Below are 57,671 nucleotides of genomic sequence, written 5' to 3' on the forward strand. Positions count from 1 at the left end.
TTTTTCGTGCTTCCAAAGCACATCAGAACCACCGGCAGCGCGATTCAGAATACGTGAAAGCACAAAGAGTAGGTCAGATAAACGATTGACGTATTGACGTGGAGAATCGTATAGAGGCTCTTCCCAGCCCAAACGCACAATCGAACGCTCTGCTCTGCGACATACGGTTCGACAAACATGCGCTTGTGCTGCAGCACGAGTGCCACCCGGCAAAATGAATTCAGTCAAAGGTGGCAATTCTTTGTTGTACTTTTCAAGCCAAACATCGAGTTGTGCCACATGCTCTGGATTGAGCAGCTTGTAGTTGGGGATGCAAAGCTCGCCACCCAAATCAAATAAATCATGTTGCACCTGCAGAAAAAGCTCATGTAATTCAGGGGCAATAGCCGTGGGAATGTCTTCAGTCATCAAAACACCGATTTCTGAGTTCAACTCGTCAATATCGCCCATGGCGCAGATTCGCAGATGATCCTTCTCTACGCGACTCCCATCGCCCAAGCCTGTCATTCCTGCATCACCCGTTCTAGTGGCGATTTTTGATAGTCGATTTCCCATAAGCTTAATTATAGGTAAATGGCTAAAATGATTCTTATGAATATGGTGACCCCGCCCCCTGATTTAGCCGCTATTAGCGCCCTACAGTCCAAATTGGTGAAGGCATTACGCCCCATCCTGCCGGAACACGCCCTTTTATGGGAGCCGGAAGACACCATTCCCTACGAATGTGATGGTTTAGCAGCCTATAGGCGCATGCCTTTGGCGGTAGCTTTGCCTGAAACAGAAGAGCAAGTCGCTCAAATTTTGAAGATTTGCTATGCAATGGAAATCCCGATTGTCCCTCGTGGATCAGGAACAGGCCTTTCGGGTGGTGCCATGCCACTTTCTCAGGGGCTGGTCTTGTCTCTGGCAAAGCTAAAGAAAATTATTAGCATTGACCCATTTACTCGCACTGCAGTTGTTCAACCTGGTGTCCGCAATCTTGCCATCTCCGAAGCAGTTGCTCATCTTGGCTTGTACTATGCGCCTGACCCCTCTTCTCAAATTGCTTGCTCCATTGGTGGCAACGTTAATGAAAACTCTGGTGGCGTCCACTGTCTGAAATATGGCCTGACTTTACATAATGTTCTGCGCGTGCGCGCAATTCTGATGAATGGTGAGATCGTCGAATTTGGTGGTCTAGCGCCTGATGCACCGGGCCTCGATTTATTGGCAATCATGATGGGTAGCGAAGGCATGCTTGCAGTTGTGACTGAAGTCACCGTTAAATTAGTTGCTAAACCAAAATTGGCACGCGTCATCATGGCGAGTTTTGATGACATTGAAAAAGGTGGCAATGCTGTTGCTGCCATTATTGCTGCCGGCATTATTCCTGCTGGTTTAGAAATGATGGACAAGGCAACTACTCGCGCTGTAGAAGAGTTTGTGCACGCAGGCTATGACTTAGATGCTGCAGCCATTTTGCTTTGCGAATCCGACGGTACACCAGAAGAAGTTGCCGAAGAAATCGAGCGCATGACCAAAGTGCTGGAAGAAGCTGGCGCAAGCGGTATTCAGATTTCTAAAGATGAGAGCGAACGCTTAAAGTTTTGGAGTGGGCGTAAGAATGCTTTCCCAGCTGCAGGTCGCTTAGCGCCTGATTACTACTGCATGGATGGCACTATTCCGCGTCGCCATATCGCAACCCTATTGAAGCGCATTCAGGGGATGGAAGAGAAGTATGGCCTTGGCTGCTTGAATGTGTTTCATGCGGGTGATGGCAATATGCATCCACTAATTTTGTTTAATGGTGCCGATCAAGAAGAGTGGCATCGTGCAGAAGAATTCGGTACAGAAATTTTGGAAGCCTGTGTAGAGTTAGGCGGCACTATTACTGGTGAACATGGTGTTGGAATCGAGAAAATTAACTCCATGTGTGTGCAATTTGGTGAAGGCGAACGCGAATCTTTTTGGGGCGTGAAGAGTGCTTTTGATCCAGAGAAGTTGCTCAACCCTGATAAAGCTATTCCAACCTTAAGTCGGTGTGCAGAATATGGCCGCATGCGCATTAGCGGTGGTCAATTACCTCACCCAGAATTGGAGCGCTTCTAATGAGTCACTCCAATCCGCAAATCAACGCCTTTCGCGAGCAAATTCTGAATGCAGCCAAGAACAAAACGCCTCTCTCAATTGAAGGTGGCGGCACTAAATCTTGGTACGGCAACCCTAATCAATACGGTAAGCTCGATACACGCTCCTACTCAGGCATCTTGGAATACCAGCCAGAAGAACTCGTGATCACCGCTTGCGCAGGTACTCCGCTAAAAGAAATTGAAGCAGCCCTCAAAGAAAAAAATCAGGTGCTCGCATTTGAGCCGCCACACTTTGGTGAAAACGCAACTTTTGGTGGCGCTATTGCTGCTGGTCTTGCTGGCCCAGGACGCATCACGGTTGGCAACTTCCGCGACTTCGTTTTAGGCGCCCGTATTATTGACGGCAAGGGACAAGATCTTTCCTTTGGTGGCAAGGTGATGAAGAACGTTGCAGGCTATGACGTTTCACGCTTAATACCTGGCTCCCTAGGAACGCTATCCCTTTTACTAGAAGCCTCAGTCAAGGTATTGCCTAAGCCCGCAGCCACAGCAACATTGCGCTGCCAAATCTCCCAAGAGAATGCGCTCAAGGCTCTGAATGAGTGGGCTGGACAACCACTACCCCTATCAGCAAGTTGCTGGATTGGTTCAGGCAAGGGCGGTGATGGTGAACTCACCTTCCGTCTCGCTGGTGCGGCGGCAGCTGTAAAAGCTGCCATTCCACTCATGAGTTCCTTGGTGAATGCCACAGAACTCAATAGTGAAGCTGCAGAACATTTCTGGAATGACTTGCGCGAGCAAAAACTCAGCGCATTTAATAAGCTTGGTGCAGACCAAACACTCTATCGCTTAGCACTACCTGCTGCCTGCGGACCAATTTCCATTCCTGGCGCTGCTGATGAAATTATTTTGGAATGGCACGGTCAACAGCGCTGGATTAAAGCGCCTGGGGATGAGGCCACCTTTAAAACAATCAAAGCACTAACAACTTCACACGGAGGACACGCGACCCGCTTTAAACAAGGTGAAAACGTAGATCCCTCTTATCAGCGCTTTACTCTGTTATCTGAGCAAGCACATTCAAAAGCCCTTGAGGCTGTGCAAGAACGCCTGCGATCAGCCTTTGATCCTGCAGGTGTATTCGCCACTAAACGTCTTCCATAAGTCTTTCTATGCAAACTCAACTCGCCCCTCAATTTGCCAACACGCCGGAAGGTATCGAGGCAGCCCGTATTCTGGGTAAATGTGTTCACTGCGGTTTTTGTACTGCCACCTGCCCTACTTATCAGCTACTTGGTGATGAGTTAGATGGTCCGCGTGGGCGCATCTATCTGATTAAGCAAATTGCTGAAGGTCAAGCGCCTACTGAAAAGACTCGCCTACATTTAGATCGCTGCTTAACTTGCCGTAATTGTGAGAGCACGTGCCCGAGTGGCGTGCAATACGGTAACTTGATTGATATTGGTCGTAAGTGGGCCGAAGAAAATACGCCTGAGCGTCCAATCTCTCAGCGCCTCACACGTTGGGCATTAAAGGAAGGGTTAACTAAGCCGGCCTTATTTAATTCAGCAATGGCCTTGGGTCGCTTAGTGCGCCCACTGTTGCCAAGTGGCATTCAACGCAAGATCCCGTTAACCATTAATAAAGCCTTAGCCAACTCCACAGATGCCTATGCAAGACCTACCGCAGCCCATCAGCGCAAAATGGTATTGCTTGAGGGTTGTGTACAGCCTGGCATGTTGCCAAATATCAACTCAGCAACAGCCCGCGTACTCAACGCACTAAAGATTCAACTCATTAGCGCTCCTAGCGCTACTTGCTGTGGAGCCTTACGCTACCACCTCAACGATCAAGCGGGCGGCTTAGAGAATGCCAAACAAAATATGGATGCGTGGTGGCCTTTAGTTGAAAGTGGCATTGAAGCTATTGTGATGACAGCTTCTGGATGTGGCGTTATGGTGAAAGATTATGGTCATCTCTTTGCAAATGATCCTGTATACGCAGCTAAAGCGAAGAAGATTTCAGAGTTAACAAAAGATATTTCTGAGATTCTGCCGTCACTAGAAAATGAACTGGTGCAACTCGTAGGCACCGATCCTAAGCAGGGTGTGGTGTATCACCCCCCGTGCACCCTACAACATGGCCAGCAGATTCGTGGCAAGGTTGAGGGGTTGCTGTCTAGTATTGGTGTTGGCGTTCGTTTATGTGCCGACAGCCATCTTTGCTGCGGCTCTGCAGGTACTTATTCAGTTACCCAGCCAGAGCTATCTGAGCAACTTCGTAAAAATAAGTTAAACCACTTAAATGCTGCTTGTGAAGAGTCTGGTGCGGAAGTGATTGTTTCCGGCAATATTGGCTGCATCACACACCTACAGCAAGATGACACTCCAGTGGTTCATTGGATCGAGATCGTAGACCAATTACTCAGCAAATCTACTAAGGCCGCATGAATTCCATTGTTGTTAATCTGATGCAAGTCAGAGAGCGAATTGAACTTGCTGCATTCGCAGCAAAGCGTGAGCCTGAGGAAATTGAACTCCTCGCGGTCAGCAAAACCTTTCCCGCTTCAGCAGTGGAAGAAGCAATGCATGCTGGTCAATCTGCTTTTGGCGAAAACTATGTTCAAGAGGCGGTGGAAAAGATTGAAAAACTTGCCAAATTACGCCCTTGGTTGATTTGGCATTTCATTGGGCCACTTCAAAGCAATAAAACCCGAGAAGTAGCGCAGCACTTTGATTGGGTTCATAGCGTGGATCGCCTTAAGATCGCTGAGCGCCTATCTGCTCAACGCGGCGAATTTCCTGACCTGCCACCTTTACAGGTTTGCGTGCAAATCAACGTGAGCGAGGAAGATAGCAAAAGCGGTGTTTCTCTAGCGGAAGTGGAAGAGCTATGCAATGCCATCGCTTCTTTACCAAATCTAGTGCTCCGGGGCTTGATGGCTATTCCGGCACCCAATCCAGATCAAGCAAGGCAACGCCAAGCTTTTGCAGCAGTGCAAGACTGTTTTAGGCAAATCCAAACTGCTCACTCGATTGAGCTGGGTTATCAGTTCTTTGACACGCTATCGATGGGCATGTCCGATGATTTAGAGGCTGCTATTGCCGAGGGCAGCACCATGATTCGTGTTGGGACAGCTATTTTTGGGAAGCGCGATAAGATTAGCAAATGATTACAAACAAAACTGCACAAAACTCAATACAAAAAAACAGTAACGCCCACATTACTTTTATCGGTGGCGGCAATATGGGGCGCGCCCTCATCAGTGGCTTACTAGCTAGTGGATTTGAACCAAATCAAATTTCCGTTGTTGAGGCCAATGCAGTAACCGCTCTAAAGTTACATGAAGATTTTGGTGTGCAGGGGATTGCTGCTCTAGAGCAAATTGCTTTTGACTTCTCCAAAAATAATGTCGTTGTGATGGCGATCAAACCTCAAGATTTCAATATCGTTGCTAAAGGTTTGGCATCTAAGCTAAAACATGCCAGCGCACCAGGCCCATTGATTCTGAGCATTGCCGCTGGCATTCGCCTAAAAGATATGAGCCGCTGGTTAGATCACACCCGTTGTGTGCGCGCCATGCCCAATACCCCCGCCTTAATTGGTAAAGGCATCACTGGCCTATTTGCAGATGCTGCGGTTGATCAACCTGATCGCGCTTTAGCTGAAACAATTTGCAATGCAGTGGGTCAAGCAGTCTGGGTATCTGAAGAAAAACTGATGGATGCCGTGACCGCTGTTTCCGGTAGTGGCCCTGCATATGTCTTTGCCTTCTTAGAAGCAATGCAGTCTGCTGGTGAGAAACTCGGCCTGGATACGGAGACAGCACGCAAACTGGCTTATGCCACTCTTGAGGGCGCTACGCAGCTAGCCCATAACTCTGATGAACATGCTGGCGTCCTACGTGAAAGAGTTACCTCTAAAGGCGGCACTACTGCAGCAGCTCTTGAGGTCATGAAACAACAAGGCTGGCATGAGATTTTAGAAAAAGCGATTGATGCTGCCAGTCAGCGTGGCAAAGCCATGGGTGATGAATTGGGTCAGAACTAGGAAAAACTAGCTCAGAAAAACTAATTCAACTTCAAACCCAATACAATTCCCAGAAATAAAAATCCGCCCAGCCAGTTGTTGTGGCGGAATGCTTTAAAGCAATTCTCTCGGCTGCGAGTCGATACCAACTTCACATGATAGATAGCGCAAGCTAGTGCTGGGAACCAACCTAATAAAAAATAGTTACTCAAGCTAGCCAATTGCGCTACCCACAGCTGACTTAAAAAGAGCATCCCATAGCTAATTGCAATTGCGATGACATCGTACTGACCGAAAGTAATGGCGGATGTTCTGAGACCTAAGCGCAAGTCATCATCTCGATCAACCATGGCATAGGCAGTGTCATAGGCAATCGCCCAAAAGATATTCCCAATAAATAGGAACCAAGCCTCTAAAGGAATGAAATCCAAAATAGCGGCGTAGGCCATGGGGATACCAAAGCCAAAGGCAATGCCTAAGACAGCTTGAGGCATGGCAAAAAAGCGCTTTGTAAAGGGGTAGATAAAGGCCACTAACAATGCAAGCACCGACAGTTGCTTTGTAAATGCATTCAAAGGCTGAATCAGTAAAAAAGCAATGAAAGCCAATATGCCAGCAATAGCGATAGCCTCTTTGCCAGAAATTTTTCCACTGGTAATCGGACGTCCTTGCGTTCTTTTCACATGGCGATCAAAGTCACGATCGGCATAATCATTAATTGCACAGCCAGCACTGCGCATTAAAAAGGTACCAAGAGTAAAGATCAGCAGAATAGATAAATCGGGTGTTCCACTGCTTGCCAACCATAAGGCCCAAAGCGTAGGCCACAGCAATAAGAGCGTACCAATCGGCTTATCCAGCCTAATAAGGTAGCCATAAGAAATGAAACGCTCTTTTAAATTCATAAGGTAATTATCAAGCTTTTAGAAATTCCGCCCTTGATCCAAGCCAGCGCTCTAAATGACGCTCTACTAGATCGGTATGCTCAGCAAGCAAACGATCAGCCGCTTGCTGAGCTAACTCAATCAACCAGGCATCACGCTGCAAATCCACAAAGCGCAACATAGCATCACCTGATTGCTTGGCACCAAGTAACTCACCGGGTCCACGTAGCGATAGATCTCGCTCAGCAATCACAAAGCCGTCTGAAGTCTCGCGCAAGGTCTGTAAGCGTTCCTTGGCAGCCATTGAGAGTGGCTCAGCGTACATCAAAATACAAACAGAATCCGCAGAACCCCTGCCGACACGCCCACGAAGTTGATGAATCTGGGCATAACCAAAACGCTCAGCGTGCTCAATAACCATTAATGCCGCATTAGGTACATCAACACCGACTTCAATGACGGTAGTGGCCACCAAAAGTTGAATCTCATTTGCTTTGAAGGCCGCCATCACTGCGGCCTTTTCTTCAGCTTTTAATCGACCATGCACTAAGCCAACCTTAAAGTCAGGAAGCGCTTGTGTAAGCTGCTCAAAACTCTCTACTGCTGTTTGCAATTGCAACACTTCGGATTCTTCAATTAACGGGCAAACCCAATAGGCTTGCAATCCTTTAGATAGCCAACTTTGCAAACCACCAATCACCTCATCACGCCGACTGGCTTTAACCACCTTAGTAGCAATTGGCTTTCTTCCTGGAGGCAACTCATCAATCACGGAAACATCTAAGTCTGCGTAATAGGTCATTGCTAAGGTCCGTGGAATCGGCGTAGCTGACATCATGAGCTGATGACAGTAAAACAATTCTGATCCAACCCGCTGCTGAATCTCTAAACGCTGTCTCACACCAAAACGATGTTGCTCATCAATCACAGCGAGACCAAGTTTTGCAAAGCTCACACTCTCCTGAATGAGGGCATGCGTACCAACAATTAGTTGAGCTTGCCCATTCTCAATCATCTCTTGAGCAAGTCTTTTGTCCTTGGCTTTCAAACTTCCTGACAACCAAGCAATCTGAACTCCTAAGGGCTCAAACCACTCCTTCATCTTAAGGTAGTGCTGCTCAGCCAAGATCTCAGTAGGCGCCATGATGGCAGCTTGATAGCCATGATCCATGACGCGGGCCGCTGCCAAGGCGGCCACTACAGTCTTACCACTACCGACATCCCCTTGTAGGAGTCGGTTCATCGGAAAAGATTTAGAAAGGTCATTGCTAATTTCTGACCAAACACGCTCTTGTGCATTTGTTAACTTAAACGGCAAAACTTTCAGTAAGCCCTCTTCAAGATTTGGCTTTTTATTCTTATTTTTTTCTTCGCTTTTACTTTTTACAAAGCTTGGTGCCTGTCGCTCACGACGGATTGCATGTGCGCGCTTTAATGAGATTTGTTGCGCTAGCAGTTCTTCAAACTGAACGCGCCTCCATGCCGGGTGAGTCCGCTCTAGTAAAGATTGTGTATTAGCGTCAGCAGGCGGCTGATGTAAGTAGGTGATTGCTGCTTGTAAATTTGGCCAATCATTACTTGGCAACAACTCTGCCATCAATTGTTTAGGCAAAAACTCTGTCAAGCCGTCTTGCAAGCTAGGGTCACGTAAGGCCTGTGTCACTGCTTTACGAATAATGGTCTGTGATACCCCAACACTAGCCGGGTAGACCGGAGTCAAACTGGCTGGCAAAGGAGCATCTGGAGCCACAGCTCGCACAGTAGGGTGAACCATTTCTGGCCCCTGAAAACCTTCACGTACATCACCACGAACCCGAATATTGACTCCGACAGCCATTTGTTTTTGCTGACTTGGGTAGAAATTCAGAAAGCGCAGATTTAAGGTCTCAGTCTCATCCTCTATAGTGACGACCATCTGCCTTCTAGGCCGAAATAAGACCTGATTACGGATAACGATGCCCTGGGTCTGCGCCGATGCAAATCGCCCTTGATGAAGCGCCTCCTCAATGGTAAGCAACTCCGTCTCGTCCTCATAGCGGGATGGCAAGTGCAAAGCAAGGGCCATAGGGCTGTCTAAACCCATCTTTTGGAGTGTGCTTGGCGCTTGTTTAGTAGTCATCGTTAAAATCTAATACCTGATGGTAATGCTATGCAACTTTCCGACTTCAATTACGAACTCCCACCCGACCTAATCGCCCAACATCCTTTGGCGAACAGGACTGATAGCCGCCTCCTAGAGGTTAGGGCTGACGGGCCGAATCACGCCCAACTGCTAGACCGACAGTTTAAGGACATTCTTAACCTTGTAAGGCCAGGGGACTTATTAGTCTTCAATGACACCAAAGTGATTCCAGCGCGCCTACATGGCAAAAAAGAGACTGGTGGAATCGTTGAATTACTCATCGAACGGATTAGCGGCGAGAAACAGGCGTGGGTACAGATCAGGGCATCTAAGGTACCCAAGACCGGCAGCATCGTGCATATCCATAATCAAGCAGGAGAAACATTTCCTGTTGAGATGATTGGCTATGACGGACGTTTTTATGAAGTTCGCTTTCCCGAAAATATTTTTTCTTTGCTTGAGCGTTTTGGCGAGCTACCTTTGCCTCCTTATATTGAGCATCAACCCGATGGCGAGGATGCTCAGCGCTACCAAACCGTGGTTGCAAAAAATCCAGGGGCAGTAGCAGCTCCGACTGCTGGCTTACATTTTGATGAAGCGATTTTGCAAAAGCTAAAGGAGTTGGGCGTCAACCAAGCTTCGGTCACACTGCATGTAGGCGCTGGAACATTTACACCAGTGCGCGAAGAAGATCTCTCAAAACACAAGATGCACTACGAGTGGTACTCAATACCCCAAGAAACTTTACAAGCGATTGAGACCACTAAGAAAAGCGGCGGCAGAGTGATTGCGGTAGGTACAACCAGCCTACGCGCCCTAGAGAGCCATGCAGCAAGTGGTCAAAGCAGCGGTGAGACCAATCTCTTTATTACCCCGGGCTATCAATTTAAAACGGTGGATTGTTTGTTGACTAACTTTCATCTGCCAAAATCTACCCTATTGATGTTGGTTAGCGCCTTTGCAGGAATGGAAAATATTCGTGCTGCTTATCAACATGCCATTCATCAGAAGTATCGTTTCTTTAGTTATGGAGATGCGATGTTTCTTTGCCGACTCGAGAATATAAAGTTATGACCAAACCAGTTCACTTCAATATCCTAGCGCGGGACTCACAAAGCCCTGCTCGCCTTGGTCAACTTGATCTTCCACATGGTAGCGTGCAAACGCCCATCTTTATGCCAGTAGGAACTTATGGCACCGTAAAGGCCATGACTCCGCGTGACCTCAACGAAGCTAAAGCACAAATTATTTTAGGCAATACTTTTCATCTTTGGCTACGACCAGGATTAGATGTCATTAAGAAACATGGTGGCTTACATCGTTTCATGGGCTGGGATAAACCCATCCTGACAGACTCGGGCGGTTTTCAGGTATTCAGCTTGGGCGCACTGCGAAAGATCTCTGAAGAAGGCGTAACTTTTGCATCACCCATCAATGGCGATAAATTATTTATGTCGCCAGAAGTATCGATGGAAATTCAGGCGGTACTCAATAGCGATATTGCTATGCAGTTTGATGAATGCACTCCATACGAGATCAAAGGTCAACCCACCTCTGAAAAAACTGCGCGCGCCTCGCTAGAGATGTCGCTACGTTGGGGTGATCGCTCCCTCAAACGTTTTCGCGAACTGAACACGGGTAACGGTCTCTTTGGCATTGTCCAAGGCGGCATGTTCGAAAATCTTCGTGAGTTTTCTTTGGATGCGGTTAGTCAACAAGGTTTTGATGGCATTGCGATTGGCGGCCTTTCTGTTGGCGAACCAAAGCCCGAGTTTGAGCGGATCCTGAATTTCACCGCACCAAAACTGCCGGAGCATATGCCCCATTACCTGATGGGGGTTGGCACACCAGAAGATCTCATTTTAGGTGTCAGTTTAGGTATTGATATGTTCGATTGCGTGATGCCCACCCGTAATGCCCGAAATGGCTGGCTCTTTACCCGCTTTGGCGACCTAAAGCTCCGTAATTCTGGCTACAAGGATGATGATCGCCCGGTTGACCCTACCTGCGCCTGCTACACCTGCCAAAACTTCACCAGATCCTACCTAAATCACCTCCAAAAGGCCAATGAGATCCTGGGATCCCAGCTCAACACTATCCACAACCTGTCTTACTACCTCCAGCTCATGACTGAGGTTCGTGAAGCGCTTGGCAAAGACCGCTTTAGCGCTTATCGCGAGGAATTTCATAGCAATCGCCAGCGTGGCGTAGAACCTGGACAGGACTAATAGCCCTACAGGGGGCAAAACCCCCTGTAAGTCACCTCCAAAGCCCCACACAGTTTAGAATTGCGGGTTACGACCTTAGGTTTATTGGTCGAAAAATTCAGCAGTTTTTAATTGGTAATTAATGGAGGTTTTGTATGTGGATTAGTAACGCTTTTGCCCAAGCTCCTGCAGCGGGCGTAGATTCTGGTGGCTTGATGAGCTTCCTCCCTTTGATTTTGATGTTTGCAGTTTTGTACTTCATCATGATTCGCCCACAAATGAAGCGTCAAAAAGAAACTAAAGCCATGCTTGAGTCCTTAGGCGTTGGTGATGAAGTAGTTACAGTTGGCGGCATCATGGGCAAAGTAACTGCATTGAAAGACCAAGTTGTTACTGTTGAAATTTCTGCCGGCACTGAAGTGCAAATGCAAAAAGGTGCTATCACTACAGTATTGCCAAAAGGCACACTGAAGTCTGCTTAATTCATCTGTTTAAAAGTATCTCAATATGAATCGCTATCCTCTCTGGAAATATCTAGTCATCGCCGTTGCATTGCTAATCGGCGGACTATATTCATTACCCAATTTCTATGGTGAGGCTCCAGCGGTTCAAGTCTCGTCTGCCAAACCAACCATCAAGGTTGATTTGGCAACGCAGGCTCGTGTAGAAAAAATTCTGACTGAAGCCAACATTAACAACACCGGTATCTTCTTTGAGCTTGCCGGAAATGTGGGCTCAATCAAAGTTCGTTTCAATAACACCGATATTCAATTACGTGCACGCGATCTTTTGCAGCAAAAATTAAATACTGATCAAAACGAACCTAGCTATACCGTTGCACTAAATCTTCTATCCAATACTCCAGGGTGGCTTAATGCAATCAATGCATTGCCAATGCCTTTGGGTCTTGACCTGCGTGGCGGCGTTTACTTCCTGCTTCAAGTAGATATGAAGGGCGCAGTACAGAAGAAGGTTACCTCTTTGGCAACTGATATTCGTGGTCAATTACGCGATAAGAGCATTCGCCATCAAGGTATTGAGCGTGGCGCTGATTTCATCTCCATTAATTTTGGCAGCACTGCCGATGCTGAAGCAGCCCGTACAGTATTGATGACTTCCCAGCCAGAGCTGATCTGGCAAGTAAAGCCTACCGGACTCTCGCCAAAATTAGTTGGGGAATTTAAGCCAACTGCATTAAAAGCAATTCAAGATAACGCTGTTAAACAAAACATCATCACCCTAAATAAGCGCGTGAATGAATTAGCAGTTAAAGAGCCAGTAATTCAGCAACAAGGTGCTGAGCGCATTGTGGTGCAATTACCAGGCGTTCAAGATACAGCTCGCGCCAAAGACATCATTGGCCGCACAGCAACCCTAGAATCACGCTTAGCCGATCCTTTAGTTTCGACTATCGGTTTAGGTGAAACACCTCCGCCGGGCATGGACACCTTCCGCTTTGGTGAAAATCGTTTAGGTGTATTTAAAAAGTCAGTGATCTTCAGTGGTGATCGCATTACCGATGCAAGCGCCGGCTTTGATCAAAACCAACATCCTGCCGTAAACATCTCCTTAGATGCTGCTGGTGGTCGCGTGATGCAAGAGGTCACCCGTGAAAATATTGGCAAGCCCATGGGCATGATCTTGTTTGAAAAAGGTAAAGGTGAGGTACTCACAATTGCCACCATTCAAAGTGAGTTTGGTTCCAAGTTTCAAATTACTGGTCAACCAACTACAGAGAGCGCGAATGACTTAGCCCTCCTCCTGCGTGCAGGCTCATTGGCAGCGCCAATGGAAATCATTGAAGAACGTACGATTGGACCAAGCCTTGGCGCTGAAAACATTGAGAAAGGCTTCAAATCCCTCTTAATTGGTTTTAGTGCAATCGCTATTTTCATGATGGTTTACTACTTATTGTTTGGCACATTCTCTGTTGTGGCATTGGCAGTGAACTTGCTCTTGCTCATTTCGGTGCTGTCCATGCTGCAAGCAACACTCACATTGCCGGGTATTGCCGCGATGGCCTTAGCTCTGGGTATGGCGATTGACTCGAACGTATTGATCAACGAACGCATTCGTGAAGAGTTGCGTAATGGCGCCTCTCCACAAACGGCAATCGCAGTAGGTTTCGATAAGGCCTGGGCAACTATTTTGGACTCTAACGTAACAACTTTGATTGCTGGTCTCGCTTTGTTGGCGTTTGGATCGGGTCCCATCAAGGGCTTCGCAGTAGTTCACTGCTTAGGCATTCTGACTTCAATGTTCTCGGCTGTCTTCTTCTCACGTGGCCTTGTCAACCTCTGGTACGGCAGACATAAGAAGATTCAAAAACTCGCTATCGGCCAAGTTTGGCGCCCACAGGAGAAATAAGCCATGGAATTTTTCAGAATCAAAAAAGACATTCCATTTATGCGCCATGCATTGGTGCTCAATGCAATTTCTTTAATTACATTTTTAGCAGCAGTCTTTTTCCTCTGGCATAACGGCCTGCATCTTTCCATTGAATTTACCGGTGGTACGGTGATGGAGGTTAGCTATCCACAGACAGCGCCTCTAGACTCTATTCGCGCCAAGGTTGAGAAGCTCGGCTATGCAGATACCCAGATTCAGAACTTTGGTAGCTCACGCGATGTCATGATCCGCCTGCCATTGCAAAAAGATGCTGAAGGCAAGTTGATTTCCTCTGCAGACCAAAGCACTGCAGTAATGCAAGCCTTGGATACAGCCACAACTGGCGTAAAACTACAGCGTGTGGAGTTTGTTGGACCACAGGTTGGGCGTGAATTGGCAATGGACGGATTGATGGCCCTGCTATTTGTGATCATCGGTATCGTGGTTTACCTCTCCTTCCGCTTTGAGTGGAAGTTTGCGGTTGCAGGCATCATCGCGAACTTGCATGACATCGTGATCATTCTGGGTTTCTTCGCATTCTTCCAGTGGGAGTTCTCCCTCTCCGTTCTGGCGGCTGTTCTGGCAGTTCTAGGCTACTCAGTCAATGAATCCGTGGTGATCTTTGACCGTATTCGTGAGAACTTCCGCAAGTACCGCAAGATGAACACTCGCGAAATCATTGATAACGCGATCACTAGCACCATTAGTCGTACCGTCATTACCCACGGCAGTACTGAGATGATGGTTTTGGCAATGCTGGTCTTTGGCGGTCCAACGCTCTTCTATTTCGCCTTGGCACTAACCATTGGTATTTTGTTTGGTATCTACTCCTCAGTCTTCGTTGCTGCAGCACTTGCTATGTGGCTTGGTGTTACACGAGAAGATTTAGTCAAGGGCGATAAAAAGCCAGATGACAATGCCCGTAACGATGACCCCAACTTCGGGGCGCGGGTTTAATGAAGTGATGTAGTTTGATGATCAAGGGCAGCTAAGATTCTGTTAGTTGCACCTTGATGTTCAATTGAGTAGGCCGTAGCTGCTGAACTCATCTTTGCCAACTCGGCAGCATTCAAAAGTAATTCTTTCAAAGCCTCCATTAAGGCTATTGGCTCGCTCAAGATGAGCTCCCCACGAATACGCTTTGCAGCGCCAGCATTAATAGCATCAAGAGCTGCCTGCTGGAAGTTGTAGGTATGCTCACCCAATAAGACAGGGCAGCCAGCAGCGCACGCTTCGATAAGATTCTGACCACCAAAGGGAAGCAAGCTTCCACCCATCAATACCAATTCAGAGGCGCTGTAATACATCGGCATCTCACCCATGGAATCACCCAAAACAACATCTAGTCCAGCGCAATCACTGGGAATACCAGACCACTCGCTGCGGCGGCGGAACTTTAAATCAGTACTATTTATTTGCTCTGCTACTTCCGTGAAACGCTCTGGGTGCCTAGGCACCAAGCAAAGCAAAGGGGGAATTGGAAAAGCATTATTTGCAAGTAAATCTTTCCATGCTTTGAGAACAATCGCTTCTTCGCCGTCACGGGTACTGGCCGCACAGACCATCACTCGATTGCCTGCATGCAAATCTTGTCGCCACTGTTTACCCTGCTCCACTAAGACTTGATCTAGAGCTACATCAAACTTCACATTACCCACAATCTGGATATTCTCAACACCTAAACTGCGATAACGCTGGGCATCAAATTGGGTTTGCGCCAAGATGCCAGCAAAGGCTTGAAACAATGAGCGCCCCGCTTGGCCAAATTGATTAACGCGACGAGCGCTTCTCTCAGACAGACGAGCATTCACCAAAAATAAAGGTAAGCCAATTTCTTTACAGCGAAAGACTACGGTAGGCCAAGCTTCCGTTTCCATAAAGAGTCCAAACCTAGGTTTAAACGTCTTTAAAAAATGCTCTACTGACCAACAAAGGTCATACGGCAAATAGACTTGTCGAATTTTCCCAGCGGCAATCTCTTTAGCAAACAACTGCTTACCTGTGCGGCGACCATTCAAAGTCATATGGGTAAGCAAAATAGATTCGCCCTTGGCCAAATAAGCTTCGATTAAGGGTTGGGCTGCACGAGTCTCACCAACGGATACCGCATGAATCCAAATAGAGCCTTGGGTAATAGGCTTGCTATAGCCAAAACCCAAACGCTCGGGAATGTGATGTAAATAGGAAAAGGCATGGCGTGCACGCCAAGCTAGACGAATGAAAGCCAATGGCAATAAAAGATGCCACAACAGTTGGTAAGCAGCAAACCAGATCCGGGGACGCGCCCCGTATTCTGAATTGGTCGTCAAGCTCACTTTTTGAGACGTTCGGTCAGCTCGACCGCCTTACCTAAATAGGAAGATGGAGTCATCTCCAGTAAACGTGCTTTTGCATCTTCAGGAATCTTTAAACCACGAATAAAGGTTTGAAGATCTGCCTGATTGATGCCTTTGCCACGAGTCAATTCTTTTAACTGCTCGTAGGGATTCTCGATACCATAGCGACGCATGACCGTTTGCACTGGCTCAGCCAATACTTCCCAGCAAGCATCTAAATCAGCAGCAATCGCTGCAAGATTCACCTCTAGCTTGCCAAGTCCACGTAATGCGCTGTCGTATGCCAAGACACTGTGACCAAATGCAGGGCCTAAGTTACGTAATACGGTGGAATCAGTCAGGTCACGCTGCCAACGAGAGATTGGTAACTTTTCCGCGAGGTGACGTAGCAGTGCGTTAGCTACACCCAAGTTACCTTCAGAGTTTTCAAAGTCAATAGGATTTACTTTATGCGGCATCGTGGATGAACCGATCTCACCTGCCTTGGTACGCTGCTTGAAATAACCAACAGAGATATAAGCCCAGAAGTCACGGTCCATATCCAAAAGGATCGTATTGGCACGAGCAATCGCATCAAAGAGTTGCGCCATACCATCATGCGGCTCAATCTGAATCGTATACGGATTGAAGGTGAGGCCTAAACGCTTTTCGACAACACTCTTAGAAAAGTTTTCCCAATCAAAATCAGGGTAAGCAGACATATGGGCGTTGTAGTTACCAACCGCGCCATTCATCTTGCCGAGTAATGGAACGGCGGCAATCGAATCAATCGCACGCTCTAAACGCTTAGCAATATTGGCAATCTCTTTACCAAGAGTGCTTGGTGATGCAGGCTGTCCATGGGTACGAGATAACAAAGGCACCTTTGCGTGCTCAAGCGCCAAATCAGTGAGAACGGAAAGAACTTTTCTCAACTGGGGCAAGAGTACTTCATCACGAGCGCCACGCAACATCAAACCATGCGAAGTATTGTTAATGTCTTCTGAAGTACAAGCAAAGTGAATGAACTCACTTGCCTTTAATAAGTCAGGGCGTCCAGCAACTTTTTCTTTTAAGAAGTACTCAACCGCTTTAACGTCGTGGTTTGTTACTGCTTCAATGTCTTTAATGCGCTGCGCATCTGCATCAGAGAAGTTTTCTGGGAGTGAAAGTAGAAAGGCTTCGTCAGCTGCGTTAATTTTGGGCACGTCTGGAAGACCAGCAGCAGCCAATGCCAAGAGCCAATGAATTTCCACAAAAACTCGTTGGCGCATAAAAGCGGCTTCGGAAAGCCATGGACGCAAAGCATCTAGTTTTTCGGCATAACGACCGTCAAGAGGGGAAAGGGCATTTAAGGTAGAAAGCGGCTGACTCACGAATATTGCCTTTGCATTGAATATGTCAATAAAGGCTAATTTTAATGTGTTTGGGAGCCCTGCAAGAGGTAATTAGGATAGCTATACTTAGACCTATGAAACTTATCGGATCCCTCACTAGCCCCTACGTACGCAAGGTACGTATTGTTTTTAACGAGAAAAAGGTCGATGTAGACCTCGAATTAGAGAATGTCTGGGCTACAGACACCAAAATCAGCTCTACAAACCCCTTGGGGAAGGTCCCCTGCCTGATTGCTGACGATGGAGAGGCCATCTATGACTCCCGTGTCATCGCTGAATATGCCGACGGCCTAAGCCCAGTTAGCAAGCTTATCCCTGCGGATAACCGCGAGCGTGCAGCCGTCAAAACCTGGGAAGCTCTGGCCGATGGAATTATGGATGCCGGTATTTTGGCTCGTTTAGAGCGCACCTTGCGTCCAGCTGAGCAACAAAGCCAAACTTGGTATGACCGCCAAATGGGCAAAATTGATGCAGCCCTTCGTCAAATGTCTGAACAACTTGGTGAGAATGCCTGGTGTCAAAGCAACCAAATGACATTGGCCGACATCGCCGTAGGTTGCGCAATTGGTTATTTATTGTTTCGCTTTCCGGAAGTGAAATGGCAAACGCAATATCCAAACTTAGACCGCTTGTATCAAAAGTTATTACAACGACCTTCGTTTATTGAAACTGAACCACCTGCTGCCTAGTCAAGCTGCAGCTTCATTAAAAAAGCCAATCAGTTTTGATTGGCTTTTTTGTATTCACTATCAGAAAATTTAAATTTGATTATGCGGAAATAATTCCGCCACCCAAACAAATATCACCGTCATAAAGAACGGCAGATTGTCCGGGAGTAACAGCCCACTGCGCGTCCGGAAAACTTAAATCAAAACTCAGTGCTTCATTACCTGCACTTAAGACGCAAGCAGAGTCAGCTTGACGATAACGTGTCTTCGCTGAATAACTTCCAGGTGTTGGAGCTTGACCAGATACCCAACTTGCGTCCATAGCAGCTAGCTTGTTAGCCAATAACCACGGGTGTTCGTGGCCTTGCGCTACATATAGAGTGTTATTCGGAATATCCTTGCGCGCAACATACCAAGCATCACCATTGCCGTCTTGGCTGCCGCCCAAACCAATACCTTTGCGTTGACCTAAGGTAAAGAATGCCAATCCCATATGCTCGCCAACAGTCTTTCCCTCTGGCGTTTTAATCGGGCCTGGTACTCGCGGTAAATAACGATTTAAGAATTCTCTAAAAGGACGCTCGCCAATAAAACAGATTCCGGTGGAGTCTTTCTTTTTAGCATTATGCAAACCAATTTGCTCTGCGATTTTTCTGACTTCTGTCTTTGGAATTTCTCCAAGTGGGAACATCACATTAGCTAATTGTTGCTGCGTTAAGCGATGCAAGAAATAACTTTGATCTTTGCTTGCATCAACTGCTTTCAATAACTGGACTTTGCCACCTTCATGACGGACACGCGCATAGTGCCCTGTTGCAATAGCATCGGCGCCCAAACTCATGGCGTGATCTAAGAAGGCCTTAAATTTAATTTCAGCGTTACATAAAACATCGGGATTGGGTGTTCGCCCTGCAGCGTATTCACGCAAGAAATCAGCAAATACGCGTTCACGATACTCAGCAGCGAAATTGACTGCCTCGACGTCGATTCCGATCATATCGGCCACGGAGACAACATCCAACCAATCCTGTCGAGCCGAACAGTACTCGTCGTTATCGTCATCCTCCCAATTTTTCATAAAAAGGCCAATAACTTCAAAGCCTTGCTCCTTGAGCATCCAGGCAGCAACCGACGAATCTACCCCTCCAGACATGCCAATAACGACTTTCTTGGTCTGGGAAGACGGGATTGCGGAAGAATTGAGCGGGATCATCAAAAAATGCGAGAATTCAATATAAGCTTACAGACCATATTGTAGAAGTCTTAGCCTGAATTCACAGGATTTTGGGCAAAAACCAAGCAAACGGACTTAGGGGTAAGTAAATAGGCGCAATGAGCCCTATTTAACTAAAATAGATTTTTTATAAATTTTGCTTTTGGAGACATGCCATGCGCATAGGAGTACCACTGGAAACAAGGCCTGGGGAAACTCGAGTAGCCGCCACACCAGAAACCGTTAAAAAATTCATCGGTCAAGGTCATACCGTCGTCATCCAAAAAGACGCCGGATTAAAAGCAAGTCAACCTGACTCCGCATATGAAGCTGTAGGCGCAACCATTGGTAGCGCTGCAGATGCATTCGGCGCAGAGATTGTTCTTAAGGTACGCGCTCCTGAAGCAGCAGAACTGAAGCAAATTAAATCGGGTGCCGTTCTCCTGGGAATGTTGGACCCATTTGATAACGACATGATTGCAGCAATGGCTGCTCAAGGTGTTACTGCTTTCTCCTTAGAGGCTGCACCACGCACAACGCGTGCGCAAAGCATGGACGTATTGTCATCCCAAGCAAACATTGCTGGATACAAAGCAGTTATGGTTGCTGCAAATGAATATCAACGCTTTATGCCAATGCTGATGACTGCTGCTGGCACTGTTAAAGCAGCACGTGTATTGATCTTGGGTGCTGGCGTTGCAGGCTTGCAAGCAATTGCTACGGCAAAACGTCTTGGTGCCGTGATTGAAGCATCTGATGTGCGTCCGGCCGCTAAAGAACAAATCGAATCTTTAGGCGCTAAGTTTGTTGACGTTCCTTATGAAACTGACGAAGAGCGCGAGATTGCTCAAGGCGTTGGTGGCTATGCCCGCCCAATGCCTGAAGCTTGGATGAAGCGCCAAGCAGCCTTGGTTGCAGAACGCGCCCAACAAGCTGACATCGTCATTACTACTGCATTAATTCCGGGACGTAAGCCACCAGTACTGCTGCATAGCGACACTGTTGCCAATATGAAGCCAGGCTCGATCGTGATCGACTTAGCTGCAGGCAAAGGTGATAACGGTTCAGGTAACTGCCCATTAACGCAAGCAGACAAAGTGGTTGATGTGAATGGCGTGAAGATTGTTGGCTATACCAATTTAGCCAGCATGGTTGGTGCTGATGCTTCTGCGCTCTACTCACGTAACTTGCTCGACTTCATGAAACTCATTATCGATAAAGATGCGAAGTTGGTTATCCCAAGTGATGATGACATCGTTACCGCTTGCTTAATGTGTCGTGATGGCCAAGCCATCCGCAAAAACTAATAGTAAAAATACTAAGGAAACACTATGGATCTCGCTGCCTTTCAAAGCATCCTCACCGTTCAAAACATTACCGTGTTTGTATTGGCCATTTTTGTTGGCTACCACGTTGTTTGGAACGTAACCCCAGCATTGCATACGCCTTTGATGGCTGTTACTAATGCGATCTCCGGAATCATCATTGTTGGCGCCTTACTGCAAACCGAAGTGATCGGTGGCGATGAAATCACCCTCACCAGCATCATTGGTGCAGTTGCGGTATTCCTAGCCTCTATTAATATTTTTGGTGGCTTTATGGTCACCCGTCGCATGCTTGAGATGTTCAAGAAAAAAGCGCCTAAGGCTGATGCGGCTGGAACTAAATAAACCTAGAATAAGACCAATACAGAAACCAAAACTATGTCAAACATAACCGCTATTTCTTATCTCATTTCATCGGTGTTGTTCATTCTCGCTTTGCGTGGATTGTCCTCACCAACTACATCGCGCCAAGGCAATACCTTCGGCATGATTGGTATGTTGCTAGCAGTCATCACTACTTTCTTCATTCCTGATTTCAAACCCGCTATCTCTTTGATTGGTGTTGCCATTGTTGGCGGCGCGATCATTGGTACGCTTGCCGCTAAACGCGTGCAAATGACAAAGATGCCTGAGTTGGTTGCTTTGATGCACTCCTTCGTAGGTTTATCAGCCGTGTTAATTGCGATTGCTGCTGTATTTAATCCAGCACATGACCACACTGGCGCGCAAAAGATTGAACTCTTTATCGGCGCGTTCATTGGCGCCATTACCTTCACTGCATCTGTGATTGCTTTCGGCAAATTGTCAGGCAAGGTCAGTGGTAAGCCAGTTACTTTTGCTGGTCAACATTTACTCAACCTCCTCCTAGCAATCACCATGGTTGGTGGCGGCGTAATGTACTTCATGACTGGTAGTCATGAAGCATTCCTAGTAATGTGTGCGGTCGCTCTAGTGTTGGGTGTAACTTTGATCATCCCTATCGGCGGTGCCGATATGCCAGTGGTTGTATCAATGCTCAATAGTTATTCTGGTTGGGCTGCAGCAGGTATTGGCTTTACCTTGAACAACCCAGTGTTGATTATTGCTGGTGCTTGCGTAGGCTCTTCTGGCGCGATTCTGTCCTACATCATGTGTAAAGCGATGAATCGCTCTATCTTGGCCGTATTGCTCGGCGGCTTTGGCGCTGAAGCTGCTGCTGGCGGTGGTGATGATGGCGGCCCTAAGAACTACAAAACAGGATCACCTGAAGATGCTGCTTTCCTCATGGAAAATGCTGACACTGTGATCATCGTTCCAGGTTACGGCTTGGCAGTGGCTCGCGCGCAACATGCATTGAAAGAACTGACTGAAAAGTTAACTCATCATGGCGTGACTGTGAAATACGCGATTCACCCAGTGGCTGGTCGTATGCCTGGTCACATGAACGTACTCTTGGCTGAAGCTGAAGTTCCGTACGATCAAGTATTTGAGATGGAAGACATCAATAGCGACTTTGGTCAGGCTGACGTAGTTCTGGTGCTTGGCGCGAATGACGTGGTGAACCCAGCAGCCCGCACTCCAGGCAGCCCAATCTTTGGCATGCCAATCTTGGAAGCATTTAAAGCTAAAACCATCATCGTCAATAAGCGTTCGATGGCAGCTGGTTACGCTGGCTTAGATAACGAGCTCTTCTACATGGATAAAACCATGATGGTCTTCGGTGATGCGAAGAAAGTGGTTGAAGAGATGGTTAAAGCGGTTGAATAAGACCGGCTCTCGAGCCTTTAAATAAAAGACCGCCTTCGGGCGGTTTTTTATTACACTAAGCAAACTCCTCAATAAAGCAATACCACCTTACAAGAGCTTGCTATGCCAAATTTCATTGGGAATCACCTCAACATAGTTAAATATGCGCCGCTAATATTTTTTGCCTCAATCCTCACATTCTTATTGGTAGGTTGGCTCCTCGGAAAATACCGCCTACGTAACTCAAATCAGGTAATCGTTCGAGATTCTTTGGCGACTGCTATCTTTGGATTATCGGCGCTGGTTCTCGGTTTTACATTCTCGGGTGCAAATGAACATTTTGATAAACGCGTTAGCCTCATGCGCGCCCAAGCTGATGCCATTACCCAACTCTATCAATCTAGTAAGTACCTTGGTCCAAAAGATCAAATTGAGGTACGCAACTCTTTAAAAGAAATTCTTGAAGACCGTCTTGAGCTATATAAAGAGGTCAATACATTCGTTGCCCTAAATACAAATATAGCTCGCCTAGGCAACAAGTTAAATGAGTTTAATGAATTAATGATGTTGAGCATTCCACGTGCACCAATTGGCAGTAGAGAATTGGCCGACAAGATCTTAAGGCCCCAAACTGATCACCTCATGGAAGTTTTGCGTGATGGGATGTTAAATGCTAGACATCATCCTCCCCCGATTCTTGAACGCTTCTTATTTGCTCTACTATCGATTGGTGCGCTTTTAAGCGGCTATGCTATGGCAGTGAAGAATGAAGAGGATTGGTTTTTAACTGCTCTTTACCTAGGGCTGATGGGGTTTGCGCTTTATGTGATCTTTGCCCTAGAGTTTCCAAATCAACTATTCCCATACGAATCTTTCAACGCAGACTTATTGCGAACACAAAAACTCTTTCAATAATCCGCTGATAAAGATCTATCTTCTTTGATAGCTATTGGATAAATTGTCCTGCAGTACATAGGCAATTCCATTAGCTACTAAAGAAAGGTCTTGATCAAGCACTCGGCTTCGATACGTCCAGCCAGCGGGTAATTTCAGCTGCTCACCCAATACTGGCAAGTCTTTCATATTGAGCGCAGGATTCACAATCTGTGAGTAAGACTGCATCACATACACGTCACCTCCAGGAGAAGTGAGTTCATATACAGCGCTACCCACCCTATATATAAAATTAGTGGTGCGGACTATTTCATTTGGGGTGTATTGTTTGCTACCCATCAATTGCTTTAGCAAACTTAACTGGATTGTTGCCCGTAAGTTCATTTCGATGCCGCCAAAAGATTCTTTTACGTCATTGATGGTATTACCCGCCGCCTGAATTTCATCCATCGTCCAATAGCGCGGTCCATTGAGGATAGCAAAAGAGGCATCGAAACTCTTTTCAATAGATTCTTTGGTTAAGGTCTTCCACTGCGCTTCAGGACAAAGATTAAGTCCTTGCGTATTAAATACCTTGACTTCCAAATTGAGCCAAGCTCGCTTGCCCACTAGTACTTCGCAATAACGCTGATTACGCAGGTTTGAAACACTTTTCTGAAATACTGGCTGAGCGTCAACTGATTGAGCGATTGCAGTCTCACAAAGAAAGGTGGCGCCCAAAAAGAGCAAGCCCATTGATATAAAGGAATTTGCTTGATTGCGACTAGTCATTTTGACGCCTGCTCCAGTGGTAATGGTGGATACAGCTTACTCCTATAAAGAAAAAGCGCCCGGTCTTTTGAACCAGGCGCTCTTATTTCTACAGCTTGGTAGCTGAGGAAATTAACGGCAATTACATCATGCCGCCCATTCCACCCATTCCACCCATGCCACCCATATCAGGCATACCACCAGCACCAGACTCATCTTTTGGTGCTTCAGAGATAGCGCAATCGGTAGTCAATAACAAGCCAGCAACAGATGCTGCATTTACCAATGCAGTTTTTGTTACTTTAGTTGGGTCAATAACACCTTGAGCAACGAGGTCACCGTATTCACCAGTAGCTGCGTTGTAGCCGTTATTACCTGTACTTGCTTGTACAGCGTTAACAACTACACCAGCATCTTCGCCGGCATTGCTAACGATCGTACGCAATGGCTCTTGCATAGCGCGCAATACGATGCTGATGCCAGCGTCTTGATCAGCGTTATCGCCTTTCAAGCCCTTGATGCCCTGCATCGCACGAATCAACGCTACGCCACCGCCAGGAACAATGCCTTCTTCAACGGCTGCACGAGTTGCATGCAATGCGTCGTCAACGCGAGCTTTCTTCTCTTTCATTTCGACTTCAGTAGCAGCACCAACACGAATCACTGCAACACCGCCTGCCAACTTAGCAACACGCTCTTGCAACTTCTCTTTGTCGTAGTCGCTAGTAGCTTCTTCGATCTGAACACGAATGTTCTTCACACGAGCTTCAATCGCTTTAGCATCGCCAGCACCGTCAATGATGATGGTGTTTTCTTTGCCTACTTCGATGCGCTTCGCTTGACCTAAATGCTCAAGAGTTGTTTTCTCGAGTGTGAGTCCGATTTCTTCAGCGATTACTGTACCGCCAGTCAAAATCGCGATGTCTTCCAACATCGCTTTACGACGATCGCCAAAGCCTGGAGCCTTAACAGCACAGGTCTTGATGATGCCGCGGATGTTATTCACAACTAAAGTTGCCAAGGCTTCGCCTTCAACATCTTCCGCAATGATCAACAAAGGACGGCCAGATTTTGCTACTTGCTCGAGTACCGGGAGCAAATCACGGATGTTGGCAATCTTCTTGTCAAACAAGAGAACGTATGGGCTTTCCAATACGGCAACTTGTTTTTCTGGTTGATTGATGAAGTATGGAGAGAGGTAGCCGCGGTCAAACTGCATACCTTCAACTACTTCGAGTTCGTCTTCCAAAGACTTGCCATCTTCAACAGTGATAACGCCTTCTTTTCCTACTTTTTCCATCGCTTCTGCAATGCGCTGACCAATGCTGTGGTCGCTGTTTGCAGAGATAGAACCTACTTGAGCGATTTCTTTAGTAGTAGTGCAAGGCTTGCTGATTTTTGCGAGCTCTTCGATTGCAGCTGTAACAGCCTTGTCGATACCGCGCTTCAAGTCCATTGGGTTGTGGCCTGAAACAACATATTTCATACCTTCGCGAACGATAGACTGAGCCAAAACAGTAGCGGTAGTCGTACCGTCACCTGCGATGTCAGCAGTTTTGGAAGCAACTTCCTTAACCATCTGCGCGCCCATATTCTGGAGCTTGTCTTTGAGTTCGATTTCTTTTGCTACGGATACGCCGTCTTTAGTGATTGTTGGTCCACCGAATGAACGCTCGATCACCACATTGCGACCTTTTGGTCCCAAAGTTGTTTTCACTGCATTAGCAAGAATATTTACGCCTTCGACCATCTTGGTGCGGGCGCTATCTCCAAATACAACGTCTTTTGCTGCCATGATTAAATTCCTCTCTTAAATACCGAAATTACTTCTGTACAACAGCCATGATGTCGTCTTCACGCATCACGATGAGTTCTTCGCTGTCAACTTTTACTGTTTGACCTGCATATTTACCAAACAACACGCGATCGCCTACTTTGACGTCAGGTGCGTTTAATTTGCCGCTGTCATCGCGCTTGCCTGGGCCTACTGCCAAAACTTCACCTTGATCAGGCTTTTCTGCAGCAGCGTCAGGAATGATGATTCCGGAAGCAGTTTTTGATTCTTGATCTAAACGCTTGATGATTACGCGATCATGTAAGGGACGCAAATTCATCTCTTCTCCTATGTTAGTAAGTGTTAACTATTTAAATAAACTATATAAATCAATGCTTTATAATCTCTCACACGCAAACTAAGGCTGATTTATCTAAAAACCCGCTGTTTTAGCACTCGCGTGTAGGGAGTGCTGATTATATAGGTCTGATTCCTGGTATTTCAAGGGCGGATCACCATAAATTCTTTAAGGATTTAGCCCCTTTTTATAATGGGGACAGGTTGGTAGGTCGATTCCTACAGATAAATCAGCCTAAAGCCCTTACCGCTCCAATCCGTCCTGCCTAGACTGGACAGTCACCGATTGGAGAATGCTGATGAGCCCGAAATTATGGCTCGCAGTCTAACTTGGGACTTTCGCAGCTTAAATTGGTACTTAACCCCCAATAGGTATATGGCTCGAGCCTCTCCAGGCGATTAATAATCCAAATTTTGAGCAAATTTACTACTTATTGATAATTTTGAAATCAACGGTCAGATTTAAATTTAGAATCTGAAATTTTTATCTGCGGGATTTTCTGCAAGTGATTGATTTTACTGAAATACAGAGTCCCAACTTAAGCTACGAGAAATACAAGACTCCAAGCCGGACCCTTTAAGAATAAGGGTTTGCAAGCCATCAGAATAGAAAGGGGGGAAATAAGCTGATATTTGCGATTTTACAGCCAACTTATGCAATAGGCAGACAGCCTATCTAGAAAGAAGTAGTCGATCCCGTAAGGCATCAAATACAAAATATCGCTCTTTCCCGTCAAGGAGCGAACCATACTTATTAAGCATCTCATCATCCAAAGCGCTAAAGGCATCCATCTCGGCTTTGCGCAAATCAATTTGCGAAGGACTAGCTAATAGCCTATTGCCTGTTACCAAGTAAACCGCGTCAGCACCAATCTTGGAGGCTAGGTCAAAGTATGAGGCCCTGGGCTCTCTTCGCCCACCTTCATAGGCACCTTGCGCCAACACCTTCACCCCAACACGCTCCGCAAACTCTGCCTGAGTAAGGCCTAAACGCTTACGCTCTTCGCGAATTCGCTCACCTAACTTATAGGAAAAATCTGGGGTGTTGTTCATGTAGTGTTAAAATATATGATTTTGAATATTTTTAACTATTTATAGACTATTTTTTAGCCTTAATTAAAGATAATTGATTTATTAATATTCGCAATGATATACAGATAGCAACAAATTAGCAAGCAGTTCAAAACTAAACACCTAGAGCTATTAGGTCACAAGGAAAACAAAATGAGCCCATAAAAAAACCAGATTCACCCTCTCAGGCTATCTGGTCAAGCTTTTTATTTGAGACAAAACTATTGGTATGTTTATTTTCTCGAATTTAGAACGCTAGGTCAAGCCTTTTGCAACCTAAATTTTGAGGCGCTGACACTAATTATATTCATTTGAATGTAATTAATAGCCCCTAGCGAGAAAATTCATGAAAAAAATACAACGTCGTAAGCCCAAAGGTCGATTTGGAAAAAAGGCTAAAAATCTTTCGGAAGCCAAAGATCTGATTAAGTCCTCCCCCTGGCGAACTACAGGTGGAGCATTCATAAGGGGCCTAACCCCTCTCCCCGCTCAATGGGAATCCTATCTGGAGAGGTTTTGCGTCACAACACTTGCGCTGTGTTCGGATGTCATCTCGATTGCTTCACAACCATTTACCGAGGAGTATCTGGACTCCCAAGGGATAAAGCGCCGCTACACCCCTGACTACTTGGTAGTGCTGACAGATCGCTCTGAATTACTACTTGAGGTCAAAAGCCTTAGGCACTTAGTGATTGATGAATCTATGTCCAAATACATTGATATCGCAAACCACTTAAAGCCAAAGAAGAAGTTTCGATTTTTAGTCGACACACAACTAGAAGAATGTCCACGCTTCAAAACAATTAAGTTGCTCTTCAGGTATGCAACTAGCAACATTCGTGGGGATGCCTATCTGAAAGTTGAGGCCATTCTATCTTCCGCTAATACGGGCATCTCAATTCATGAGTTGATGGCAAAAGCTGAAGTTGAGTTAGTCGATATCTACACCCTAATCGCGAAAAGAAAGCTGTGTATCGATTGGAATGCATCACTAGATGATCAAGCCGAAGTAAGTCTGCCAAACAAACCATTCAAGGGACTCTCAATTGAAACAATTCTTGCCTCAGGTCAACATGGTGATTTTTTGGAAAAATTGGCTTTGGGTTATCGGCCCGAAGATAAACGACTCATATCACTTGCGAAGATTGGGCGACAGTACGATCATCCGCCAAACCCATTTAGAGTTATATGCGGATTTTCTCAGCCAACACCTCTTGATGGTGTCCAAAAATCTGAGCGCCCCACTCGAAAATCTTGGGAACGCCGAGATGAGGCAATTGGTAGCAATCCTCCTACAAAAAAAGAAAATGATGATGAGGAGGAAGTATGAATAGCTTCCTACTTGAGCCTGGCCTGGTGATTTCACGCATAGGAGAGGAGCTCAGATTAACTTCTCATATTGGCAATGCGATTGAATTTGCAGATCTTGAGACAGGGGAAATTATCTCCATCGCAGAAAATCAATTCTGGGAGGAATACGTTTCCAAAAAACTAAAAATCATAAAAAGCTTCTCGTCGGATAAAGAAATCATCACCTTTGGAGAGGCTGAGCCAATTAAACCAAGTGAGTTTATTGATAATCTCTCAGAAAAAAATCGGGCAAATGCGCTTAGGAAAAGCCTCTACATCTCAGGCCTGATAAAAAGAAAGTTTACGCGGGGTAAGAAAAAATACCTTATAGAAGCGATCAAAGAAATAGCTCAAGAAATTTTTGATAAGAAGCCTCCGAGCCCAACTTCGATTCACAGATGGTGGCAAAAATTCGATGAGTCAAACCAAAGGATGCATTCTCTTATATCAATGAATTCGTATAGGCGGAGAAAAAAAAGGATTGATCGCGAAAGCGAGCAATTTATGCAAGATCAGATCGAGGCCAAATACCTAGTAAAAACTAGACCTGGAATTGCAAGCGCCTACCGAGGGTATCTAGAGGCACTAGAAATTGAAAATAATAGTCGAGCCTTAAGCAACAAGCCACAACTAACCATTGTTTCCGATCGTACCTTCTATGAACGCATCAAGGTAAAAAATAAATATGATGTCATGGTTGCAAGACATGGAAAACAATACGCCGACAACCATTTTCGAATGATTAAAGGCCACCTTCCTTCGGAGTACCCGCTAGATGTCATCGAGGTTGACCATACTCTCTTAGATATTATGGTTGTAGATGATGAACTGCATTTGTGCATTGGCAGGCCTTGGTTAACAACGATGAAAGATCGCTACTCAGGAATCATTGTCGGATTCTCATTCTCCTTCCAAAAAACAGGTGTTGAAAGTATTGCCGAGTGCTTTAAACACTCTATGACAGCACATCTTGATGTTCAAAAAAGATGGCCTGACATAAAAAACCCATGGCCTTCATTTGGATTTGCCCAATATTACGAGTTTGATAGGGGAAGCGACTATCTAGCCGAACAATGCCGAAGAATGGTCGAAAGGACAGGCGCACATTATGAGTATTGCGCGACGAGAGCTCCATGGCATAAGGCATCCATTGAGCGATTCTTTGGAACTATCAATGAGACTCTATTTGAGACCTTGCCGGGAAGGACATTTCCAAGCTTATTAAAACGGGGGGATTACGATCCTGAAGTAGATTCAGTAATAAAAATTTCCACCTTCACATACTTAATGCACCTTTGGATTTGTGATTTTCACAATGTACTTCCCAATGCTGACAATCAGGCAACTCCACTGGATCTCTGGAATGCCGGAATAAAACTTGCGCCCCCACGCTATGCGGCCAATCTCGACGATATTGACATCATGGTGGGAAAACATGTTGAGGGGACACTCACTAATGAAGGCCTGAGATACAAATGGATTAATTATGCTAGCGATGAACTAAGTGAACTGATGAGGACTATTGGGAAGGGTCAGAAAGTTGAGTTTGTCATCAATCGAGAAGACCTTGGATCCGCCCAAGTCAAAAACCCGATCACAGATGAATATTTCGAGGTTCAATCTACGAGACCCGAATACAGTAGCGGCCTTAGTGAATATCAACATCGATATTTGCGAAAAGAAGGGGAAATAAAGCTCAATAAAAAAAATGCAATCTATGAGCTTATGAAAACTCGAAGAAAAGTTGATAAAGCTGTAGAAGACTCCATAACAGGCCAAAATAAATTTCATCGCTCTGAAGCTGCAAGACTAGCTGGAATCAACTCTAACTCAGTGATTGAGGGGAAAAATAAGTCGATCGGCAATGTATTTGCAAATCAACATTTAGGCGCCGAGGAATCTTCTGCCGAAGTTATTCAATTTCCCGCATATGTTCGTAAGAAATTGACGTGGGGTACATGATGAATTCCACCGACTTTAATACGGGGAACTTATTTGCATCAATTACTCCTGAGATACGCGAAGAAATTACTGCAGAGCGGTTGCGCGACCAGATAATGGCTCGACATAATTCCTGGGAGATGCATAAATTTGTCCGAAATGTTCCCATTGCTCACGATCAATTTAAGGAGGCAATGGAATTTGCTGATCACCTATTGTTGCGGTCCAAGGAAGGGGGCGAGCGCCCTGGTGGAGTCTGGCTCCTAGGAGATGGTGGCTGTGGCAAGAGCTTCTTGCTAGAGCAGATCATGAAAAAATATATACCCCAAGAAACTATCCATGCACGAATATGCCCAATTGTGAAAGTTTCGTTTTCAGCTCAGCCAAGCCAAAGAGATTTCTTGCGAACATTGTTAAAACAATTGGGACAAAACATGGCTCTTTTGAACGACCGCAGCATAGCGGATCTTCAAAAAATCTTGCTCGCCGCGCTTGTTGCTGCCAAAACAATAGCAATCATCTGTGATGAGGCTCAGCATCTCTGGCTAAATGTATTGGCAACACGGGTTGCCGATCGAATTGGAGGGAAGGTTGGAGATCTCATAAAAGATATTTATAACTCATCAAATGTTGCTTTTATTTTTTCTGGGACTCCAGGCCTGCAAAAGATATTGGATATTGACTCCCAGGTTCGAACTCGCTGGAAGGGGGTATTCCTATTGAGATGTTTTAGCAATGGCCCTGAGTTTGAAGATGTTCTCAGTGCAATTGATGAAGCCATTCCCTTGCCAGAAAGATCCAATCTTGAGAGATATGCCTCAAAAATACATCTCATAACCGAGGGCAATATTCGAGATGTGAAAGACTTTGTCGCTCAAGCAGTCTGGTTTGCCGCTCAAGCTAAATCACCCAGCGCTGAGGGTCACCTTTACCAAGCATGCCAAAAGACCTTTGGGCAAAGTAGGCCCAATCCGTTTGAACCTAATCATGGATAGGCTATTTCATCGAGTACAACCTCATCCAGGAGAAGATGGCTATGGATTTTTAGTTAGAGTAATTCATGCAAACTACTTAAAAGGGGGTCCCGCCAATTTAATAGAACTTATTTGCGAAGACACTAAAGAAATTCGCATGCAAGATATACCAAGGATTGCCAACTATTGCCTTAATTCAGTTGCAGAACTTTCGCAACTCTCTGGTATTGAGGTTTCTCGAACCGGAGGGGAATATATTTGGCAAATTAATGGTGAGCTCATTACAAAATCAGCATTCTTAGCCAGTAGGTATTCCAAAGTTTGCCCAAAGTGTTTAGAAGAGTCCAATTATTTACGTGGTTCTTGGTCCCTGACTTTTTATACTGCATGTCCTACCCATAAAACCTCTTTAATAGATAGTTGCGGTGGCTGCGGAAAGCGCCTTAAGTGGAATCGTCGATTTATAGATTATTGTGGATGTGGCCACCCTTTAAAAGAATCTCAATCCTATACCGCATCTCCTGGGTCTCTTTTTATAGCCAGCCTGATAGAAAATCGATTTAATCAAGAAACTTCGCCAACTAGGGGCCTTCTTGCGGATAGGGAGATAGATAGACTGGCCAATCTATCCCTAGATGGGCTATGCAAAACCCTGTGGTTCCTAGGTCACTGCATATTTAACTTGGGGAGCTATGGCCCCGGGCATGGCAGAAAAATATTGACTATTGATGAGGCGAATCAAATGATCAATCAAGCTATTGAACTTTTGCATCAGTGGCCCCACAATCTCGGAAATCGCCTATCTAAACTGTCAATGCGCCAACCATCCAAGAGTAGCGCCTCTCTGATTGAGCGTCTTTTTGGTCCCGCACAATCGTACTTGCAATCCGAAATTACCGCTGACGAACTGTTTTATGTTCGCACTGCTTATGAGCAGCACATAAGAAAAGTTTGGCGCCAATTTGATACCCGAAATCAAAGCACGCTATCTACCAGACAAATGGAGCTGGATGCAACATGGTAAAGCGATTCTTCGATATTGGACCCATAGAAACAGGAACCTTTAGAGGGCTTGAACAGCTTGGTGGGAATTGGTTACCAAAGTATCAACGCATTTATGGGATATCCCCAATCCAAGAAGGTGAAGCGTTTAGCTCATGGGTGGCACGCGCTTCCCTAGATAATGTAATTTCGCTTAAATTATTAATGAAGTCAATTGGTTGCGAAACCCCCGGTCACTTAATTGATATTGGTCATGTCCAGATCGATTTAATAAAAATTGGCAGTATTTTAGGCTTTGAGGACCCCTCCTTAAGTCAGATTAATTTCCCAGTTAGCTCAATCCTCTCTGAGCCAGATTTTCTGTTTCTAACCATTGATAAAAATCACTCACCAATTTATAAATATTGTCCTGCCTGCCTTACATCAGATGTAACTCCATTTTTTCGAGATTCATGGCGCTGGATTTCGACGCGAATCTGCCCTATTCACAATATTGTATTAATTAATAATTGCTATAAATGCAAAAGAAAAATTAATTTGAGTAGGATCAGTAAGAGAAGGAAAAATGGGGTATTTTGCAAAAGGCCATCATTATTAGTTTGCAATTCATGCATGACAAATTTAGGAGAGGCTCCTGTGGAGTCTGTTAAGGAAAACATCTTGATTATTGCCCTGAAGCAACAAGAAGAAATAACAAATTTGATTAGAAGCACCTTCTGCAAAGATATTGGCAATAGTCATCCACCAGGCATTCTAAAAGATAGTTGCATTATCCAAAATGAGCCGAGAAAAAAAGTTGCTAATTTAGTTCGTGAATACTTAGATGTAGTGCTGATTGAGGATCTCAACGCTTGTAATAGATTGAAAAGTTTCACTTGGGACGACATACGATGAAAATTGATTTCAAATACCATCTTTCCTATTCGAGCATCCTCAAGTACTTAAAGCCCTTTATTACAGTATCTTGACTTGAGGTATTTCCGCCTTCAATTTCAGTATATTTACGGTAACCCAAACTTCTGAATACTAGCAACTATTAAATATTTGACTTTACTAGTCTAATTAGCCCCTTGTATTAATAACTTATTAGTCGCCCTCATGAAAAATGGAACCTAAGTAACTCATCGAATTAAAGTCGATTACGGCCATGCTTTAGCCCCTAATTAAGAAAAATAAGTGCACCACCTTAAAATATTCGTCCTGATTAGTTACCAAGGGCACAACATCATCAAGCACAAGATATGGAATCTATGGAAAATTTAATCTTTAAAAAATAAGTTGTGACAAGTAATATTACATCCTTAGCCAAAAAATACTTGATTATCCTCGAGGACTTTGCTTATGAATTATGAATTCAATTCCAGTCTGATACATTCGAATGAACTCCTCAAACGATTGGCCAACACGGTACCATGCGGACTATATGAATATACTCGTACCGCAGATGAGATTGGCAATTACCATTTTCTAAATAGCAAAGCACTGGAAATATTTGAAATAACAGAAAATGAAATTCCCATATTTGCAAATCTAATACTTAAAATGTTCTCTGAGGATGACATCGATAGAATTCGAAAATTAGACCAAGAAGTTCACAGAACTCAATCACCATTTTTTTTTGAAGGGAAAATTAAAACCCGTAGCAATGCCATCAAATGGGTGCGATTTTCGTCACAACCAAGCAATTCATATCTTAACGGCTCCCTTATATGGTCTGGTTATATTCTTGATATTACAACCGAAAAAGATTTATCAACCAAAACAATAAATCAAGAGATTGAGCTCTCGATTGCCTCGATTAAATTAAGCAAATTGGAGAAAATTGAATCCCTAAACAGACAATTAGAAATTCTCTTAGAAGAAAAAAGCCTTTTGCTTAAATCAACAGCAGCGTACGCAAAGGCAAATAAACTTGGCACTGTAATTAGTTCTGTTGCCCATGAAATCAATAGCCCCCTAGGAGCTATAAGCATTAATAGTGAAAGCCTAGGAATTGAGATTGCGTCCATTGAGAACCATGGAATAACGGCCGAAAATATCACCAACCTAAAAGATATTGCCTACGGATTGATGAAGGCAACTCGTAGGGCTACAAAAATAATTGTTAACCTAAGAGGTCTTTTTGTAGCTGGTGAGGTTGGGTATGAAAATTTCAACCTGAGTGATACCTTAAAAGAAGTTTTTGAACTCATGAATCGAGAAATTACAAGTGTCAATATTGATTTGAAAAAATTTATCAATCCAAATATTCATTTTTACGGGGATAAGGGACAAATTCAGATGGTTTTGTTAAATGCCATTAACAATGCTATTGATGCACTGCGGGAATATGATGGACCAAGAATCATTGAGGTATCCCTCATCGAGGGTGATGAAAGGATACAGCTGGATGTAAAAGACAGTGGCTATGGCTTTAAGCCCGGCTTCTTAAAAAAGGCATTTGACTTATTTCAAACAACCAAAACAAAGGGTATGGGTATAGGGTTGTGGCTTTCTCGCTCAATTATAGAAAACCATAACGGCTCCATCAATGCGAGCAATAACGAGACTGGGGGAGCTACGCTATGTATTCAGCTAAGAAAATCCAACTCATCGGCAAAAGCAACTACCCAGGTCGATTAACTCGCCTGCTTTAATTGGCTAATTTCATTGAATATTCAGTGCTTTGTAAAAATTAGCCAAAGCCTGTAGTGATTTAGCCCCCAACTTTTTCATTGCCTGAGCCTTATGTAACTTAATTACAGATTCAGATACCCCTCTATCCAAGGCTATTTGCTTCACTAAACGCCCCTTCGCCAGCTCAATAAAAACTTCCTTTTCTCTAGGTGTCAATTTGGCGTATGCGGTATCTAGCCTATCCCTACCCTCATCCATGGCCATAGCACCATCTATGAAGTCCTTAAGCTCATGTAATTCAAATGGCTTGAGCAAAAAACGATACGCTCCGTTATGTAACCCATCAATAATCTGCTGTGGATGACTTTGCCCGCTAATAAAAATAATTGGTGTCTGGCAATTATTGGACATCAACCATTCTTGAAGTTGAATGCCACTCATTTGAGGCATTTGCATATCTAGCAGTATTACAGAAGGTGACTTAGGGAATCGAACGCTTTCAATAAAGTCATTTGCAGATGAAAAGCTAGTAACTGAATAATGCATTCTTTTTAAAGCTCCAGACAGAGAATCACGCATCTCATCGTCGTCGTCAATAAGATAAATCACACTCCACCTCATTTAATTTTTCAACTTCTTTTATCTTAATACATAAAAAATCACAAAAATACCATCCCATGAGACAGATTACAAAATCATCATAAAAACGCAAAATGACAACTATCAATACCAAATTAAAGAATAGGGATTTCAAATGAACAAAATGGGAACCATTAAAAAAATAGGTGAACGTGAGTTTTATACAACAGGCGAATGCGCAAAGGCTCTTGGACTTTCCCGTGGAACTATTCAAAAATTAGTGAATATTGGCGTTTTAAGGGCCTATGTCACTATCGGTAAACATCGACGTATAGAAACGCAATCATTAAAAGATATGGAAAACCATATCAGAGCGCAGCTTCATAACAACCAACCTGACCTACGACCCTTGGAGAGCGAAACTCAAGAGGGAATTAATGCTCCTTCAGGAGTAAATTGATTATTTTTTTAATTGGTACTATCTTAAAAGATAGTTGTAGAAATTAATAAATATGCCTAAAGTGGTATTGATTCACATTAAGGATATCTTATGAAATACCCCCAGCCCTCACCAATACAGCGATCAGATCTTGTGATTCTATTGGCTTATAAACTCTCCCCATTCGCTCTAGTAGCAGGCTTGCTATTGAGTCAAGGGGCGATGGGGCAAACTAATATTAACTGCTCCATCAACGCGAATGGGCAGTACTCAGCAACAAGTAGTGGAGCGGTTTGCGTTCACACCCCACCAGTAACACCCCCTACTTGGACCAATCTAGGGACGGGCTTAAACTCTTACTGGATGAGCACTAACGGCAAAAGTGAGGTGCAATTGATTAATAATTCTGCTTTTAACGATATTGGTGGTCCCATCGCTGTTTACGGAATGCTCATCAATGGCAATAATGCAACCGTAACAAACAACTCCCAAATCCTTGTATCAAGTGTTGGTATTCAGCTAAATACAGCCGCAGCAACTGGGGCTACCATTACCAATGGCGTAGATGGAAAAATTCAAGCGGATTACGGGGTATACCTTGGCAGCTCAAATCTAAGCATTAGCCTATTGAATAATTTTGGCTCCATTGTGGCAACAAAACTCGGGGGGACCGCAATATATAACCAGGGGGCTATAGGTGAAATTTACAACGGCGAATCAGGCTTAATTACTGCTACATCTACAAGCGGTGGTACAGCGATTGGCAATGGTGGAGCCATTTCTTTATTGAATAATTATGGGCAGATTAATAGCGTTTCATCCTCAGCTATAAGCAATAACAGAGGGACTATTGGAACAATTAATAACTATGGGTCAGGATCAATCGCCGGCATTTCCCAAACCTCCTCCGGCAGCATCGGGGTGATTAATAACCTCGGCGATATTAGCGGTTCCGGTCAAGGAGGTGATGCGATTCGCATCCTGTTTGGGGGCGAAATAGGAACCATCAATAACTCCGGGAGAATTTACACCAATGGAACAGGAATTTTGGGGTCTGGCATTAATAATGGGGTTAACGGCAGCGGCCCTACCAGCGCCACTATAGGTGAAATTAATAATCTTGCCGGTGGTTTAATTGCTGGCACTATTGGCATCAATAATAGCTCCCTTGCATCCATAGGAACCATCAATAACTCTGGATCAATCTCCTCTACAACTGGTGGCACTGCACTTAAAAATGCTGGTCAAATTGATACCATCACCAACAATGGCAGCATTTACTCTACTGGTGGTGGCACTGCAATAGCCAATAACGCTGGTGGCTCCATTACCACCATCACCAACAATGGCAGCATGTACTCCACTGGTGGTGGGTTTGGCATTAACAATACTAGCGGCACCATTACAACTCTGGCCAACTTGCAAGGTGTTGGTAACCCTAATGGCCCCCTCACCTATACCGGCAACTTACCCACTACCTATACCACCTTGGTTAATGGCACGCAATACGGTCAATTAGCAGTGAGTAATGGGGTTGGTAGCGTCAGCACCTACAACATTGAGTTTCTTGGCCCCATCCAAGATAAAAGCCTGACCAATGTTGTCTCTGGCACAGTGTTGCCTAGCGCGCTAAACATCATCGATAACAATAAAAACTCTATCTCTGCTACTACTGGTATTTCTGGATCTTTGATGGGTCAATACGCTGGCATTAACTATCACTTTGTTCAAAATGCTGATGGCACTTATGATTTGCTCTTAAGTGGCGCTACCGTACCTGATACGGATGCCTCTATTACCTTGTCTGCCCAGCAAGTGCAAAGCATCCTCACTTCCCAATCATCGGCTTTAATTAATAGCCTATCCTATGATTGCAACACCTTTGGTGAGAACGGCATTTGCTTATCAACTGGTGGACGCTATCAAACCGTAGATGCCACCACCGGCATGAACTCGACTAGCGCTTTAATTATTGCAGCTGTAAAAGCAGCCAAACAAGTGCGTATTGGTGCCTATGCTGACCAAAACCTTTCAAATAACACTAACAATGGCAGCGTAAAGCTTGATAACGGCACTCCAATGGTTGGTATCTTTGCCGCTTGGTCGGAAAATGATAATGGCACCGGTGCAGAAGTGAAAGTTTCTGCCGGTTTAGGGCAGAAGAGCGCCACTATTACACGCCCAGTAGTCAACAGTGCAGAGCCAGGCCAGGGATCAACCAACATTTATACCCAATCAGTTCAACTGGTGGGCAAGTACGGCTTTGCCGTAACTGATAATCTGATTATCTCCCCTTACGCTGGCATTCGGTATCTATCCCAAAAGGTCAATGGTTATAGCGAAGGTGCCAATGCTAACGTTACCCTGCCGCTAAGCTATAGCGCGATTAATGCCAATGCCACTACCGCATTAGCTGGAGTTGGCATAACAACCAAAGCTACACCCGAACTCACACTGATGGCTAGCGCTGGTCTTGAGACTAATTTGAGTAGCAACTATGGCACTTGGACTGTTACCGGCGCCTATGGTGGAGCTACAGACACTGTGCAAGTGAATCCTAATCAGGTTAATACTCGCGCAACAGCGTCGATTGGTGCTTACTATGCGATTGAAAAGAACCAAACCATTGGCATTACTGGTATTTACCGCCAAGAGCCGTTTCAGAACATTAATACTACAAATGTGATGATGACTTATACGATTGGCTTGTAAAGGGGATTGATACGCGAGGAGGATTACCCTCCTCACATTAGGCGTTAGCAATACCCTGGAAGTATTTAAGCAATATTTGGTATTTCTCAGTGCCATGTATTGCATAAAAAACATCATAAATGAGATATCAAACTCTATACCTATCTTAAAAGGTAGCTATCGTTTACTCCCATATATCGAGAAAATATGGTGTTATCGGAAGAAAATTAGAAATTAATTTTTGATAGCCTTCTAACACCATGACATTAAAGAGAACTCTAAAAGCACGCCATATTCGCATAATGGCGCTAGGATCAACAATTGGTGTTGGTTTATTTTTAGGCTCAGCAACCTCTATCAAGCTTGCAGGCCCGTCGATCATTCTTGCATATGCAATAACAGGGTTAATTACTTTTATTGTTGCCCGTGCTCTCGGTGAAATGACGGTGCGCCAGCCAATATCTGGATCTTTTGCAGTTTATGCCCGCAATTACATTGGACCCTTAGCAGGCTATTTGGTGGGATGGACTTACTTGGCCTACTGGATAGCTCTCATCATTGCCGAAGTAACAGCTGTTGGAATTTATATGAATTTATGGTTTCCAGATTCACCCCAATGGGTATGGGCCTGCATGTCTATTTTAGTGATGAGTACAATTAATTTAGCGGCAGTTAAATTTTTTGGTGAATTTGAGTTTTGGTTTGCCATTATCAAAATTGTTGCCATTCTGGCAATGATTGCTTTGGGCGCAGCTGTAATTATTTTTGGCTTTACAAACAATTGGGAGCCAATTGGACTCAAAAATCTTTGGATTCATGGGGGATTTTTTCCAAACGGCCTATATGGCTTTGCCTCTTCCCTTCAATTGGCCTTGTTTTCATATCTAGGGGTTGAAATGATTGGATTAACTGCAGGAGAGGCAGAGGATCCGGAGAGGACTATTCCCAAAGCCATTGATAGTCTGCTGTACCGTATTTTTTTCTTTTACGTCGGGGCAATTTTTGTAATTCTCGCCATATTTCCATGGCATGAAATATCCAACATCGGCAGCCCATTCGTTGCAATGCTTGAAAGGCTTGACTTAAAAAATGCTGCTGGCATTCTTAATTTTGTTGTCATTACAGCAGCACTCTCCTCTTGCAATGCAGGAATTTATAGTGGCGCAAGATTACTATATGGGCAATCACTAAGTGGATCAACTAACAAATATTTTTCAAAAATATCCATCAATGGAATACCAGTTAGGGCAATAATATTTACAGCCATTATTTGTCTGTTTGGGGTAAGCATTAATTTCTTTGTGCCAAATAAAGCTTTTGAATACTTAATGTCCAGCAACGCTTTGTTAGGCTTGATTGTGTGGTTTTTTATTATTTGGTCTCAAATAAATTTTAGAAGATCATTATCCACCTCAGAGGCAGGCAACCTCAAGTACAAAACCCCGCTATGGCCCATTTCATCTTATTTAGCCCTTATGTTTATGGCGGCTGTACTAGTAATTATGGGAATAAACGAAGAATCTAGGATTTTCATTCTCTATGCATTAATTTTGATTTTGATTTTTACTGCTTGGTTTTATGCCTTTGAGTACCGCCGAGCTAGTGGCAATAACACTAAAGATGAATGGAGAATAAAATGAGAAAAATCGTCGTGGTTGGTGCGGGCATAACGGGCGTTACGACTGCCTATGCATTAGCTAAAAAAGGATTTTGTGTAACACTTCTAGAGCGACATCGCTACCCAGCAATGGAAACATCCTTTGCTAACGGCGGCCAGCTTTCTGCTTCAAATTCGGAAGTTTGGAATAGCTGGTCAACGATTTCCAAGGGGATAAAGTGGGCCTTCAAAAATAATGCACCCTTATTGGTTCATCCGCATCCAACTTGGCACAAGATCTCTTGGATTAAAGATTTTATTTCGGAGATTGGTAATTATGAAAAAAATACTATTGCAACCGTAAAAATGGCAATTGCAGCAAGGGAGCTATTATTTTCATGGGCTGAGGAAGGCAATATTGATTTTGATTTAAAAAAAATGGGCATCTTACACATTTATAAAAACAAGAATGACTTTCAGGATGCAGAATATATCACTGCACTACTTTTAAGAGGCGGCCTAAAAAGATGCCCAGTCTCACCTTCAGAAATAAAAAATATTGAACCGACTCTTGCGGGAAATTATTATGGGGGCTTTTATACAAAAAGTGATTCTACTGGCGATATACATAAATTTACATGTGGCCTAGAGCAAGCTGCGGTCAAATTTGGGGTTAATACCATCTATGAGGCTGACATTTATGGAATTACATCAAATGGCAAGCAAGCTTTAATTAAATTTACGGTGAATGGTGATAAAAGGGAATTAAATTGTGATGATGTGGTTATTTGTGCGGGGGTTAAGAGTCGGGAGCTAGCCTCTCAATTAGGTGATGCCGTAAATATATACCCAGTAAAAGGTTACTCAATTACCGTCAATTTAAATGATGAAATTAGTCAACTTGCTGCGCCAAATATTAGCCTTCTCGATGATGATGCAAAGATAGTAACCAGTAGGCTTGGATTGGATCGTTTTAGAGTTGCAGGAACAGCTGAATTTAATGGCTTTAACAAAGATATTAGAGCGGACAGAATACAACCCCTAATTGAGTGGACAAATGCTCACTTTCCACAGGTGAGCACAAAAGATGTAGTTCCTTGGGCCGGACTACGCCCAATGATGCCAAATATGCTTCCAGTAGTTGGGCGCGGACGAAAAGAAAATATTTTTTACAACACAGGTCATGGACATTTAGGCTGGACACTATCGGCCGTTACCGCTGAAATGGCGGCTTCCATTCTGAGCAACAAGCAATAGCCTCCCCATGAGTGCCTTGTACAAACCTTATCAGTCTATCTAAAAATGACTTTAATACCAACATGAATACGTGCATCAGCTGTACCTTTATCTATCAATATTGTCTGAGATATAGAAAGAAGGGGCATGGATTGGATTGGGAAAATTCAATCGCTTATTTAGTTGCAAAAAATTATAAATTTTTAGATCTCATTGAGAATGATGTTAAAAATATCAAAGCATGAGGCAGCCTCATCAAAAAAATTAAAAATTACCTCATGTCACCATCGTTTGAGAGCCCTATAACGCAAGGCGCTGTAATCGGCTCCTCCGGCGCAATACTAAATAGGCTGGCAGTGATGTTTGGCAATCAATATGCTTGGAGCCCATTCAAAACAACCATGATTATTGAGCTGGTAATACCATTTATATGCACGTTTCTAATTGGCGCGATGTTAAGGCAAAAATTATCGAGCTGCATATTAATGAGTGTCTTTGCAAGTGTTATAGGAGGACTAACTACAGCGCTAACCATTGGATGGGATTAGAAGAGCCTATCTCATAAGCTAGTTATCAATAACCCTTATTTGCAATAAATTAACAGCAATGTTTATAAGAGGTTATCAAATGCGCACATATCCTGAATTTATTAAAAAAATGTATCGGATAGACGCCGAATATGGGCTTAAATTTCATGAATCACAGCTACTCGATATTGCCTCAATCGCTCATCTTCAAGATGAATTGATTCGCGTAGGAGATTTAATCGGCCAAAAGTCAATTGCATCACAAGCAACGCTACACAATTCGTTGAAACAGTTAATTAAAAAAGGATTTTTACAGACAAAACCTGATGCAATTGACAGGAGATCTAGAATTGTTGTCCTTACAAAAGATGCATTAAAACGCCATAAAATTTTACAACTTGAGTTCTCAAAATCTCGTTAATAAAAAACGGATTTACTGTGATTAAAGCCTACTTAATCTATTTGGCAAAACCCCTACTAATATTTTTTCTCTTTTTAGGCTACGCATATATTTTCGGCCTTAGTCAAATAGCAACAGATTGTATAAGTTAAAAAATCTCTATCGCCAAATTAGGGCATGCAATATTTCCTGTTAGTTTTTACGGCCAACCCACCTTACATCTGCATTTATGAATAATGAAGTACCTAATTTTTTTGCTAGCGGTTTATAGCAAACTTTCTTATTGCTTTGGGCAAAACGAAGTACATCACTTGGCTGATAGCACATCAAAATTTAACGAGTTAACCCTCTTAATTGAGTTTGAAGACCGAAGCCTTCATGGTCAGGCAACTTATATTACCCAACAAAGAAATAATTTTGATTCACCTTACCATGGTGAAAATAGTCTATTGAATAAAAATGATGGCCCAAATCATGTGAGCTACTCATTAAGTGCAACTGCATATTTTGGCCAAAAACTTTGGCAGAACGCTGAGTTTTATATCAATCCTGAAATGTTTGAGGGAACCTCTTTTGGAAATGAGCTGGTTGGCTTGGGTGGATTTTTTAATGGAGAGCTTCAAAAAGGTACATATATTCCGCCTACATACTTTATTGGAAGAGCCTTCTTAAGGCAAACCATTGGACTGGGCGGTGGTGATATCCAAATTCAATCCGCCAAAAATCAATTAGCAGGTATTGCAAATAAAAATCGCCTGGTATTAACATACGGAAAATTTAGTGCTTTAGATTTTTTTGATTCCAATGCTTACAGCTCAGATCCACGGGTTCAATTTCAAAATTTTTCCATAGCATCTATGGGCGCTTATGGTTATGCCGCCGACAATAAAGGATTTACCTACGGCATTGTTTCTGAGTGGCACCAAGATGACTGGATATTGAAAATCGGAAGGATGGCAATGCCAACATCCCCAAATACTGCCCAATTGGATTACACGCTCAGCAAAGATTACGTTAATCAGTTTGAAATTGCGCACGATTTAAACCTTCTCAATAAAGCAGGTGCAATTAGAGGGCTCTTTTTTCAACAGCGTGGCTATATGGCAAACTATAACGACGCTATAAATAATGCAGGTGTTACCAAAAGTACACCTGATATTTTTAACTCACGTTATACGCAAAACTCCTGGGGATATGGCTTCAGCTTAGAACAAAGCATTAACGACTCAATTGGAATTTTTGCTCGCTGGAGTTGGAGCCCAGGAAAGACAGAAACCCAAACACTAGATATCAGCAGATCTCTATCGGGCGGGATGTCAGTTCAAGGCGAAATTTGGTCCAGACCAAAGGACACCCTAGGAATAGGTTTTGCAATTAATCAAATTAGTAGCTCCCAGATCTCTTATTTGGGCTTAGGTGGAATGACAATGTTTATAGGAGATGGAAACATCACCTATAAACCAGAGAGAGTCATTGAAACCTATTACAGCGCTCATATATATGATCATCTATATGGCTCCATTAACTATCAGAGAATCGAAAATCCGGCCTATAACTCAGCTCGCGGTCCTATTAATTTTTGGGGTGTCAGAGCACATTTTGAATTTTGATCTTCTATTTTCAAATTTGCTAATTCAGTCGAAAAAATCGAGTCTGAAGTATTTGATAATTCCCCTCTCCTCTTTTCACGGATCGCAGATATCCTGGGGATAGCTGAACCCATAAAGGTACCCTCCCATTAATATTGAACCATGAAAGTAACTTTTTCCTAGGCCAATAGAGGGTTTATTGATCCACTTAATTGACTAATTTTTTGAGTCCTCTCCAAACCCCCAACTTAAGCTTCAGAAAATCAGCAAACTCCCAACTTAGACTGCGAATACGCTCCAAATCGGCATTTCGGCATTCTTTTTAAGTCATTGAATTTAATGGAATCTAGAGTACCAACTTAAACTGCGAGCGATAGAAATCCCGGCTGTACACGCTTGTAAAGGCATGGAAGAACAAACCCTTCCAAGAAGTACGAGACGCCTGTGGCGACCCCTGGCTTGGCCTTAGTAGCCAGGCCCTCGAAGAACACCAATCCTGGTCCAAGCGACAAGCGATTAGTCATGAACCCATTTTTAATTGCAAGGGAACAAAACTGACAGGATCTTTATTTAGACCATTACTCACTGCATCTGACATGCAATTACTGCGCCTTTTCATGGAAGGCTTAGACACGATTGCCTATTGGTATCGCAGTGGTCGATTTATTCCTGGAATTTTGCCAGTGCCTTCACATGCCATCGCCTCAAGTGGCTATGTGGATGCTATGAGTGAATTGATCCTGAATTCACGTCTACCAGTTGGCTTGGTATCTATCGGCATTCAATCCATTCCTGAGTCCGATATTGCCGATGCATGCAAAGAAGGATTACTTCGTTTGCGACGACTAGGTGTCCTGCTTCACTTTTTAAAATTCTCTGGCAGCGCCGAAGAATTGCATTGGATTACAGAGATGCAATTAGAGGGCGTACATATTGACATGAGTCAGATTCGTGAGCACGAACTGGCAAGCGATGTTCTATCTCAATTAAGAAAATCGCCTTACGCACCTACGCAAATCTATGCAAGCAATATTGGCTTGGTCAAAGATTTAGAAAATGCCACCACCCTGATTGCCGACCACTCGTATGGCGGTCTCATGATGTCACCCGTAAGCCGTCATCAAATGCTTCAAATTAATGATAGCCGTATCGCAAAAGCTATTTTTTCGCTGCACCCTCATCCACACCCAAACCAAAACGGAGACAAGTAATGAGAAAACGCGTGATGTTAGTAGATGACCATCCAGCAATGCTGATGGCTCTTAAAAGTATGTTGCAAGACCAGTTGTTATTTGAGATTGCAGGACAAGCCCAAAATGGCGAGGAGTGCCTCAGATCCATGAAAGAGGTTAATCCAAACATGGTGATTTTGGATCTGGATATGCCCAAGACCGATGGCTTTGATGTCATTCGCCGCATTGGTCTCATGTATCCCGACGTTCGAATGCTAGTTCTCTCCAGTATGGACGAGGCAGTCTATGGCGGGAGGGTTCGATCATTAGGTGGGCATGGGTTTGTAAATAAAACTGCAGGTGCGGACGTCATCCTAGCGGCTTGCGTTGCGATCTCTCAAGGTTATAACTTTTTCACCCATGGCAAAAATGGTAATAGCTCATTAAGTGATAACGATAAGTTAGCGCTGATTTCGGACCGCGAGCTCCAGGTCATGAAATACCTTGGCAAAGGCAATACAAATCAACAGATATCTGACATGTTGCATATCAGCAATAAGACAGTAGCAACTTACAAGACCAGAGTCTTTGACAAGCTAGGAATCAACAATATTGCTGACCTCATTTTGTTCTGTCGCATGAATAACATTATCGAAAGTTAAGTAGGCATGCGTCGATCCATCATTCGCATCACCTTTTTTGCTCTTTTCTTCCTGCTCAATGGATTATTGGGCAATGCTTATGCGAATCTATTTAGCCCAAGAGAGCAGAGATGGATCGACGCCCATCCCGTAGTGCGTTTTAGTATTCACGAAAAATACGCTCCTTATTTGGGAGTTAATGAAAGGGGTGAGCCTGGAGTCTTTCATAACCTTCTAAGCAAGCTCGGTGAATTTACCCAACAAGAGTTTTTACCGAAGTGGCGCAAGTCTGATCGAGAAGGGCTTCGGCAACTTGCTAATGGTGAGGTGGACTTCATTATTGATCCACCTACCTGGGATGATGAACACCTTAAGTTCGGCTCCTTATCGGAGGCTATTTTTTGGGGTCACGATGCAGTTATAACCAAAAAGATAAAAGGCGATTCGCCAATTGAGCCCATTAATATCGCCTACTTCGATCGCGGCTATGAAAACCCGCCAATACCATCTCACCCACAAGCCAATGTTTCTAGCTCTGTTGAGAAGCTGATTATTGATCTTCTCAAGAATGATATTGAGGCGCTGGTCTTACCACTTCGTCTAGCGCAGCAGCTCATCCAAAAGCCAAGCAAAGAACAGTTACAAGTTGATGGCTTATATAGTCGAGAACCTTTTGAATACCGCTGGCTTATTGCCCATCAAGATGATGCTCTGCATGACGTACTTGAAAACTTTCTCAGCAATCTAGACCCTGTTTCCTCGCGCCAACTGTTTAGCCTGACGCCCTCGACCCTTGAAACCAGGCCAGCATCATTAGGAAATCTTGTGCCATGGATTTCTACTTTGGCAATCATGATGCTTGGCTCTCTCTTGATCTGGCGCATGTATCAGAAACAGTTTCTTCAAAAACAAGAGGCAGAGCACCTGATGTCATCCAAAGAACAGGCTGAAAATGCAAATGCGGCAAAGTCTGCTTTCTTAGCCACCATGAGCCATGAGATCCGCACCCCCATGAATGCCATTTTGGGAGTGCAAGAACTATTACTTAGCAGTCCTCTACCTGCGAATGAAAAGGTATTACTCAAAAGTGCACATTCATCTACCGAATCTCTATTGGGCATCCTCAATCAAGTCTTGGATCTCTCAAAAATAGAAGCTGGCAAGCTCACACTCAATATTGAACCTTGTAATCTCAACATCTTGATTGACAACATTGATTCGGCATTTTCAACGGTTGCCCAAATGCAAAACCTCAAACTGCATACCTCTAAGGATCCGAGAATTGCAGAGGTACTCATGCTCGATTCCTTACGCTTGCGTCAAATACTGCAGAACCTCATTAGTAACGCGATTAAATTCACCAACCATGGCGAAATTTACTTTTCAGTTAGCGTCCTAGCAGATGACCATGCAGGGCAGCTTATTGAATTTAGGGTGATTGATACTGGTGTTGGCATGGGCACTGAAGAGATTGCTATTGCGCTTGAGGCTTTCGAGCAAATACCGGGCAATATAGAGCAATCCAACGGTACTGGTCTAGGTCTAACTATTGCTAACCACTTAGTCACTTCCATGAATGGTCAACTCTATTTTGAAAGTGCGCCCGGCCTTGGTAGCAATATTCATTTTTGCCTGGCATTCCCACGTACCACCGTTGCTGCAACTGGGACCTTAACCTCAGAGCATGCCAATATATCCAGAAAGTTAGTATCAAAGCATGCTCAAAATAATGAGCTCCCATTACAAGCCTTGGTAGTTGAAGATCATCCGGCTAGCCGTCAAATTATTTCATTACAGCTACAAGCATTGGGCATTGAAGCATCGGTTTGTGATAACGCCAATACTGCACTTGATCTCATCAGCCAAAAACATTTTGATCTACTACTAACAGACCAATCCATTCCAGGCATGCAAGGTTCAGAGCTGGCTAAGCATATACGTAATAAAGGCAATAAAAATCTCATCATCATTGGTATTACTGCAGATATCTATGCCCTAGAATCACGCCATCAATTCTTGAAGGCCGGCATGAATGGCGTCTTAATCAAACCATTAAGCCTCATGACTTTAGAGAATGAGCTCTCTCGCTATTTCCAGATCAAGGATTCCACAGATTTAGTGGAGGCCAACAAACTTCAAGAAGAATACTCTTTTGGAGCTTTTGAAAATCTCCTTAGACAAAGTCCAGAATATATTCTGGTGATCCTGGAAGAAATTAAAAAGGTACATGATGAGACCCTGCTCATTCTCAAAAGTGAAGTAGTCGATGAAGCTAGCTTTAGGAGTATGGTCCATAAGGTCAAGGGAGGAGCGCAGCTCCTCAATGCCAAAAACTTTACTAAAGCCTGCGAAGCCTTAGAGCAAGAAGGTCATCTCAACGAAAGAATAGAAAACTTCATTCAATTACTAAATGAACAAAATCAAATCATTGGGAGCTATCAAGAAAAATATCGAAATTCTTCAACAATTTAGCCAAATAAAAAACCCGCTCACATCTCTGTGGCGGGTCTTTTATTAAAGCAGGAGTTTTTCTTAGAAACCGACTGTGTATGTTGCCATTACAGTGGTTGTAGAAACTGCCTGATAAGACTCTTGTCGGTAAATACCAGTAACACCTAAACGTTGATTCTTTTCAACATCATAAGTAGCACCAACTGTTGCTGTTGGGCGTGTCTTTACTGGATTTGCATTGAAGTTCACTGGGGTTAAGCCAGCAATCGTAGTGCTTGTTGCATTCACAGAACCACTCGCTGTGTTGGTGTCAGACTCCACACCTGCGCTAGCGAATAAATTGGTCTTCGGAATCGCTCTGAATGAAGCGCCTACGCCTGCTAATGCAGTTGTAGCGTTGGTATTAACAGCACCATAAGTCAATGGCGCAGTTACACCAGCAGAAGCACCTTCTGTATAGCCACCCATATTGTTCTGGCTATAACGCATACCAATATATGGAGAAACAATGAAGGAGTTTGCAAAACCAAAGCCGTATTTAGCAGTTACTTGAGCGCCTTGACTGTTCAAAGTAGAAGAACCAGAGCCAGCTTGCGAAGTGCCAACAACTTGACGGTTAATAGCAGTGTTCTTCTGACCATAAGCGATCGAAGCACGCACCTCAGTGCCGGTGTCATCTTGATTTTGATTCCAGGCAGTGAACAAGCCAATTAATGGTGTGTTGTTACCCAAATTCACAGTAGAACCGCCGTTGTTAACTGACAAGTTCTGGTCAGCATAAGCACCAACGCGAACTGAAGGAATCGGACGATAAGCCGCAATTAACAATGCGCTTGTGTTGTTCAAGCCATTAGCAGCTTGCACTGCAGTGTTACGACCACCAGCAGATACGCAAATATTGTTCTTATCAAACAAAGTGCAATCGTAAGTAAAGCTGTTAGCCAATACAGAGTTCTGCAAAGCGTAAGTACCTTGCAATGCTTGAGCTGTGTTTACTACAGACTGTTGTGTTGAGGCTTGTAAAAGAGCGGCAGATCTAGCTGCGGCTGCGGCCGCTTCAGCAGCAGCGGCTGCAGCAATTTCTTCAGCTGTTGGGCCGGACGGTGTTGGAGAACCAACGTATAACAGAACATCCGTAAGATTAAGAGCGGAACTAGGATTAAAAAGGAACCGATTAAAGTTGCTAGTAGCAGTGTAAGTATAACTATTGGAGCCAACTGTAATTGCAGGAAAAGTAAATCCATACGTGGTGGGACCATTATTGAGCTTAAATTCCATCATATTTCGATTGGCTGCTAATGCAGATGCACTGTTGTAACTAATTGTGAAAGTGGTGCCTGAATTTATTGTCGACGTTAAGGATTGATAGTTACTATTATTGACAGTGAATGTTACAGATGGGCTTGTGTATAAAGTTTGCGCACCAACATTTGACGACAAGAGCTCGCCTACTAGCAAAGCAGAAGTAAAAGCGATTTTTTTAATATTTAACAATTTCATAATTCTTTACTGGTTGATTAAACGAATTCGCTCTAAGGCGAATTTTTTCAACCGAAATTATGCCAAAAATTTCACATTACTTCGACGTTTTATAAGAAAAATCCATTAAGAATCAACGCTTTGTTGTTTTATTTACATCTCTGATGTTAGCCCTAGAGCTAATTACTAACAGGGGTTTATCCTACAGGTCATGCCTTTCATTAAATTGACCAAACTTTCTGCCTTCCTGCTCTTGAGCTTTTTGCTGACATCTCTCGCGCTCGCTGAGGAAGCTAAGTTGGTAAATATTCCAGCTGTAGTTCTCACAAGCCTAGAGCGTAATCAGATTCCTCTGGATGCCGTAAGCATTTCTGTTGTGGAGGTTGAGCCTGGTCGCCCCGGAAAGAATGTTGCCAAGAAAGTTTTAGATTGGCGTGGTAGCGATCCAATGAACCCCGCTTCAACGATGAAGTTATTAACAACACTTTCGGGCTTAGATATCTTGGGTCCGCAATATCGTTGGCGTACCAATGTATATACCGATGGCGTCATTCGTCAAGGAGTCTTGAAGGGTAATTTGTATTTGCAAGGTACTGGTGATCCCAAGCTCGTTCCCGAAGAACTTGCCAAAATGATGAAAGACCTGCAAGGCCTAGGTATTCAAAAGATTGATGGTAATTTATTTTTTGATCGTAGCGCTTATGCACCTAGTGTCATGGAGCACAACACGATTGATGGTGAATCTTTGCGCGCCTACAACGTTCCTCCCGATCCCTTGCTGTATGCCTTTAGGACGCTCTCGTTTCAGCTAGGTAAGTCACGCACCGCTGACTTTATTGATATCAGCTACACGCCGCCACTTTCACAACTTAAGGTATCTAACCAAATGCAGTTGGTAGATCGCTCATGTGATAACTGGAAAAATAATATTCGCTTCAACCTAGACCCTGAAGGCATCAGCAATACCGATCAGCCTTTGACCGCACAATTCTCTGGCGCATTTCCAAGCGCGTGTAAGAGCGTGAACTTTAATGTTGTTGCTTTGGATGCCAACACTTTCCTCACCCAGGGGTTTGCAGCTTCTTGGGAAATGGCTGGTGGCAGCTGGGCACAAGCTCCTATCGGCAAAGATGGCTCAGTTCCTTTGGCCGCTAGACTGCTATTGCAATTTGAAGGCAGCAAACTTGCCGATGATGTTATGGATATCAATAAGTACTCCAATAATGTCATGGCCCGCCAAGTTCTTTTAACCATGGCCCTAGATAAAATGGGCAAACCCGCAACCACGGCTAATGGTGAACTCGTTATTCAGAGTTGGCTCAAACAAAATGGCTTAGATTTTCAGGGGCTAGTAATCGAGAACGGCTCTGGGCTATCTCGCAACGAAGCAATCTCTGCCAGTCAAATGAATCAACTCTTATTGACCGCACGCAATCTCCCAGTGGGTGATCTTTTTTATAACAGTCTGCCGATTGCTGGCACTGATGGCACGATGCGTAATCGATTGATGAGTCAATTACGCAAGTTTTTACACCTAAAGAAAAAGCCTGAGGCCAGAATTAAGACAGGTTCTCTTGCCGATGTACGAGCCATTTCAGGCTATGTCCTAAGTAAATCTGGAAAAATGTATGCAGTAACTTCATTCATTAACCACCCCAATGCTTGGAGAGGTTTAGAGGCGCACGATCAGTTGCTATCGTGGCTACTTGAAGATGGACCAGAACCAAAGCATGCTCGCTGAAGTCGGTCTCTAACACCATCCCACTCTTCGCCTGCTGGGGGCTCTGGGAACAATATGAGATCCCATCCCTGCTGATCTAAATCACGTAAAGAGCGATACAGTAGACTTGCAAAAGCACTGCTATCACTAGGAACCTCTACCTCTTCAAAGTGCGCAGATGGGTGTCCATCCTCGCTTAAAGAGGATTCTGAATCCCACACGGCTACTGCAACTCTAGATTTAATATCTGGGAACTCACTCAAAGCATCCAAGACTCGACCCGGGGCATATAAACGCAAAGGGGTAGTTGGTGCGTAATGGGCTTTTAGGCTTCCGGAAACTCTAGGTAAATCTTCCATTGCTTCACTGCCCGCTTGATTTCCTTTTAGCTCCCCAGGCAGGTAGACCTTCACACCAGTTTTAGCAAAGATCTCACTTGGAGTAATAGCGCCAGGTCTAAGTAGCACTGCTTTATCGCCTGACGACAAATCAATAATGGTTGACTCGATGCCGACTTCACAATCGCCACCATCTAAGACCATCAAATCCAGCATACCTTCGAATTCACTACGAACATCGGCAGCGCTAGTAGGGGAAACTTTGCCAAACCGATTGGCTGATGGTGCAACGACCCCGCCTTTAAATTTACGTAATAGCTCTTGAGCAATCGGGTGAGCAGGCGCACGAATTGCCACGGTATCTTGACCACCAGTCAGCTCATCTAATACGCTTTTATCTTTCTTGAAGACTAGCGTTAGTGGGCCAGGCCAAAATGTATTAACAAGCTTTAGCGCTTCTTCAGATAAATCTCTTACCCATGGTGCCAACAACGCAACCCAATCAATTTGGGCCTGATCAAATACATCTGGCGCGGCTAAGTGAACGATTAAAGGATGATTTGAAGGGCGACCTTTAGCGGTAAATATTTTCTTGATAGCTTCAGCATTCTTAGCATCTGCACCTAGGCCATAAACGGTCTCAGTAGGGAACGCAACTAATCCGCCATCACGCAAAGTTTGCACTGCTTCATTAATCACTGCAGAAGATTGCAGCAGGGTACTGTCTGAGGACATATTTCTAGGGCTCGATCCCTAATTCGGTAGCAACAGCTGCACAGTTTTTACGAGCTTCATTGAGAGTCTCGCCTAAGCAATTAATGTGACCCATTTTTCTACCAATACGGGGCTCAGACTTTCCATACAAATGCAACTTCGCATCTGGATGGGCAAGAACTTGATTCCAGGCGGGCTCTTTTGGCTGGTCTTCACTACCCTCAAACCAAAGGTCGCCCAACAAGTTCAACATCGATACAGGTGCTAGCTGACGGGTATCGCCCAAAGGTAATCTTGCCATAGCTCTTACTTGCTGCTCAAACTGACTGCTCACACAAGCATCCATGGTGTAGTGACCAGAGTTGTGCGGACGTGGCGCGATTTCATTAGCAACGATGTCGCCGCTCTTGAGCACAAAGAATTCCACACAAAGAACGCCAACATAATCAATCTTACGAATGAGCGCTTTTGCTGCATCAATAATTTTCTTTTCTTGAGCGGACTTGAGTGATGGGGCTGGCACAGTAGAGGTATGCAAAATACCATCGCGATGAATGTTTTGGGCTACTGGGTAAGCCACCACTGCATCGTCATAACCACGCGCCACCAAAGCTGATACTTCAAAATCCAATTCCATGCGCTTTTCTAAAACGCATGGCACACGTCCAAACTCATACCACGCAGTAGTGAGCCCTTCTACGTCATAAACAGTGGCCTGACCTTTGCCGTCATAACCCATACGGGCAGTCTTCAAAATTCCTGGAAATAGATCGGCTGGGGTATGGGCAATATCTGCCTCATGCTCAATCACAAAATTGGGGGCTGGGCCGATATTGGTTTCTGATTTCCAAGTGGCTAAGAAATTTTTTTCAGCGATACGGTTTTGGGCTAAAGAAACGCAACTACTACGCGGCGCCACAAAGACACCCAAGGATTCAAGCTCATCTAAGGCTTGTGCAGGAACGTTTTCAAATTCGGTGCTGACGGATGCACATAAAGCTGCCATTTCTTTTAAAGCAGCAGAGTCGGTGTAGTCAGCCTGGATAAATTTTTCAGCAATTGAGCCCGCTGGACTATCTGAGCCGGGATCGAGCACACAAACTTTGTAACCCATCGCCTGAGCAGCCTGAGTAAACATCCGCCCTAACTGACCGCCACCTAAAATTCCTAAATACGAACCCGGCAAAATGGGTTCCATACGATCTGCCATGTAATTAATATCCCGGCAAATTCATTGAACGTGCGGTATCAGACTGTTTCGCACGGAAATCTTCTAAGCGCTTAGCCAAGTCAGCATCATGTAAAGCTAAACCTGCAATCACATGCAAGGCAGCATTTGCTGCACCGGCTTCACCAATCGCAAAAGTAGCAACCGGAATACCTTTTGGCATCTGCACAATAGAGTAAAGAGAGTCTTCACCACGCAAATATTTGCTTGCAACAGGAACACCATAAACAGGAACAATCGTTTTTGAGGCAAGCATGCCTGGTAAATGGGCTGCGCCACCTGCACCAGCAATGATGGCTTGCAAACCATTCGCTTGCGCTTTTTCAGCATACTGAAACATGTCATCAGGCATGCGATGTGCTGAGAGCACTTTAGCTTCGTGAGCAATACCAAACTGCTCGAGCATTTGAGCGGCGTGCTGCATGGTGTCCCAATCTGAATTGGATCCCATCACTATTCCGACGATTGGCTTCTTGCTCATTTACCTCTCCAAATACCCTAAATATTCACTTACATTTATTAAGGACTCTATTATCCTCGAGATACACCTATACGTTAAGCAGTCTCAGTAAGCCGGGTAAGGGCTTCACGATACTTTTGAGCAGTCTTTTCAATCACATCAGCGGGCAATTGTGGTGCAGGGGCTGTTTTAGGCCATAACTTGCCATCCACCATCGCCGTTTCAAGCCAATCTCGGACAAACTGCTTGTCATAAGACGGCGGGTTTGAACCTACATAGTAGGTCTCAGCAGGCCAGAAACGTGATGAGTCGGCAGTGAGGATCTCATCCATCAACACCAATTGACCATTAGCATCTAAACCAAACTCAAACTTGGTATCAGCAATGATGATTCCGCGAGTAGCGGCGTATTCAGAAGCTTCTTTGTACAAACGAATACTCACTTCACGAATTTGATTGGCCAATTTCTCACCAATCATTTCAATCACTTTCTCAAAGGAGATATTTTCATCATGCTCACCGACTTCAGCTTTAGCAGCTGGAGTAAAAATAGGCTCTGGTAATTTTTGCGCATTCTCCAAGCCTTCTGGCAAAGCGATGCCGCAAACCTTACCAGTCTCTTTGTAGTCTTTCCAACCACTACCGGCCAAATAACCACGAACTACAGCCTCGACCAAAATTGGCTTCAAGCGCTTAGCCACTACCGCACGACCCTTTACTTGACTCACCTCATCCGCCGCTACAACGGTGGCTGGATCAATGCCAGTCAAATGGTTAGGAATAACGGATGCTAATTTATCAAACCAAAAATTAGCCATTTGATTGAGAACTACACCCTTCTCAGGAATCGGCTCACCCATCACCACATCAAATGCAGAAAGACGGTCGGTAGTAATCATCAATAACTTGTCGTCATCTAATGCATAAACATCGCGCACCTTACCTTTGGATAGCAAAGGTAATGACTTAATAGAAGTAGCGTACAAAGCAGGCATATTTAAATCACTTCACAATTTGAGTTAATTTGCCGCTCTTATATAGCTCAGCCATCTTCTCTAAAGAAATCGGTTTAATTTTGGAGGCTTGACCAGCAGAACCAAAAGCTTGGAAGCGTGCAATACATACCCGCTTAGCTGCTTCACGAGCTGGCTTGAGGTAATCACGTGGATCAAACTTTGTTGGGTTCTCGATAAAGTAACGACGGATAGCACCAGTCATTGCCAAACGGATATCGGTATCGATATTGATCTTACGCACGCCATTCTTAATACCCTCTTGAATCTCTTCAACAGGAACGCCGTAAGTTTCTTTCATATCACCGCCGAATTCACGAATCTCAGCGAGTAATTCTTGTGGAACGCTAGAAGAGCCGTGCATTACCAAATGCGTGTTTGGGATACGTGCATGAATTTCTTTAATACGATCAATGGCCAAGATGTCGCCTGTAGGCTTCTTGCTAAATTTGTATGCGCCATGGCTGGTGCCAATTGCAATCGCTAAAGCATCGCACTGAGTTGCTTTCACAAAATCAGCTGCTTGCTCGACATCAGTGAGCAACTGCTCACGAGTCATCTTGCCATCAGCACCATGACCGTCTTCTTTATCACCCTGCATAGTCTCGAGAGAACCTAATACACCCAATTCAGCCTCAACCGTAACTCCGATAGAGTGAGAAAACTTCACTACTTCTTTAGATACGTCAACGTTGTACTCATAGCTAGCAACGGTCTTTCCGTCTGCTTCTAATGAACCATCCATCATCACACTAGTAAAGCCACTCTTGATCGCAGCCATACATACTGCTGGACTCTGACCATGGTCTTGGTGCATTACTACAGGAATATGCGGATAAGCCTCAACTGCCGCAGAAATGAGGTGGCGCAAGAAAGCTTCACCAGCATATTTACGCGCACCAGCAGAAGCCTGCATGATGACTGGAGAATCAGCTTCATTTGCCGCTTCCATAATCGCCGTTACTTGCTCCAAGTTGTTCACGTTAAATGCTGGTAGGCCGTAACCGTTTTCAGCAGCATGATCCAAGAGTTGTCTTAAAGATACTAAAGCCATGATGTTCTCTTAATAAATAGTAATGAGGTTAAAAATAAATCTGTTTTGAATCTTTTTCAATGTGAATTACTTCACATGAATAATCTTGAGGGTATTGGTACCACCAGGCTCACCCATGGGCTCTCCTGAAGTAAGCACAACGGTATCGCCCTTTTTAACCGCGCCCGATTTTTTTAAGCAAGTCTCTACCTCTTGCAAAGCAGTATCACGATCTTTGGTGTAATCCAATCCTATCGGCGTGACATTACGATACGTGCTTAAAGCGCGCTGGGTTGCGATCTTAGAAGTGAGCGCAAAGATTGGCACATGAATATTGTGACGACTCATCCAAATGGCTGTTGAGCCAGAATCAGTTAAGGCGGCGATAGCATCAGCGTTCAAATGATGGGCTGTAAATAAAGCACCCAAAGCAATCGTTTGATCGATACGGGTAAATGTCTGATCCAAGAAGTCAGTATCGAGTTTTACGCGATCAGATTTTTCCGCCTCGACACAAATCTCTGCCATCGCTTTGATGGTCTGCACTGGATACATACCAGCAGCAGATTCAGCAGATAACATCACCGCATCAGTGCCATCCAATACGGCATTAGCAACGTCACTCACTTCAGCACGCGTTGGCACTGGAGCATTAATCATCGACTCCATCATTTGTGTAGCAGTAATCGTAAATTTGTCCGCCTCACGCGCCCAGGCAATCATGCGCTTTTGCAGCGCAGGCACTGCAGCATTGCCAACTTCAATGGCGAGATCACCACGAGCAACCATGATGCCATCACTCTCAGCAATAATGCTTTTAAGGGCTTCAGGCTCAATCGCTTCTGCACGCTCTACTTTTGCAATTGTTCTGACTTTGCCAACACCATACTTGGCGCTCGCAGTATCTGCCAGCTTGCGGGCATAGGCCATATCAGCACCGTCTTTAGGAAAGCTAATCGCTAAAAAATCAACGCCCATTGCAATGGCAGCATCTAAATCAGCAATATCTTTCTCTGTCAGCGCGGGAGCAGTTAAGCCACCGCCAGCACGATTAATACCTTTGTTATTAGAGAGTGGTCCGCCCTGCTCAACGATAGTAAAAATCTCGCCGCCCTTAACACTCTCAACAGTAAGCACAACCAAACCATCGTTTAATAAAAGACGATCACCGGGCTTTACATCGCCTGGCAGCTCTTTGTAATCAAGACCTACTTTAGTTTGATCGCCGAGCTCACAAGCCACATCCAAAGTAAATTTATCGCCTTCTTTCAGAAGGATTTTGCTGTCTACAAA

At 44.4% G+C, this 57,671-nt stretch carries 50 protein-coding genes (2 of these 50 only partly in view); 31 read left to right on the top strand and 19 right to left on the bottom strand.

Annotated elements, in window-relative coordinates:
* Positions 1–555 carry the 5' portion of a cob(I)yrinic acid a,c-diamide adenosyltransferase gene (locus ICN18_RS00880; protein WP_216188673.1) on the bottom strand. 15 nt of this gene lie to the left of the window's left edge, so the window shows 555 of its 570 coding nt (coding positions 1–555); it begins with the start codon at positions 553–555; the stop codon falls past the left edge of the window.
* A 42-nt stretch (positions 556–597) separates the two neighbouring features.
* On the opposite strand from ICN18_RS00880, the gene ICN18_RS00885 reads away from it, so the two are divergent.
* The 5 genes from ICN18_RS00885 to proC are packed head-to-tail and all read left to right on the top strand — an operon-like array spanning position 598 to position 6,119.
* Positions 598–2,088: an FAD-linked oxidase C-terminal domain-containing protein gene (locus ICN18_RS00885; protein ID WP_216189422.1), complete on the top strand. Its 1,491-nt coding sequence runs from the start codon at positions 598–600 to the stop codon at positions 2,086–2,088.
* Complete coding sequence (gene glcE / locus ICN18_RS00890; protein ID WP_216188674.1) at positions 2,088–3,233, top strand: glycolate oxidase subunit GlcE; 1,146 nt, start codon at positions 2,088–2,090, stop codon at positions 3,231–3,233. The genes ICN18_RS00885 and glcE overlap by 1 nt, the downstream gene beginning before the upstream one ends.
* Before the next feature lie 8 nt (positions 3,234–3,241).
* Positions 3,242–4,519, top strand: a complete 1,278-nt coding sequence (gene glcF / locus ICN18_RS00895) for a glycolate oxidase subunit GlcF (protein WP_216188675.1) — start codon at positions 3,242–3,244, stop codon at positions 4,517–4,519.
* Positions 4,516–5,241, top strand: coding sequence for a YggS family pyridoxal phosphate-dependent enzyme (locus tag ICN18_RS00900; RefSeq protein WP_216188676.1), 726 nt, complete (start codon positions 4,516–4,518; stop codon positions 5,239–5,241). Before glcF ends, ICN18_RS00900 begins: the two co-directional genes overlap by 4 nt.
* Entirely contained in the window at positions 5,238–6,119 is an 882-nt protein-coding gene (gene proC / locus ICN18_RS00905; RefSeq protein WP_216188677.1) for a pyrroline-5-carboxylate reductase, read from the top strand. Before ICN18_RS00900 ends, proC begins: the two co-directional genes overlap by 4 nt.
* A 20-nt stretch (positions 6,120–6,139) precedes the next feature.
* Here the strand turns inward: proC and ubiA are convergent, their stop codons facing one another.
* Together ubiA and recG are read right to left on the bottom strand one after the other, a co-directional pair.
* A complete protein-coding gene (gene ubiA, locus ICN18_RS00910; protein WP_216188678.1) occupies positions 6,140–7,003 on the bottom strand; it encodes a 4-hydroxybenzoate octaprenyltransferase in 864 nt (287 codons plus the stop codon).
* Between the two features lie 10 nt (positions 7,004–7,013).
* The gene (recG, locus tag ICN18_RS00915; protein ID WP_216188679.1) at positions 7,014–9,101 is read right to left on the bottom strand and encodes an ATP-dependent DNA helicase RecG; all 2,088 of its coding nucleotides are present in this window, start codon (positions 9,099–9,101) and stop codon (positions 7,014–7,016) included.
* Between the two features lie 30 nt (positions 9,102–9,131).
* Here recG and queA point away from each other — a divergent pair, with 30 nt between their 5' ends.
* From queA to secF, 5 genes are all read left to right on the top strand, one after another.
* A complete protein-coding gene (gene queA, locus ICN18_RS00920) occupies positions 9,132–10,178 on the top strand; it encodes a tRNA preQ1(34) S-adenosylmethionine ribosyltransferase-isomerase QueA (protein WP_216188680.1) in 1,047 nt (348 codons plus the stop codon).
* Positions 10,175–11,332: a tRNA guanosine(34) transglycosylase Tgt gene (gene tgt / locus ICN18_RS00925; RefSeq protein WP_216188681.1), complete on the top strand. Its 1,158-nt coding sequence runs from the start codon at positions 10,175–10,177 to the stop codon at positions 11,330–11,332. The genes queA and tgt overlap by 4 nt, the downstream gene beginning before the upstream one ends.
* A gap of 134 nt (positions 11,333–11,466) precedes the next feature.
* Positions 11,467–11,793 carry a preprotein translocase subunit YajC gene (gene yajC, locus ICN18_RS00930; RefSeq protein WP_216188682.1) on the top strand — a complete coding sequence of 109 codons (327 nt, stop codon included), beginning with the start codon at positions 11,467–11,469 and terminating at the stop codon, positions 11,791–11,793.
* A 25-nt stretch (positions 11,794–11,818) separates the two neighbouring features.
* Positions 11,819–13,678: a protein translocase subunit SecD gene (secD, locus tag ICN18_RS00935; protein WP_216188683.1), complete on the top strand. Its 1,860-nt coding sequence runs from the start codon at positions 11,819–11,821 to the stop codon at positions 13,676–13,678.
* 3 nt (positions 13,679–13,681) lie between these two features.
* Positions 13,682–14,656: a protein translocase subunit SecF gene (gene secF / locus ICN18_RS00940; protein WP_216188684.1), complete on the top strand. Its 975-nt coding sequence runs from the start codon at positions 13,682–13,684 to the stop codon at positions 14,654–14,656.
* Here the strand turns inward: secF and ICN18_RS00945 are convergent.
* Together ICN18_RS00945 and purB are read right to left on the bottom strand one after the other, a co-directional pair.
* The gene (locus ICN18_RS00945; RefSeq protein WP_216188685.1) at positions 14,653–16,014 is read right to left on the bottom strand and encodes a 3-deoxy-D-manno-octulosonic acid transferase; all 1,362 of its coding nucleotides are present in this window, start codon (positions 16,012–16,014) and stop codon (positions 14,653–14,655) included. The genes secF and ICN18_RS00945 overlap by 4 nt on opposite strands.
* Complete coding sequence (purB, locus tag ICN18_RS00950) at positions 16,011–17,390, bottom strand: adenylosuccinate lyase (RefSeq protein ID WP_216188686.1); 1,380 nt, start codon at positions 17,388–17,390, stop codon at positions 16,011–16,013. The genes ICN18_RS00945 and purB overlap by 4 nt, the downstream gene beginning before the upstream one ends.
* A 95-nt stretch (positions 17,391–17,485) precedes the next feature.
* On the opposite strand from purB, the gene ICN18_RS00955 reads away from it, so the two are divergent.
* Positions 17,486–18,100, top strand: coding sequence for a glutathione S-transferase (locus ICN18_RS00955; protein ID WP_216188687.1), 615 nt, complete (start codon positions 17,486–17,488; stop codon positions 18,098–18,100).
* 79 nt (positions 18,101–18,179) lie between these two features.
* Here ICN18_RS00955 and mnmA read toward each other — a convergent pair whose 3' ends face one another.
* Positions 18,180–19,292, bottom strand: a complete 1,113-nt coding sequence (gene mnmA, locus ICN18_RS00960) for a tRNA 2-thiouridine(34) synthase MnmA (RefSeq protein WP_216188688.1) — start codon at positions 19,290–19,292, stop codon at positions 18,180–18,182.
* 176 nt (positions 19,293–19,468) lie between these two features.
* On the opposite strand from mnmA, the gene ICN18_RS00965 reads away from it, so the two are divergent.
* The 4 genes from ICN18_RS00965 to ICN18_RS00980 all read left to right on the top strand — a co-directional run bounded on the left by ICN18_RS00965 (position 19,469) and on the right by ICN18_RS00980 (position 23,257).
* Entirely contained in the window at positions 19,469–20,599 is a 1,131-nt protein-coding gene (locus ICN18_RS00965) for a Re/Si-specific NAD(P)(+) transhydrogenase subunit alpha (RefSeq protein WP_216188689.1), read from the top strand.
* Positions 20,600–20,623: 24 nt separating this feature from the next.
* Entirely contained in the window at positions 20,624–20,962 is a 339-nt protein-coding gene (locus ICN18_RS00970; RefSeq protein WP_011903634.1) for a proton-translocating transhydrogenase family protein, read from the top strand.
* Positions 20,963–20,995: 33 nt separating this feature from the next.
* Positions 20,996–22,363, top strand: coding sequence for an NAD(P)(+) transhydrogenase (Re/Si-specific) subunit beta (locus ICN18_RS00975; protein ID WP_216188690.1), 1,368 nt, complete (start codon positions 20,996–20,998; stop codon positions 22,361–22,363).
* A 102-nt stretch (positions 22,364–22,465) separates the two neighbouring features.
* Entirely contained in the window at positions 22,466–23,257 is a 792-nt protein-coding gene (locus ICN18_RS00980; RefSeq protein ID WP_216188691.1) for a hypothetical protein, read from the top strand.
* A 15-nt stretch (positions 23,258–23,272) separates the two neighbouring features.
* On the opposite strand, the gene ICN18_RS00985 is transcribed toward ICN18_RS00980, so the two are convergent.
* From ICN18_RS00985 to ICN18_RS01000, 4 genes are all read right to left on the bottom strand, one after another.
* Positions 23,273–24,007, bottom strand: a complete 735-nt coding sequence (locus ICN18_RS00985; protein WP_216188692.1) for a hypothetical protein — start codon at positions 24,005–24,007, stop codon at positions 23,273–23,275.
* Positions 24,008–24,128: 121 nt separating this feature from the next.
* The gene (gene groL / locus ICN18_RS00990) at positions 24,129–25,781 is read right to left on the bottom strand and encodes a chaperonin GroEL (protein ID WP_215360191.1); all 1,653 of its coding nucleotides are present in this window, start codon (positions 25,779–25,781) and stop codon (positions 24,129–24,131) included.
* A 28-nt stretch (positions 25,782–25,809) separates the two neighbouring features.
* Positions 25,810–26,100, bottom strand: coding sequence for a co-chaperone GroES (locus ICN18_RS00995; protein ID WP_072582790.1), 291 nt, complete (start codon positions 26,098–26,100; stop codon positions 25,810–25,812).
* Positions 26,101–26,789: 689 nt separating this feature from the next.
* The gene (locus ICN18_RS01000) at positions 26,790–27,170 is read right to left on the bottom strand and encodes a helix-turn-helix domain-containing protein (RefSeq protein ID WP_216188693.1); all 381 of its coding nucleotides are present in this window, start codon (positions 27,168–27,170) and stop codon (positions 26,790–26,792) included.
* A 364-nt stretch (positions 27,171–27,534) separates the two neighbouring features.
* Between ICN18_RS01000 and ICN18_RS01005 the strand changes: the two genes are divergently transcribed.
* From ICN18_RS01005 to ICN18_RS01030, 6 genes are all read left to right on the top strand, one after another.
* A complete protein-coding gene (locus tag ICN18_RS01005; protein ID WP_216188694.1) occupies positions 27,535–28,518 on the top strand; it encodes a TnsA endonuclease N-terminal domain-containing protein in 984 nt (327 codons plus the stop codon).
* The gene (locus ICN18_RS01010; RefSeq protein ID WP_216188695.1) at positions 28,515–30,500 is read left to right on the top strand and encodes a TnsB C-terminal domain-containing protein; all 1,986 of its coding nucleotides are present in this window, start codon (positions 28,515–28,517) and stop codon (positions 30,498–30,500) included. The genes ICN18_RS01005 and ICN18_RS01010 overlap by 4 nt, the downstream gene beginning before the upstream one ends.
* Complete coding sequence (locus ICN18_RS01015) at positions 30,497–31,474, top strand: ATP-binding protein (protein WP_216188696.1); 978 nt, start codon at positions 30,497–30,499, stop codon at positions 31,472–31,474. Before ICN18_RS01010 ends, ICN18_RS01015 begins: the two co-directional genes overlap by 4 nt.
* Positions 31,467–32,477, top strand: a complete 1,011-nt coding sequence (locus ICN18_RS01020; protein WP_216188697.1) for a TniQ family protein — start codon at positions 31,467–31,469, stop codon at positions 32,475–32,477. Before ICN18_RS01015 ends, ICN18_RS01020 begins: the two co-directional genes overlap by 8 nt.
* On the top strand, positions 32,471–33,349 hold the full coding sequence (locus ICN18_RS01025) for a TniQ family protein (protein ID WP_216188698.1): 879 nt from the start codon (positions 32,471–32,473) through the stop codon (positions 33,347–33,349). Before ICN18_RS01020 ends, ICN18_RS01025 begins: the two co-directional genes overlap by 7 nt.
* A 447-nt stretch (positions 33,350–33,796) precedes the next feature.
* Positions 33,797–35,077, top strand: coding sequence for a PAS domain-containing sensor histidine kinase (locus ICN18_RS01030; RefSeq protein ID WP_216188699.1), 1,281 nt, complete (start codon positions 33,797–33,799; stop codon positions 35,075–35,077).
* 24 nt (positions 35,078–35,101) lie between these two features.
* On the opposite strand, the gene ICN18_RS01035 is transcribed toward ICN18_RS01030, so the two are convergent.
* On the bottom strand, positions 35,102–35,692 hold the full coding sequence (locus ICN18_RS01035) for a response regulator transcription factor (protein WP_216188700.1): 591 nt from the start codon (positions 35,690–35,692) through the stop codon (positions 35,102–35,104).
* Between the two features lie 133 nt (positions 35,693–35,825).
* Here ICN18_RS01035 and ICN18_RS01040 point away from each other — a divergent pair, with 133 nt between their 5' ends.
* From ICN18_RS01040 to ICN18_RS01065, 6 genes are all read left to right on the top strand, one after another.
* Positions 35,826–36,110, top strand: a complete 285-nt coding sequence (locus tag ICN18_RS01040; protein ID WP_216188701.1) for an excisionase family DNA-binding protein — start codon at positions 35,826–35,828, stop codon at positions 36,108–36,110.
* A gap of 201 nt (positions 36,111–36,311) precedes the next feature.
* Positions 36,312–38,801 carry a beta strand repeat-containing protein gene (locus tag ICN18_RS01045; RefSeq protein ID WP_216188702.1) on the top strand — a complete coding sequence of 830 codons (2,490 nt, stop codon included), beginning with the start codon at positions 36,312–36,314 and terminating at the stop codon, positions 38,799–38,801.
* 239 nt (positions 38,802–39,040) lie between these two features.
* Positions 39,041–40,420, top strand: coding sequence for an amino acid permease (locus ICN18_RS01050; protein ID WP_216188703.1), 1,380 nt, complete (start codon positions 39,041–39,043; stop codon positions 40,418–40,420).
* Positions 40,417–41,634, top strand: coding sequence for a D-amino acid dehydrogenase (locus ICN18_RS01055; RefSeq protein WP_216188704.1), 1,218 nt, complete (start codon positions 40,417–40,419; stop codon positions 41,632–41,634). Before ICN18_RS01050 ends, ICN18_RS01055 begins: the two co-directional genes overlap by 4 nt.
* 606 nt (positions 41,635–42,240) lie before the next feature.
* Positions 42,241–42,561, top strand: coding sequence for a winged helix DNA-binding protein (locus tag ICN18_RS01060; protein ID WP_216188705.1), 321 nt, complete (start codon positions 42,241–42,243; stop codon positions 42,559–42,561).
* 290 nt (positions 42,562–42,851) lie between these two features.
* On the top strand, positions 42,852–44,150 hold the full coding sequence (locus tag ICN18_RS01065; RefSeq protein WP_216188706.1) for a carbohydrate porin: 1,299 nt from the start codon (positions 42,852–42,854) through the stop codon (positions 44,148–44,150).
* A gap of 338 nt (positions 44,151–44,488) precedes the next feature.
* Here ICN18_RS01065 and ICN18_RS10400 read toward each other — a convergent pair whose 3' ends face one another.
* Positions 44,489–44,653, bottom strand: a complete 165-nt coding sequence (locus ICN18_RS10400) for a hypothetical protein (protein ID WP_255532030.1) — start codon at positions 44,651–44,653, stop codon at positions 44,489–44,491.
* A 72-nt stretch (positions 44,654–44,725) separates the two neighbouring features.
* Between ICN18_RS10400 and ICN18_RS01070 the strand changes: the two genes are divergently transcribed.
* Genes ICN18_RS01070 through ICN18_RS01080 form a run of 3 tightly spaced genes read left to right on the top strand, consistent with a single transcriptional unit; the run spans position 44,726 to position 48,414 of the window.
* Positions 44,726–45,340 carry a diguanylate phosphodiesterase gene (locus ICN18_RS01070; protein WP_255532031.1) on the top strand — a complete coding sequence of 205 codons (615 nt, stop codon included), beginning with the start codon at positions 44,726–44,728 and terminating at the stop codon, positions 45,338–45,340.
* Positions 45,340–45,963 carry a response regulator transcription factor gene (locus tag ICN18_RS01075; protein WP_215347694.1) on the top strand — a complete coding sequence of 208 codons (624 nt, stop codon included), beginning with the start codon at positions 45,340–45,342 and terminating at the stop codon, positions 45,961–45,963. The genes ICN18_RS01070 and ICN18_RS01075 overlap by 1 nt, the downstream gene beginning before the upstream one ends.
* A 6-nt stretch (positions 45,964–45,969) precedes the next feature.
* On the top strand, positions 45,970–48,414 hold the full coding sequence (locus tag ICN18_RS01080) for an ATP-binding protein (RefSeq protein WP_216188707.1): 2,445 nt from the start codon (positions 45,970–45,972) through the stop codon (positions 48,412–48,414).
* Positions 48,415–48,474: 60 nt separating this feature from the next.
* Here the strand turns inward: ICN18_RS01080 and ICN18_RS01085 are convergent, their stop codons facing one another.
* Positions 48,475–49,893 carry an autotransporter outer membrane beta-barrel domain-containing protein gene (locus ICN18_RS01085; RefSeq protein WP_216188708.1) on the bottom strand — a complete coding sequence of 473 codons (1,419 nt, stop codon included), beginning with the start codon at positions 49,891–49,893 and terminating at the stop codon, positions 48,475–48,477.
* Positions 49,894–50,083: 190 nt separating this feature from the next.
* Here ICN18_RS01085 and dacB point away from each other — a divergent pair, with 190 nt between their 5' ends.
* Positions 50,084–51,613, top strand: coding sequence for a D-alanyl-D-alanine carboxypeptidase/D-alanyl-D-alanine endopeptidase (gene dacB / locus ICN18_RS01090; RefSeq protein WP_216188709.1), 1,530 nt, complete (start codon positions 50,084–50,086; stop codon positions 51,611–51,613).
* Here the strand turns inward: dacB and ICN18_RS01095 are convergent.
* The 6 genes from ICN18_RS01095 to pyk form a co-directional block, all read right to left on the bottom strand.
* On the bottom strand, positions 51,559–52,665 hold the full coding sequence (locus ICN18_RS01095) for an L-threonylcarbamoyladenylate synthase (protein WP_216188710.1): 1,107 nt from the start codon (positions 52,663–52,665) through the stop codon (positions 51,559–51,561). The genes dacB and ICN18_RS01095 overlap by 55 nt on opposite strands.
* A 4-nt stretch (positions 52,666–52,669) precedes the next feature.
* Entirely contained in the window at positions 52,670–53,854 is a 1,185-nt protein-coding gene (locus tag ICN18_RS01100; RefSeq protein WP_216188711.1) for a 5-(carboxyamino)imidazole ribonucleotide synthase, read from the bottom strand.
* Positions 53,855–53,858: 4 nt separating this feature from the next.
* Positions 53,859–54,353, bottom strand: a complete 495-nt coding sequence (gene purE / locus ICN18_RS01105; RefSeq protein WP_215391599.1) for a 5-(carboxyamino)imidazole ribonucleotide mutase — start codon at positions 54,351–54,353, stop codon at positions 53,859–53,861.
* A gap of 74 nt (positions 54,354–54,427) precedes the next feature.
* Complete coding sequence (locus tag ICN18_RS01110; RefSeq protein WP_216188712.1) at positions 54,428–55,327, bottom strand: phosphoribosylaminoimidazolesuccinocarboxamide synthase; 900 nt, start codon at positions 55,325–55,327, stop codon at positions 54,428–54,430.
* Between the two features lie 7 nt (positions 55,328–55,334).
* Positions 55,335–56,399 carry a class II fructose-bisphosphate aldolase gene (gene fba, locus ICN18_RS01115; protein ID WP_216188713.1) on the bottom strand — a complete coding sequence of 355 codons (1,065 nt, stop codon included), beginning with the start codon at positions 56,397–56,399 and terminating at the stop codon, positions 55,335–55,337.
* A 66-nt stretch (positions 56,400–56,465) separates the two neighbouring features.
* Positions 56,466–57,671, bottom strand: the 3' portion of a protein-coding gene (gene pyk, locus ICN18_RS01120) for a pyruvate kinase (RefSeq protein ID WP_216188714.1). It continues 231 nt past the right edge of the window; the window shows 1,206 of its 1,437 coding nt (coding positions 232–1,437); its start codon lies beyond the right edge, outside the window — the gene reads right to left on this strand; its stop codon occupies positions 56,466–56,468.

The sequence above is a fragment of the Polynucleobacter parvulilacunae genome, from assembly GCF_018881715.1.
Lineage (GTDB): Bacteria > Pseudomonadota > Gammaproteobacteria > Burkholderiales > Burkholderiaceae > Polynucleobacter > Polynucleobacter parvulilacunae.

Coding starts and splice junctions, on each gene's coding strand:
- groL (WP_215360191.1), bottom strand. CDS start 25,781: ATGGCAGCAAAAGACGTTGTATTTGGAGATAGCGCCCGCACCAAGATG.
- ICN18_RS01080 (WP_216188707.1), top strand. CDS start 45,970: ATGCGTCGATCCATCATTCGCATCACCTTTTTTGCTCTTTTCTTCCTG.
- queA (WP_216188680.1), top strand. CDS start 9,132: ATGCAACTTTCCGACTTCAATTACGAACTCCCACCCGACCTAATCGCC.
- ICN18_RS01015 (WP_216188696.1), top strand. CDS start 30,497: ATGATGAATTCCACCGACTTTAATACGGGGAACTTATTTGCATCAATT.
- ICN18_RS01010 (WP_216188695.1), top strand. CDS start 28,515: ATGAATAGCTTCCTACTTGAGCCTGGCCTGGTGATTTCACGCATAGGA.
- ICN18_RS01110 (WP_216188712.1), bottom strand. CDS start 55,327: ATGCCTGCTTTGTACGCTACTTCTATTAAGTCATTACCTTTGCTATCC.
- ICN18_RS01060 (WP_216188705.1), top strand. CDS start 42,241: ATGCGCACATATCCTGAATTTATTAAAAAAATGTATCGGATAGACGCC.
- dacB (WP_216188709.1), top strand. CDS start 50,084: ATGCCTTTCATTAAATTGACCAAACTTTCTGCCTTCCTGCTCTTGAGC.
- ICN18_RS00970 (WP_011903634.1), top strand. CDS start 20,624: ATGGATCTCGCTGCCTTTCAAAGCATCCTCACCGTTCAAAACATTACC.
- ICN18_RS00995 (WP_072582790.1), bottom strand. CDS start 26,100: ATGAATTTGCGTCCCTTACATGATCGCGTAATCATCAAGCGTTTAGAT.
- ICN18_RS01020 (WP_216188697.1), top strand. CDS start 31,467: ATGGATAGGCTATTTCATCGAGTACAACCTCATCCAGGAGAAGATGGC.
- proC (WP_216188677.1), top strand. CDS start 5,238: ATGATTACAAACAAAACTGCACAAAACTCAATACAAAAAAACAGTAAC.
- ICN18_RS00965 (WP_216188689.1), top strand. CDS start 19,469: ATGCGCATAGGAGTACCACTGGAAACAAGGCCTGGGGAAACTCGAGTA.
- ICN18_RS00955 (WP_216188687.1), top strand. CDS start 17,486: ATGAAACTTATCGGATCCCTCACTAGCCCCTACGTACGCAAGGTACGT.
- ICN18_RS01030 (WP_216188699.1), top strand. CDS start 33,797: ATGAATTATGAATTCAATTCCAGTCTGATACATTCGAATGAACTCCTC.
- ICN18_RS01045 (WP_216188702.1), top strand. CDS start 36,312: ATGGGGCAAACTAATATTAACTGCTCCATCAACGCGAATGGGCAGTAC.
- ICN18_RS01005 (WP_216188694.1), top strand. CDS start 27,535: ATGAAAAAAATACAACGTCGTAAGCCCAAAGGTCGATTTGGAAAAAAG.
- ICN18_RS00975 (WP_216188690.1), top strand. CDS start 20,996: ATGTCAAACATAACCGCTATTTCTTATCTCATTTCATCGGTGTTGTTC.
- ICN18_RS01000 (WP_216188693.1), bottom strand. CDS start 27,170: ATGAACAACACCCCAGATTTTTCCTATAAGTTAGGTGAGCGAATTCGC.
- yajC (WP_216188682.1), top strand. CDS start 11,467: ATGTGGATTAGTAACGCTTTTGCCCAAGCTCCTGCAGCGGGCGTAGAT.
- ICN18_RS01075 (WP_215347694.1), top strand. CDS start 45,340: ATGAGAAAACGCGTGATGTTAGTAGATGACCATCCAGCAATGCTGATG.
- purE (WP_215391599.1), bottom strand. CDS start 54,353: ATGAGCAAGAAGCCAATCGTCGGAATAGTGATGGGATCCAATTCAGAT.
- ICN18_RS01100 (WP_216188711.1), bottom strand. CDS start 53,854: ATGGCAGATCGTATGGAACCCATTTTGCCGGGTTCGTATTTAGGAATT.
- secF (WP_216188684.1), top strand. CDS start 13,682: ATGGAATTTTTCAGAATCAAAAAAGACATTCCATTTATGCGCCATGCA.
- ICN18_RS01025 (WP_216188698.1), top strand. CDS start 32,471: ATGGTAAAGCGATTCTTCGATATTGGACCCATAGAAACAGGAACCTTT.
- ICN18_RS00985 (WP_216188692.1), bottom strand. CDS start 24,007: ATGACTAGTCGCAATCAAGCAAATTCCTTTATATCAATGGGCTTGCTC.
- ICN18_RS10400 (WP_255532030.1), bottom strand. CDS start 44,653: ATGACTAATCGCTTGTCGCTTGGACCAGGATTGGTGTTCTTCGAGGGC.
- ubiA (WP_216188678.1), bottom strand. CDS start 7,003: ATGAATTTAAAAGAGCGTTTCATTTCTTATGGCTACCTTATTAGGCTG.
- ICN18_RS01095 (WP_216188710.1), bottom strand. CDS start 52,665: ATGTCCTCAGACAGTACCCTGCTGCAATCTTCTGCAGTGATTAATGAA.
- ICN18_RS01085 (WP_216188708.1), bottom strand. CDS start 49,893: ATGAAATTGTTAAATATTAAAAAAATCGCTTTTACTTCTGCTTTGCTA.
- recG (WP_216188679.1), bottom strand. CDS start 9,101: ATGACTACTAAACAAGCGCCAAGCACACTCCAAAAGATGGGTTTAGAC.
- ICN18_RS01055 (WP_216188704.1), top strand. CDS start 40,417: ATGAGAAAAATCGTCGTGGTTGGTGCGGGCATAACGGGCGTTACGACT.
- ICN18_RS00900 (WP_216188676.1), top strand. CDS start 4,516: ATGAATTCCATTGTTGTTAATCTGATGCAAGTCAGAGAGCGAATTGAA.
- mnmA (WP_216188688.1), bottom strand. CDS start 19,292: ATGATCCCGCTCAATTCTTCCGCAATCCCGTCTTCCCAGACCAAGAAA.
- fba (WP_216188713.1), bottom strand. CDS start 56,399: ATGGCTTTAGTATCTTTAAGACAACTCTTGGATCATGCTGCTGAAAAC.
- tgt (WP_216188681.1), top strand. CDS start 10,175: ATGACCAAACCAGTTCACTTCAATATCCTAGCGCGGGACTCACAAAGC.
- ICN18_RS01050 (WP_216188703.1), top strand. CDS start 39,041: ATGACATTAAAGAGAACTCTAAAAGCACGCCATATTCGCATAATGGCG.
- ICN18_RS01040 (WP_216188701.1), top strand. CDS start 35,826: ATGAACAAAATGGGAACCATTAAAAAAATAGGTGAACGTGAGTTTTAT.
- ICN18_RS00885 (WP_216189422.1), top strand. CDS start 598: ATGGTGACCCCGCCCCCTGATTTAGCCGCTATTAGCGCCCTACAGTCC.
- secD (WP_216188683.1), top strand. CDS start 11,819: ATGAATCGCTATCCTCTCTGGAAATATCTAGTCATCGCCGTTGCATTG.
- ICN18_RS01035 (WP_216188700.1), bottom strand. CDS start 35,692: ATGAGGTGGAGTGTGATTTATCTTATTGACGACGACGATGAGATGCGT.
- glcF (WP_216188675.1), top strand. CDS start 3,242: ATGCAAACTCAACTCGCCCCTCAATTTGCCAACACGCCGGAAGGTATC.
- glcE (WP_216188674.1), top strand. CDS start 2,088: ATGAGTCACTCCAATCCGCAAATCAACGCCTTTCGCGAGCAAATTCTG.
- ICN18_RS00980 (WP_216188691.1), top strand. CDS start 22,466: ATGCCAAATTTCATTGGGAATCACCTCAACATAGTTAAATATGCGCCG.
- ICN18_RS01070 (WP_255532031.1), top strand. CDS start 44,726: ATGCAATTACTGCGCCTTTTCATGGAAGGCTTAGACACGATTGCCTAT.